The 56293-nt window shown below is 52.5% G+C and carries 57 protein-coding genes, 2 pseudogenes and 1 riboswitch (2 of these 60 cut by a window edge); of the genes and pseudogenes, 17 read left to right on the top strand and 42 right to left on the bottom strand.

Annotation, left to right across the window (positions count from 1 at the left end; translation table 11 throughout):
* The 3 genes in view from EHV15_RS23440 to EHV15_RS23430 are tightly spaced (at most 41 nt apart) and all read right to left on the bottom strand, a layout consistent with a single transcriptional unit that may run on beyond the window.
* A protein-coding gene (locus EHV15_RS23440) for an AraC family transcriptional regulator (RefSeq protein ID WP_128633350.1) crosses the window boundary here: on the bottom strand, positions 1-304 show its 5' portion. Its footprint begins 1343 nt before the window's first position; 304 of the gene's 1647 nt are visible here — the first part of the coding sequence; it begins with the start codon at positions 302-304; the stop codon falls past the left edge of the window.
* Positions 305-345: 41 nt separating this feature from the next.
* Positions 346-1359: a glycerophosphodiester phosphodiesterase family protein gene (locus EHV15_RS23435; protein ID WP_128633349.1), complete on the bottom strand. Its 1014-nt coding sequence runs from the start codon at positions 1357-1359 to the stop codon at positions 346-348.
* 1 nt (position 1360) lies between these two features.
* Positions 1361-2068, bottom strand: coding sequence for an FHA domain-containing protein (locus tag EHV15_RS23430; protein ID WP_246061748.1), 708 nt, complete (start codon positions 2066-2068; stop codon positions 1361-1363).
* Positions 2069-2250: 182 nt separating this feature from the next.
* Here EHV15_RS23430 and EHV15_RS23425 point away from each other — a divergent pair, with 182 nt between their 5' ends.
* On the top strand, positions 2251-5601 hold the full coding sequence (locus EHV15_RS23425) for a DEAD/DEAH box helicase (RefSeq protein ID WP_128633348.1): 3351 nt from the start codon (positions 2251-2253) through the stop codon (positions 5599-5601).
* 381 nt (positions 5602-5982) lie between these two features.
* Here the strand turns inward: EHV15_RS23425 and EHV15_RS37555 are convergent, their stop codons facing one another.
* Together EHV15_RS37555 and EHV15_RS23420 are read right to left on the bottom strand one after the other, a co-directional pair.
* On the bottom strand, positions 5983-6396 hold the full coding sequence (locus EHV15_RS37555; protein ID WP_281281728.1) for a discoidin domain-containing protein: 414 nt from the start codon (positions 6394-6396) through the stop codon (positions 5983-5985).
* Positions 6397-6408: 12 nt separating this feature from the next.
* A pseudogene (locus EHV15_RS23420) lies at positions 6409-7560 on the bottom strand (family 8 glycosyl hydrolase); the annotation flags it as partial.
* Positions 7561-7896: 336 nt separating this feature from the next.
* Here EHV15_RS23420 and EHV15_RS23415 point away from each other — a divergent pair.
* Entirely contained in the window at positions 7897-8079 is a 183-nt protein-coding gene (locus EHV15_RS23415; protein WP_128633346.1) for a hypothetical protein, read from the top strand.
* Positions 8080-8148: 69 nt separating this feature from the next.
* Here EHV15_RS23415 and EHV15_RS23410 read toward each other — a convergent pair whose 3' ends face one another.
* The 5 genes from EHV15_RS23410 to EHV15_RS23390 form a co-directional block, all read right to left on the bottom strand.
* Positions 8149-9237, bottom strand: coding sequence for a GerAB/ArcD/ProY family transporter (locus EHV15_RS23410; protein ID WP_128633345.1), 1089 nt, complete (start codon positions 9235-9237; stop codon positions 8149-8151).
* A gap of 20 nt (positions 9238-9257) precedes the next feature.
* Positions 9258-10511 carry a Ger(x)C family spore germination protein gene (locus tag EHV15_RS23405; protein ID WP_128633344.1) on the bottom strand — a complete coding sequence of 418 codons (1254 nt, stop codon included), beginning with the start codon at positions 10509-10511 and terminating at the stop codon, positions 9258-9260.
* Between the two features lie 4 nt (positions 10512-10515).
* Positions 10516-12087 (bottom strand): spore germination protein, encoded by a 1572-nt coding sequence (locus EHV15_RS23400; RefSeq protein WP_128633343.1) that lies wholly within the window; start codon positions 12085-12087, stop codon positions 10516-10518.
* A 150-nt stretch (positions 12088-12237) separates the two neighbouring features.
* On the bottom strand, positions 12238-13485 hold the full coding sequence (locus EHV15_RS23395) for an MFS transporter (RefSeq protein ID WP_128633342.1): 1248 nt from the start codon (positions 13483-13485) through the stop codon (positions 12238-12240).
* A gap of 23 nt (positions 13486-13508) precedes the next feature.
* Positions 13509-13961 (bottom strand): MarR family winged helix-turn-helix transcriptional regulator, encoded by a 453-nt coding sequence (locus tag EHV15_RS23390; protein WP_128633341.1) that lies wholly within the window; start codon positions 13959-13961, stop codon positions 13509-13511.
* A gap of 175 nt (positions 13962-14136) precedes the next feature.
* Between EHV15_RS23390 and EHV15_RS23385 the strand changes: the two genes are divergently transcribed.
* Entirely contained in the window at positions 14137-14913 is a 777-nt protein-coding gene (locus tag EHV15_RS23385) for a YheC/YheD family protein (RefSeq protein WP_128633340.1), read from the top strand.
* Between the two features lie 67 nt (positions 14914-14980).
* On the opposite strand, the gene EHV15_RS23380 is transcribed toward EHV15_RS23385, so the two are convergent.
* Positions 14981-16057: a glycosyltransferase family 4 protein gene (locus tag EHV15_RS23380; RefSeq protein WP_128633339.1), complete on the bottom strand. Its 1077-nt coding sequence runs from the start codon at positions 16055-16057 to the stop codon at positions 14981-14983.
* A gap of 96 nt (positions 16058-16153) precedes the next feature.
* Positions 16154-16336 carry a hypothetical protein gene (locus tag EHV15_RS23375; protein ID WP_128633338.1) on the bottom strand — a complete coding sequence of 61 codons (183 nt, stop codon included), beginning with the start codon at positions 16334-16336 and terminating at the stop codon, positions 16154-16156.
* 203 nt (positions 16337-16539) lie between these two features.
* Here EHV15_RS23375 and EHV15_RS23370 point away from each other — a divergent pair, with 203 nt between their 5' ends.
* The 6 genes from EHV15_RS23370 (at position 16540) to EHV15_RS23345 (ending at position 22899) form a co-directional block, all read left to right on the top strand.
* Positions 16540-18345, top strand: a complete 1806-nt coding sequence (locus tag EHV15_RS23370) for an SgrR family transcriptional regulator (RefSeq protein ID WP_128633337.1) — start codon at positions 16540-16542, stop codon at positions 18343-18345.
* Positions 18346-18425: 80 nt separating this feature from the next.
* Positions 18426-19580, top strand: coding sequence for a DUF4062 domain-containing protein (locus tag EHV15_RS23365; RefSeq protein WP_178075939.1), 1155 nt, complete (start codon positions 18426-18428; stop codon positions 19578-19580).
* Positions 19577-19768 (top strand): hypothetical protein, encoded by a 192-nt coding sequence (locus tag EHV15_RS23360; protein ID WP_128633335.1) that lies wholly within the window; start codon positions 19577-19579, stop codon positions 19766-19768. Before EHV15_RS23365 ends, EHV15_RS23360 begins: the two co-directional genes overlap by 4 nt.
* A gap of 282 nt (positions 19769-20050) precedes the next feature.
* Positions 20051-21061 carry an NADPH dehydrogenase NamA gene (gene namA / locus EHV15_RS23355; RefSeq protein ID WP_128633334.1) on the top strand — a complete coding sequence of 337 codons (1011 nt, stop codon included), beginning with the start codon at positions 20051-20053 and terminating at the stop codon, positions 21059-21061.
* Between the two features lie 276 nt (positions 21062-21337).
* Positions 21338-22063 carry a futalosine hydrolase gene (locus EHV15_RS23350; RefSeq protein WP_128633333.1) on the top strand — a complete coding sequence of 242 codons (726 nt, stop codon included), beginning with the start codon at positions 21338-21340 and terminating at the stop codon, positions 22061-22063.
* Positions 22060-22899, top strand: a complete 840-nt coding sequence (locus EHV15_RS23345; RefSeq protein ID WP_128633332.1) for a 1,4-dihydroxy-6-naphtoate synthase — start codon at positions 22060-22062, stop codon at positions 22897-22899. Before EHV15_RS23350 ends, EHV15_RS23345 begins: the two co-directional genes overlap by 4 nt.
* 443 nt (positions 22900-23342) lie before the next feature.
* Here the strand turns inward: EHV15_RS23345 and EHV15_RS23340 are convergent, their stop codons facing one another.
* The 3 genes from EHV15_RS23340 to EHV15_RS37945 all read right to left on the bottom strand — a co-directional run bounded on the left by EHV15_RS23340 (position 23343) and on the right by EHV15_RS37945 (position 26307).
* Positions 23343-24227: a radical SAM/SPASM domain-containing protein gene (locus EHV15_RS23340; RefSeq protein ID WP_128633331.1), complete on the bottom strand. Its 885-nt coding sequence runs from the start codon at positions 24225-24227 to the stop codon at positions 23343-23345.
* Between the two features lie 373 nt (positions 24228-24600).
* Complete coding sequence (gene fosB, locus EHV15_RS23335) at positions 24601-25017, bottom strand: metallothiol transferase FosB (RefSeq protein ID WP_128633330.1); 417 nt, start codon at positions 25015-25017, stop codon at positions 24601-24603.
* A gap of 81 nt (positions 25018-25098) precedes the next feature.
* Positions 25099-26307 (bottom strand): DUF4183 domain-containing protein, encoded by a 1209-nt coding sequence (locus EHV15_RS37945; RefSeq protein WP_128633329.1) that lies wholly within the window; start codon positions 26305-26307, stop codon positions 25099-25101.
* 221 nt (positions 26308-26528) lie between these two features.
* Here EHV15_RS37945 and EHV15_RS23325 point away from each other — a divergent pair, with 221 nt between their 5' ends.
* From EHV15_RS23325 to EHV15_RS23310, 4 genes are all read left to right on the top strand, one after another.
* Entirely contained in the window at positions 26529-26942 is a 414-nt protein-coding gene (locus EHV15_RS23325) for a DUF4183 domain-containing protein (protein ID WP_128633328.1), read from the top strand.
* A 54-nt stretch (positions 26943-26996) separates the two neighbouring features.
* A riboswitch (Fluoride riboswitch) is annotated at positions 26997-27057 on the top strand.
* A 31-nt stretch (positions 27058-27088) separates the two neighbouring features.
* Positions 27089-27487, top strand: coding sequence for a fluoride efflux transporter CrcB (gene crcB, locus EHV15_RS23320; RefSeq protein ID WP_425464448.1), 399 nt, complete (start codon positions 27089-27091; stop codon positions 27485-27487).
* Positions 27484-27849 (top strand): fluoride efflux transporter CrcB, encoded by a 366-nt coding sequence (gene crcB, locus EHV15_RS23315; RefSeq protein WP_128633326.1) that lies wholly within the window; start codon positions 27484-27486, stop codon positions 27847-27849. Before crcB (EHV15_RS23320) ends, crcB (EHV15_RS23315) begins: the two co-directional genes overlap by 4 nt.
* Positions 27850-27943: 94 nt before the next feature.
* Positions 27944-29038 (top strand): chymotrypsin family serine protease, encoded by a 1095-nt coding sequence (locus EHV15_RS23310; protein WP_128633325.1) that lies wholly within the window; start codon positions 27944-27946, stop codon positions 29036-29038.
* Between the two features lie 61 nt (positions 29039-29099).
* Here the strand turns inward: EHV15_RS23310 and rpoD are convergent, their stop codons facing one another.
* From rpoD to EHV15_RS23290, 5 genes are all read right to left on the bottom strand, one after another.
* A complete protein-coding gene (gene rpoD, locus EHV15_RS23305) occupies positions 29100-29993 on the bottom strand; it encodes an RNA polymerase sigma factor RpoD (protein WP_036622545.1) in 894 nt (297 codons plus the stop codon).
* A gap of 260 nt (positions 29994-30253) precedes the next feature.
* On the bottom strand, positions 30254-30892 hold the full coding sequence (locus EHV15_RS23300) for a DsbA family oxidoreductase (protein ID WP_128633324.1): 639 nt from the start codon (positions 30890-30892) through the stop codon (positions 30254-30256).
* Positions 30893-31016: 124 nt separating this feature from the next.
* Positions 31017-31172 carry a hypothetical protein gene (locus EHV15_RS36635; RefSeq protein ID WP_178075938.1) on the bottom strand — a complete coding sequence of 52 codons (156 nt, stop codon included), beginning with the start codon at positions 31170-31172 and terminating at the stop codon, positions 31017-31019.
* Between the two features lie 168 nt (positions 31173-31340).
* Entirely contained in the window at positions 31341-31766 is a 426-nt protein-coding gene (locus EHV15_RS23295; protein ID WP_128633323.1) for a VOC family protein, read from the bottom strand.
* Positions 31767-31853: 87 nt separating this feature from the next.
* Positions 31854-32648, bottom strand: coding sequence for a helix-turn-helix domain-containing protein (locus EHV15_RS23290; RefSeq protein ID WP_128633322.1), 795 nt, complete (start codon positions 32646-32648; stop codon positions 31854-31856).
* 832 nt (positions 32649-33480) lie between these two features.
* Between EHV15_RS23290 and EHV15_RS23285 the strand changes: the two genes are divergently transcribed.
* The gene (locus EHV15_RS23285; protein WP_128633321.1) at positions 33481-34179 is read left to right on the top strand and encodes a metal-dependent hydrolase; all 699 of its coding nucleotides are present in this window, start codon (positions 33481-33483) and stop codon (positions 34177-34179) included.
* Positions 34180-34251: 72 nt separating this feature from the next.
* Here EHV15_RS23285 and EHV15_RS23280 read toward each other — a convergent pair whose 3' ends face one another.
* From EHV15_RS23280 to EHV15_RS23265, 4 genes are read right to left on the bottom strand one after another with little or no spacing between them, the layout of a single operon-like run.
* Positions 34252-35496, bottom strand: coding sequence for an MFS transporter (locus EHV15_RS23280; RefSeq protein WP_281281656.1), 1245 nt, complete (start codon positions 35494-35496; stop codon positions 34252-34254).
* Positions 35497-35518: 22 nt separating this feature from the next.
* Positions 35519-36127, bottom strand: coding sequence for a TVP38/TMEM64 family protein (locus tag EHV15_RS23275; protein ID WP_128633320.1), 609 nt, complete (start codon positions 36125-36127; stop codon positions 35519-35521).
* Between the two features lie 29 nt (positions 36128-36156).
* Entirely contained in the window at positions 36157-36669 is a 513-nt protein-coding gene (locus tag EHV15_RS23270; protein WP_128633319.1) for a GNAT family N-acetyltransferase, read from the bottom strand.
* 41 nt (positions 36670-36710) lie between these two features.
* Positions 36711-37013, bottom strand: coding sequence for an antibiotic biosynthesis monooxygenase family protein (locus EHV15_RS23265; protein WP_128633318.1), 303 nt, complete (start codon positions 37011-37013; stop codon positions 36711-36713).
* Between the two features lie 174 nt (positions 37014-37187).
* Here EHV15_RS23265 and EHV15_RS23260 point away from each other — a divergent pair, with 174 nt between their 5' ends.
* The gene (locus tag EHV15_RS23260; RefSeq protein WP_128633317.1) at positions 37188-37547 is read left to right on the top strand and encodes a DUF2512 family protein; all 360 of its coding nucleotides are present in this window, start codon (positions 37188-37190) and stop codon (positions 37545-37547) included.
* Between the two features lie 349 nt (positions 37548-37896).
* Here EHV15_RS23260 and EHV15_RS23255 read toward each other — a convergent pair whose 3' ends face one another.
* From EHV15_RS23255 to EHV15_RS23225, 7 genes are all read right to left on the bottom strand, one after another.
* The gene (locus EHV15_RS23255; RefSeq protein WP_128633316.1) at positions 37897-38694 is read right to left on the bottom strand and encodes an ABC transporter ATP-binding protein; all 798 of its coding nucleotides are present in this window, start codon (positions 38692-38694) and stop codon (positions 37897-37899) included.
* Positions 38694-39608 (bottom strand): ABC transporter permease, encoded by a 915-nt coding sequence (locus tag EHV15_RS23250; RefSeq protein ID WP_128633315.1) that lies wholly within the window; start codon positions 39606-39608, stop codon positions 38694-38696. The genes EHV15_RS23255 and EHV15_RS23250 overlap by 1 nt, the downstream gene beginning before the upstream one ends.
* Positions 39609-39637: 29 nt before the next feature.
* Positions 39638-40720, bottom strand: a complete 1083-nt coding sequence (locus tag EHV15_RS23245) for an ABC transporter substrate-binding protein (RefSeq protein ID WP_128633314.1) — start codon at positions 40718-40720, stop codon at positions 39638-39640.
* A 210-nt stretch (positions 40721-40930) separates the two neighbouring features.
* A complete protein-coding gene (locus tag EHV15_RS23240) occupies positions 40931-41428 on the bottom strand; it encodes a metallophosphoesterase family protein (RefSeq protein ID WP_128633313.1) in 498 nt (165 codons plus the stop codon).
* A gap of 66 nt (positions 41429-41494) precedes the next feature.
* A complete protein-coding gene (locus EHV15_RS23235) occupies positions 41495-43192 on the bottom strand; it encodes a glycoside hydrolase family 13 protein (RefSeq protein WP_128633312.1) in 1698 nt (565 codons plus the stop codon).
* 161 nt (positions 43193-43353) lie between these two features.
* Positions 43354-44283 carry a hypothetical protein gene (locus tag EHV15_RS23230; protein ID WP_128633311.1) on the bottom strand — a complete coding sequence of 310 codons (930 nt, stop codon included), beginning with the start codon at positions 44281-44283 and terminating at the stop codon, positions 43354-43356.
* A 106-nt stretch (positions 44284-44389) separates the two neighbouring features.
* Positions 44390-45322 (bottom strand): Gfo/Idh/MocA family protein, encoded by a 933-nt coding sequence (locus EHV15_RS23225; RefSeq protein WP_128633310.1) that lies wholly within the window; start codon positions 45320-45322, stop codon positions 44390-44392.
* 112 nt (positions 45323-45434) lie between these two features.
* On the opposite strand from EHV15_RS23225, the gene chrA reads away from it, so the two are divergent.
* Positions 45435-46682, top strand: coding sequence for a chromate efflux transporter (gene chrA, locus EHV15_RS23220; RefSeq protein ID WP_246061747.1), 1248 nt, complete (start codon positions 45435-45437; stop codon positions 46680-46682).
* Positions 46683-46707: 25 nt separating this feature from the next.
* Here chrA and EHV15_RS36630 read toward each other — a convergent pair whose 3' ends face one another.
* Both EHV15_RS36630 and EHV15_RS23210 read right to left on the bottom strand, forming a co-directional pair.
* Entirely contained in the window at positions 46708-47106 is a 399-nt protein-coding gene (locus tag EHV15_RS36630) for a hypothetical protein (RefSeq protein ID WP_178075937.1), read from the bottom strand.
* A gap of 294 nt (positions 47107-47400) precedes the next feature.
* Entirely contained in the window at positions 47401-47694 is a 294-nt protein-coding gene (locus tag EHV15_RS23210) for a DUF6809 family protein (protein ID WP_036622503.1), read from the bottom strand.
* 487 nt (positions 47695-48181) lie between these two features.
* Here EHV15_RS23210 and EHV15_RS23205 point away from each other — a divergent pair, with 487 nt between their 5' ends.
* On the top strand, positions 48182-48412 hold the full coding sequence (locus EHV15_RS23205; RefSeq protein WP_128633309.1) for a helix-turn-helix domain-containing protein: 231 nt from the start codon (positions 48182-48184) through the stop codon (positions 48410-48412).
* 68 nt (positions 48413-48480) lie between these two features.
* On the opposite strand, the gene EHV15_RS23200 is transcribed toward EHV15_RS23205, so the two are convergent.
* The 9 genes and pseudogenes from EHV15_RS23200 to EHV15_RS23155 all read right to left on the bottom strand — a co-directional run.
* A complete protein-coding gene (locus tag EHV15_RS23200) occupies positions 48481-49080 on the bottom strand; it encodes a BAR domain-containing protein (protein WP_128633308.1) in 600 nt (199 codons plus the stop codon).
* A 246-nt stretch (positions 49081-49326) separates the two neighbouring features.
* Positions 49327-49746 carry a hypothetical protein gene (locus EHV15_RS23195; RefSeq protein WP_128633307.1) on the bottom strand — a complete coding sequence of 140 codons (420 nt, stop codon included), beginning with the start codon at positions 49744-49746 and terminating at the stop codon, positions 49327-49329.
* Between the two features lie 185 nt (positions 49747-49931).
* Positions 49932-50639, bottom strand: a complete 708-nt coding sequence (locus EHV15_RS23190) for a hypothetical protein (protein WP_128633306.1) — start codon at positions 50637-50639, stop codon at positions 49932-49934.
* A 61-nt stretch (positions 50640-50700) separates the two neighbouring features.
* Positions 50701-53460 carry a contractile injection system protein, VgrG/Pvc8 family gene (locus EHV15_RS23185; RefSeq protein WP_128633305.1) on the bottom strand — a complete coding sequence of 920 codons (2760 nt, stop codon included), beginning with the start codon at positions 53458-53460 and terminating at the stop codon, positions 50701-50703.
* Positions 53461-53490: 30 nt separating this feature from the next.
* Positions 53491-53778 (bottom strand): DUF4176 domain-containing protein, encoded by a 288-nt coding sequence (locus EHV15_RS23180; protein WP_128633304.1) that lies wholly within the window; start codon positions 53776-53778, stop codon positions 53491-53493.
* Between the two features lie 21 nt (positions 53779-53799).
* On the bottom strand, positions 53800-54279 hold the full coding sequence (locus EHV15_RS23175; protein ID WP_128633303.1) for a hypothetical protein: 480 nt from the start codon (positions 54277-54279) through the stop codon (positions 53800-53802).
* A gap of 706 nt (positions 54280-54985) precedes the next feature.
* Positions 54986-55393 (bottom strand): annotated as a pseudogene (locus tag EHV15_RS23165) (DUF4280 domain-containing protein); the annotation flags it as partial.
* Between the two features lie 14 nt (positions 55394-55407).
* Positions 55408-55923 (bottom strand): imm11 family protein, encoded by a 516-nt coding sequence (locus tag EHV15_RS23160; RefSeq protein WP_128633302.1) that lies wholly within the window; start codon positions 55921-55923, stop codon positions 55408-55410.
* A protein-coding gene (locus tag EHV15_RS23155) for a hypothetical protein (RefSeq protein ID WP_128633301.1) crosses the window boundary here: on the bottom strand, positions 55920-56293 show its 3' portion. The gene runs 244 nt beyond the window's last position; the window shows 374 of its 618 coding nt (coding positions 245-618); the start codon falls outside the window, past its right edge; it ends in the stop codon at positions 55920-55922. The genes EHV15_RS23160 and EHV15_RS23155 overlap by 4 nt, the downstream gene beginning before the upstream one ends.

Raw genomic sequence — 56293 nt, 5'->3', positions numbered from 1 at the left:
CCGGCTGCGGAAAGGCGAACACATCGAAATAAAAAACATACAGCTCGGCCTCCCCGCTGCGCTCGTCAGCGCCAAAAGTCTGTCCGGGACCCCCGAGAAAAATGCTGCCCCGGTCCAGCTCCACCGGCTCCTGGTCGACGATCAGCCGCACGCTGCCCCGAACCGCCACGATCAAAACAAATGACATGGCCAGTTGCTGCCTTAAGACACTTCCGGTATCGCCCTTTACGTTCTCAACGGAACGAAGCCGGAATGATAACTCACCCAGCTTTCTTAGTTTCAAGTCATTTTTCGCCTGCTTCATGTTCCGACATCTCGCTTTATCGATATACTTATGTACTAGCTTTAAGTATATGGATAGCCGTTCTCAACATCAATCCTATCCTTGCCCAGTTCCGCGCTGATTTTATCGATCCGGTTCGTCCAGATCCAGCCGGAGTAACCGGCCGGGAGCCGCTTCAGGTCCTCCGCCGTGTCGAAGCCGCTGGAAAAATCGCTGCCGTCGCCGCCGACCACAACGACCCGCGTGTCGACCGAGTCCATCCGGTTCAGAAACTTGTCCGGCCACCCCCAAATCCACGGGGCGATTTTCTCGGGAATGTGCAGTTCCGTATTCCGGCAAGCGGCCGGAATGTATCCCGTCCACCCGGAAGCCTCGTACGACAGCAAACATCGCTTCAGCGCCGCCTTGGACATAACCCGCAGGTCCGGCAACTGCTCCTGCAGCGTGCGGATCGGCTCGTCACCGCCATAAACGGTCAGCAAGCTCCGCTCCTCCGAAGACCTTGTCGATAAAAAATCCGCCAGCTGCGTTCCTTCCTCCGGATCATTGCTTTTGATATGAATAAGGAAAGTTTTACCTGGAAAATGTTCCAGCACCTCCGGCAACGACGGCATCAGCCCGCTGCCTTTGCCCCGGAACGGGTACGTTTTCCCTTGATCCGCCGTGTATCCGTAGCCCATATCCAGCATCTTCAGCTCGGCCATCGTATAATCTTTCGTCGTCCCCGACGCGTTGGTCCGGCAATCCAAGGTCCAATCGTGAAACACGGCAAACTGCCCGTCTTTGGTCAGCTTGACGTCAAGCTCCACCATATCCGCTCCCGCCGCAAACGCCGCTTCCATGGAAGCGATCGTATTTTCCAAGTAGGCATGCTCCGGCTCGTAAATCCGCTCCGCGGTGCAGGTGTCGTTGTCGATGCCCTCCATCGGAAAAGTTTGCGCCAGCCCCCGGTGGGCCAGCAGTTTAGGCTCATCACCCCGCGAAGCCGTGAAGTGCGATGAATTGTTTATGTAAACGAAAACGAGAAAGGCAAGCAGAAGCCACGTCCTTTTTCGCCTTATGATCTTCCCCAGCATGTCATGACTCCTTCTCCAAAATATACCCGCTGCCCCGGACCGCGCTGATCTGGAACGTGTCCCTGCCGAATTTTTTGCGGATGCGGTAGATCAGCGTGCTTAATTCGTCCATCGTGACGTCCGGCAGGCCGTCCGGGCCGCTTTGCCGGTCATACCAAACCCGCTGCTTGATCGCCGGAATCGCGACCAAACGATTGGGATGCTCGTGAAGCAATTGAAGCAGCAAAAACTCCCGTTCCGACATCGAAATTTTCACGCCGTCCACGATGCATTCCCGTTTTTCCCAATGGATCGCGACTTGCTCGCCCGCTGTCTCTTGCCCCTGAAGCAGATCATCCGGCGGCTCAAATTCCAGCGTCTGCTCCCCCGGCGAATACGAAAAATGAAGTACGCCCGTTCCTCTCGCCAGCTTGAGGATATCGTTCGTTTCCAGCACATAGGGAGCATTCGGGAGCATCCGCACCCCGTTCAGCTCCGTTCCGTGACGGCTGCCGCGGTCGTATGCGACGACCCGGTCCCCCTCTTTCCGCAGGGTCAAATGCTTGCGGGAAATGAAAATATTCGTGAACGCCAGATCCGGGGCGCTCCCGGAAGAGGCGCGGCCGATCTCCGTGACGTCCCGGTATAAATTCAGGCAAGTTCCGGGGCGAAACGGTTCCCCCCGAAGAATATAAATACAGGCGAAAGTATCCAGCCCTGCTCCCTCCATTCCATGTAACATCATCATCTTATCTTAATTTGCGGGCGGGCAACATGGCAACCCGGCTGACAATACGCTGACAGTTGACTGATGCTGAACAGGACTAAGATTGAGCGGCGCTTTTTCCAAACGGCGGTTATCTGGTATCATAAAATGGGAGATCATTGTCGAACGGAGAAAGGAAATAAACCATGAGCTTTCAACTAACAGAGCGTGTGATCAAATTGTTGTGCGGACGCATTTCTTACGAGCGCGGGGAGGCCTATTACCGGGCCGGAAAAGTAACCTTCCAGCAAATCGACCACGCTTCCCGCGTCTATGCGGCGGATGTGTCGGGAACGGGCCTTTATCACGTATCGGTGCAGATCGATCAACACGGAGACGTCCAAGCGGAGTGCAATTGTCCGGCTTTTTATACCTATACCAATTACTGCAAACATATCGCGGCGGTGCTGCTGGGCGTTCACGATATGCAGCAAAACGGCAAGCCCCCGGTGCGATCTTATCCTTCCCTGCTGCATACCGGACGTGAGGTAGACGAGGGATATAGGGAGCGCGGCTCGGACGATGCTTATGATGAGGCACAGAACGCTGCTCCCCAAGCGCGCCCGGTTGAAATTTCTTCCCGGGACATCTGGATCGCCCGCGACATGATGCATTTGTTCGAGGACCAAACGAAGCTGCCGCTCCGCGCCGGGGCCCGCTTCGATGCAAGAACGCCGCTGCAGGCCGTTTTTACGCTGCGTCCCGTTCCCTACGGGTACCGGAAGCACCTGTTTGGGGTGGAGATGAAAGTCGGCGAGAAACGCCCTTATATCGTCAAAAACATCCGGGACTTTCTCGATAAAGTCGACCGGCGTGAGCCTTTCATCTTCTCCAAGCATTTCTGCTACGATCCGGACCGTCACAGCTTCCTGCCGGCCGACGAGGGGCTGTTGCAGCAGCTGATTGAAATTAACCGCAACGAGCGGATGTATCAGGAAACCTTCGGCGCTTATATGCCTGCCAAGATATACGGGAACGGAGACCGGCTGCTGCCGATCCCGCCGTTTTTTTGGAATCGGCTGCTGCCCCTGCTGACGGAAGCCCCGGCCGCCGAATTGGAGCAGTATGGACAAACCTGGCCTAGCCTAAACGTTTCCGATGAACCGCTGCCCCTGCAATTCGAACTGGGTGAAGCCGGGGACAACCACTTTCATTTTTCCGTCCGCGGTCTTGACGATTGTGTCATCCTGGAAGATTACGGGGTCATTCTTACCGAAGGCAAAATCATCAAACAGCCGGCGGCAGATTGCCGGCGGCTGGCGGAAATCAAACATCTGCTGGCGACGGCCCGCAAGCAGCGGATCATCGTGCAGCCCGAGCAAATCGAGCCCTTTGTGGAAAAGGTATTACCCGGACTATCCAAGCTCGGCAAAATCGAAATCGAAGACAACGTTGCGGGGCGCATGGTGCGCACGCAGCTTAAAGCCAAGCTGTATCTGGACCGGGTGAAGGATCGCCTGCTCGCCGGACTGGAATTCCAATACGGGGACATTATTTTTAACCCTCTGGAAGAACATGGCCCGAAGCGGGGAACCGACCTGATTTTGCTGCGGGACAGCGAAAAAGAACGGCAAATTCTCGAATTGATGGAAACAAGCTCGTTCGCGAAAACGGAAAGCGGCTATTTTCTGGACGACGAAGAAGCGGAATATGAGTTCCTGTACCATATCGTGCCTGAGCTTGAGAAGTTGCTCGAGATTTACGCCACCTCGGCCGTGAAGGTTAGGCTCTTGTCCGATCTTAGGCCGCCCAAAATCTCCGTGGAGCTGGACGAGCGTACGGATTGGCTGGAGTTCCGCTTTGACATGGACGGCATTAATGAATCGGAAATTCGCGGCTTGCTGCTGGCTATAGAGGAAAAAAGACGGTACTACCGTCTTCCGAACGGGGCGTTAATGCCGCTGGAAAGCGCCGAATTCCAGGAAATCGTCAAATTTATAAACGAGTTCGGCATTCACCGGAATGAAATTAAAGGCAGTGAGTTCCGTCTGCCGCTCAGCCGCGGCATCCATCTCCGGGAACAAACGGAACCCGGAAGCCCGATCAAGCTTGGCAAATCGCTGCGGCAGCTGCTCCATAACCTGCGGAATCCGGATCATTTGGACTTCCCGGTTCCGGCCCAGCTCTCCGGCGTTCTGCGGGATTATCAGGCATATGGTTTCCAGTGGTTAAAGACGCTGGCCCATTACCGTTTCGGCGGGATTTTGGCCGACGATATGGGCCTCGGCAAAACGGTGCAATCAATCGCCTTCATCGTTTCGGTGCTCCCGGAGATCGCCGCGTCCGGACAGCCAGCGCTGATCGTCTCCCCCGCGTCCTTGATTTATAACTGGAAAAACGAGCTGGTGAAGTTCGCTCCGGAAATCAAGGCGGTGATCGCCGACGGCAGCAAGGCCGAACGAGTAAGAGCGCTAAGAGAAGCGGCCGAAGCCGATGTGATCATCACCTCCTATCCCCTGCTGCGCCGGGACATCGAGCAATTTGCCGAGCTGTCGTTCCATACGCTTTTTTTGGACGAGGCGCAAAGCTTTAAAAATTATGCCAGCCAAACCGCGCAGGCGGTCAAAAGCCTTCAGGCCAGACACCGGTTTGCCTTGACGGGGACGCCGATCGAAAATTCGCTGGAGGAGTTATGGTCGATTTTCGGCGCCGTGTTCCCGGAGCTTTTCCCGAGCCGCCAAGCGTTTAACGAGTTGTCCCGGGATACGATCGCAAAGCGGATTCGCCCGTTTCTGCTGCGCCGCGTGAAATCCGATGTGCTCAAAGAGCTGCCGGAAAAAATCGAGTCCTTGCAGGCGACCGAGCTGCTGCCGGAGCAGAAGAAACTGTACGTCGCCTATCTGGCCAAGCTGCAGCAGGAAACGTTAAAGCATTTAAACGAGGACGCCTTTCAGCGAAACCGCATCCGTATTTTGGCCGGACTTACGCGGCTGCGCCAGCTATGCTGCCATCCCGCCCTGTTCGTCGACGGTTACGAGGGCAGCTCGGCGAAATTCGAGCAACTGATGGAAATGGTAGAGGAATGCCAAAGCGCGGGAAAACGCGTGCTGATCTTTTCGCAGTTTACGGAAATGCTGGGGCTCATCGGCCGCGAATTGGGATACCGGGGACTTCCGTTCTTTTACTTGGACGGGAAAACCCCCGCTTCCGAACGGGTGGAGCTCTGCAGCCGGTTTAACGGGGGCGAGCGCGATCTGTTCCTGATTTCGCTGAAAGCGGGCGGCACCGGTCTGAATCTCACCGGCGCGGACACCGTCATCTTGTACGATTTGTGGTGGAACCCCGCGGTGGAAGAGCAAGCCGCCGACCGCGCCCACCGGATCGGGCAAAAAAATATCGTTCAGGTGATCCGCCTGGTCGCGCAAGGGACGGTCGAAGACAAAATGTACGAGCTTCAGCAGAAGAAAAAGAACCTCGTGGAGGAAGTGCTGAAGCCCGGCGAGGAGTCGTTCTCGGCGCTCACCGAGCAGGAGATCCGCGAAATCCTGATGATATGAGAAAACCCGCCGGAGCTCCGGCGGGTTTTTAATGAGCAAACCATGCTTTTGGCGTAGAGAGGCGAAGTAGGAACTTGCTTGGGCAGTCTATGTTGCCGGAACTAGCGGTAATTTATGGCGCTATTTTTGAGTTTTTACCACTCCTGCGGAAAATAGCGGAACTTTTGGTCCCTATTTGAAGGCCATGATTGGAAAAAGGCGCCTTTCGCCCCCATCTTTCTAAAATAGCGGTAAAAAAATCCTCTATTTATGCTATACTCCCTTTTTGACGAAAATAAGGCCTTTTTATACCGCTATTTCCGCGACCAGCGGTCAGCAGCCAGCCGACAGTGAACAGCCGGGAATGTCGGACAGCCGTCAGCAGCGATTATCCTTGCCGCGCTACTGCCCGGCAACCTCAAACTCGTAAAGCGAATAGCCGTAAGGGGTGCCCCGCCCGATCCCGTACATTCTTACGTATCTGGCCGGCTTGGAGTCCAGCGGAATTTCGTCTATGCCCCCGTCACCGCTTGTCGCCGTATAGACGTCTGTCCAATTTTCGGGATCGCCGCTGTCGGTGGATACCTGGATTTTATAATGCTTAGCATAGGCATCCTCCCAGCGCAGCTTCACCCCGGTAATTTGCCGGACCGATCCCAGGTCCACGTAAATCCATTCCGGGTCGCTGCCTTCGCGGCTGGCCCATCTTGTCATTTGGTTGCCGTCGACCGCTTGGCTAGGCTCAAATCCTACGCCCTCAATAGAGCTGGATACCGCCGGCTTGTTCAAGGCCAGATTGGGCGCCGAAGGCGGCACGGTTTGGGCGTCCGGTTTCCACCAGTTGCCGGAAAGGAACAGCATGTTCAGTAAATTGTAGGTATCGCTGAAATAGTCTTCTTTCTGATTCTTCATCCAATCCCATCCGGCGTTGACCCATGCCTGATTGGCGCTGCTGGCCGTTCCCGCCGAGATGAGCGGAGCGGCAAACACCGCCGTGGCGTAGTCCCCGACGGCCGAACCGTCCAGCTTGTACCCGTTTTTGATGCCTGCGGGCGATCCGCCGGTCTTGCTTTGAATCCAGGCCGCCAGCTTGTCCGCGATCGCTTTGCCCCGCGTGTCTCCGTACAAGGCGTAATCCATCACGACGCGCAGCGGTACCCGGCTTGCATTGTAATAGTAAATGTTAGTTTCCTTAAACTCATCCAAATACCATTCCGGAGCCGGTTTAGGCGGATTTCCTACCACAAAATCCGAGATCAGCCCGGTGTTTGGCGAATAAGCCGCGCTGAATTGCTGGTACACATTGTATAAACTATCGATGACGTGGATCCAGGTTTCGTCCTCCGTCACTTCGTAAAAAGCCCGAAGATGGCTAAGCATCCAGTCCGAAGGGCGCGTGTTGAGCGCATCTTTGGAATCCCAGTCGCCCAGGTTCAGGCGATAGGATTTGGTGACATAACTGACTTTGATGCCGTCCGTGATCATTTTTTTCGCTTCCTGCAAATAGTTGATCGCGCCGCTTGATCCCCATTGATTATGAGCGAGAATAAGCGAGTAAGCGATGTCGAGATCGCCGTCGGTGGCCGAACCGAAATGCCCTTGCGCGGCCGGATCGTCCGCCACGACCCAACCCATCAGGTTGGGATTGCCCGAGCTTTTATAAGCCCTTGCCGTTTTAAACAATCCGTCGTAAATCGTCCGGGCGTCGGGATCGTAACCAGCCATTAGTGCGGTAATAACCATCCCGTACCCTTGACCTTCGGAGGAACCTAATGCGGTAAAGCCGTCCGGATCTCCCGTAATGTCCCCTTTCACGTAGTATCCGCCCGGCAATGATGTTAAGTCGTGTTTGAGATACTTCGCTTTCCAGTAGTTGTAATACTCCGCTACGGCCTGGTTCATCGCCGCTTGCGTTACGTGATTCGGTTTAATGATTCCCGGGTAACTGACCTGCTGCGGAAATGGCTTTAATTCCCCGGCAGCGTTCGCACGCCGTTCCGGACCGAGCCATCCCGCCGAAACGAACACCGTCATGCAAATAAGCATCACACATAACCTTTGAAGCTTTAGAGCAGGTACTGCCGCTTTCCTTGTAAAAAACATCATCATTCCTCCTCGAATCGAAAGTGCAAATCAAGCCTTACGTTTTCGGTCGTCGGATATGAATAGCAAGGATGTCCTTAATTGTATTTTATTACAATTGGACAAGAAGTGAAAGCAAGACGGTAAGCGTTAAAATGTTTGTAATCGGACGGATCGGGAAACGATAAATAAGGTAAACTACCACTAACAGAGTGAGACACAAGGAGGAACAGCATGGAACAGCAAAACGGGCAGCATTCCCGCGACGAAGCGAAACTTCGCAATAAAATCGATCCTGCCGGCGACTCTATGGCCGAAAAAAAGAAAATGAAAAGCGGCGTGGACATCGAACCGGAAGCCGACGAATGGGTGGCCAAACCGGCGCCGTTTGCCGATACCGATTCCGCAAAACAATAAGCCGTCGATAACGATCCGCGTGGCCGGTGGCCATAGCGGATTTTTTTAGAACACCGCCAGATGTTTTTCTTACTGCTGCAGCTTCTTTTTGCGCTTGATCAGCATCGCCATGAACAGCAGCGCCGGAGCGCATATTTGAATCAGCGGGTACCACTTCAGCACAACTTCGAGACCGACCCATATAAAATGCGAATAATTCGGAGATGTTAAAGCAGCACCAAAAATCGCTATGCCCACCGGAATGATCCATTTTTTATAAGGAACTCCGGTAACCCGATCGCATCCCTTCACGGCGCCGATATAAAACAGAAGCATTTTGGCGCCAAGCCCCATAAACAAAACAATAACAAACAGCACATCCATTCTCTCAAACACTTCGGCCAATTCGATCAGTTGTACGGTTTGCAGCAGCGGAAAGGCTACCGTGCTCGCCAGTTTGGGGCCGAGCACCAGCACGTTGATTTGATTGACAGCAATTAGGAACACGGCAGTGCACCCATAAGCGATCAAAAAAGCCTTGCGGGCATTTTGCTCCGTTTTCAGCCGCGAAAAAAATACCAGAAACAGCATCGGTTGAGCGAAAGGGAAAGAGATAATGTTCGGGACTTCCTTCCACACGGGCTTTAAGCCGTTTTCCAATATAGGAAGCATATTTTCAAAGTGCATTAGCCCCAGTCCCCCGATCATCGAAATGAGTATCATATAACTTAAAACAACGAGCGGAAATAAGACAAGACCACAAAGAAACACGACCCGAAGGCCGTATCTGGCACTGTTGGCCACGATAGCGAGCCCGATGAGCATAATGACCACCAGCGGAGTTCGGTTCAGAAGCACATAAGCGGCCAATTCTCCCAAATCACGTAAATTACGTGAGGCTTCATAAGCAAAATAAACGACGAACAAGACGGAAAGCAGCGAACCCGCCGTTTTCCCCAAATATTTTCGGCACAATTCGAACAGATCAAGTTCGGGGTCGCGGCGATGAATAGCCAAGTACATTAATAAAAGAATGAAGCCGGCAACGGCGGCGATGGCCATGGCGGCCCACGCATCTTGCCCGGCATCACCACCGATTTGAAACAACGTGGTGCTCCCGACTTCAAACAATACAAATCCGCTAATCAATTCGGCAAGTCCGGATTTCTCCTGCTTCATGAGTTCACCTTCTTCCTGGTTCATCCACTATGGCCGTTTTGGTTAGATAGCTGTTTAAACGATTTCTTCAACAGGCCGGGACGCTCGATTTTTACCGTCACATACACTTCCAACTTGATCTTGGAGAGTTCCTCGTCCCAATTGTCCTTCAGCTCTCTCCAGGCTTTAGGATCATTGCGGTGGATTTTTCCGGCAAATCCCGGCAAATCGACGCGCATTTTTTGCGCGGCTTCCCAACCCGTATTAACCGTGTCGATGATCGTAGCGCCAACTTCCCGCTCGATCGCCTGTATCGTCTTGGGACTGAACGGATCGCCGCCGCACATGTATTCCATCAAGTCTCCACTGGCTTGAATGTGAACCTTCATATTGTAATGATCCCCCGCCTTGACGGGAGTTACTTTCGTTTTCGCCTTATTTATGCGAAGGGAGCCCCCAAGATTACTCTGTGGATCGCTACGCGGACAAGCAAACGACAGAGTGCTGCCCTTTACCTGATCGGAAAGCCAGGCAATGCCGTAGCTCTGCTCCGGGTTCAGCCACCCCGCCAGCCGATCGCCTTTGAATACTCCCAGACGCACGACTTTCATTTTAACGGGAGGAGAGGTGGTTTTGTTGATATCCAGGGATTCTAAGGGCTTTTCGCTGCCTTCGGGGACGCTTATGGCCGGAACGCCGGCCGCCCGTGAGTCGGATGAAATTTTTTGCGCCAGTTGAAACAGGTTAATAACTGGAAAATAGGAGGTATTGGATTGCTGTTTGTGCATAATATCTGCCAGCGCGCTGCCCGGCATTTTCTCCGGAGGCACCATATTTCTTAAAATATCCGAAGCCTTGCGGTCCGTTACGGCAACCAGTACGGTTTCACGCGCTTCAACATTGCGGAAGTATAAATCTAAAATTTGGTTGATCCCCGCTTCCGCCGCCTCTTTACCGATCACCGTAATTTCGGTATGGCCGAAGTAAAGACGGCGCGGGTTCTCCACATACCCTAAAGCGGCCGCTTCCCGAATCGTCTTGCCTTTCGTCGTAAACACGGTTACGCTGGGCTGGGAGCCTCCGCCTCCGCCCCCTCCTCCTCCCTGGCTTGTCCCCGTGGCGGAAGGAACGACAATCTGATAGGATATTTCCCAATCGTTTCCGGACCGGTCGAACCCCGTGGCTACGGTGATGCCTAGCTCATTCAGTTCCGTACGATTCCAGCATCCGGTTGCAGTAAGACATAGGACCGCTGCAGCGCAACACAACAAAAACACCCGCATAATGGCGCTCATTCCCCTACTTTTTAATCAGCCCGTCGTTCGGTACGGAGCCTTGTCTTGTTTTGTTGTCTTCGTTGATGTACGTCGGCCGCTTCTTCATCTTTGGCCAGGGCGCCCGAATAAAGACATCCTTCATATTCGCAAAACTCAGCGGGGCGACCGGCAATAAATAAGGAACCCCAAACGAGCTTAAGGAAACAAGGTGCATCAGGATCGGAATCAGGCCGGCCAATATGCCGTAGAGCCCAAACGTTCCGGCCAGGATCATTAATCCGAACCGGATCAGTCTGACCGCGGACGACATGCCGAACGTAGGGATGACAAAATTGGAGATGGCCGTAAACGATACGATGATGACCATCGCAGCGGATACCAAACCGGCTTGCACCGCAGCCTGCCCCAAGACGAGCGCGCCGACGATCGAAATCGCCGACCCGACCACCCGCGGCATGCGAACCCCGGCCTCGCGGATGACTTCAAACGTGATTTCCATCAGCAACGCCTCCAGCAGTGCCGGCAAAGGAGTCCCTTCACGCTGCGCTGCCAAACTGATCAGCATCGTGGTCGGCAGCATTTCCGGATGAAAGGTGGTCACGGCGATATACAAGGCAGGAAGCAACATGGCGACAAGGAAGGAAAGCAGGCGGATGCCGCGCAAAAAGGTCGATATATCGTAACGCTGATAATAATCTTCGCTGGACAAGAAAAATTTGAAAAACGTGACCGGGCAAATCAGCACAAACGGACTTCCGTCCACCAGAATGACAACCTGTCCCTCCAATAAACTTCCTGCCGCGGCGTCGGGACGTTCCGTGTTCATGATCGTCGGAAACGGGGTGAACGCTTTATCCTGGATAAATTCCTCGATATAACCGCCTTCCAAAATGCTGTCCGTATGAATGGCATCAAGGCGGTTAAACACCTCTTGAAGCACGGCGGGATTGGCAAGTCCCTCGATATAAGCGACGACGACCTTCGTTTGCGTGTAAGTCCCCACCGTCCGGTTTTCGAAACGCAGATCGGGAGACCTGATCTTTCGTCTCAGCAAAGCCATATTCGTGGACATTTCTTCGGTAAACCCTTCCTTTGGCCCGCGAATGACGGTTTGGGTCGAAGGCTCTTCGACCGATCTGCGCGGCCCGCCCGGAATGGAAGCAACGATGGCGCCTTGCGCCCCGTCGATAACGATCGCGGCGGAACCGCTTAATATGGCGGAGATCAGATCGGTCCCGCCTGAGATCCGCTTTACGTTTCCGGCCCCGATTTGGTCGGCGAGCGGCTCGCTCGGATAGTCCTGATCCACAATAAAGAAGCGCTTGTCCAAATCGTCGATCAATTTGCTTAAAAGCATTTGATCGATAAGCCCGCCAATATAACAGACGGCCACGTCTTCCCCTGCCGGACCGCGGTTTTGCAGCCGGCGAATGACGACATCGGAGCTGCCGCCCATTTTTGAGCGCAGATAAGAAATCGTCCCGGATAATGAGCCGTAGAGCCCGTCGCTTGACGTTTGACCCATTTCCCGATCCGCAGGGGCAGTGACTCTTCCCCGGCTGCCTTTTCGTAGATTTCGGCCTAGTTTCCTCATGACGCGCCTCCAACCCGTGAACTAACAGTAATATGGCCCATATCCATAATTTGTATTCTGCAGCCTATGCTGGATTCAATAAAAAAGAGCGGGATGCGAGGAAATGCCCTCGGCCCGCTCTTCTTGAACTTTTCACTCTCATATTCGAAATTATCGTTCGTTGGCGTTAGGTTTAGCCTTAGCTTGACCAGCCCTGGTTGCCGCCATGACCAGCAAATAAATGACGATAAACATTCCCATAAACCCGGCGGAATAGCGATACATGACGGCGTAATCCGTGGCGGAAGCGATCGCTCCCAAAATCACCGATCCGATCGCAACGCCGAAATCGGTGGAATTATAGAACATGCTGTTGGCTGCGCCATATTGCTCAGGCGAGCTGCTGCGAATCATCCAGGCCTGTATCGTCGGCTGAATCGCGCCAAAGCCAAGACCGTACAGCAATGCCGACAAAATCAGCATGCCCAGCGAGGTTGTAAACGATAAGATCACCATGCTGGCGATCACCGAAGCTGCCGCGGGCAAAAGAACGGCGGCGTGACCCTTACTGTCGAAGATACGTCCGGAAATCGGCCGGATAATGACGATTGTAATGGCATTAAACAGGAAAAACAGCCCCACCTGCGAAAGATGGACAAACTCTCCATAAAGTGCGATAAAACTGAGCAGCCCGCTGTAAGTAATCGCCAATACGATATTTAAAAAGGCCGGGAACAAAAGCTTGCGGTTAAAACCGCGGGTATTCCTGCCTGCACTTTCCTTCCGGCCGGCTGTTGCCTCTTCTTGATTAGCCTTGCCTAAGTCCCGGCCCCGGGAAGCGGGCGGCAGCGCCCGGGTCAGCAGCAAAAGCGGAAACATGATCACCACAGCTGCCGCGCCGGCCAGCGACAATGCGCCAAATCCAAACCGACCCATCATGTTAAGTCCGAGCATCGGTCCAACCGACATCGCCAAGCTGGTGGACAAGCCGAAATAACCGATGCCTTCCCCCATGCGCCGGAGCGGAATGATTTGCGACACCAGCGTCGGCAAAATCGTGCTGGCGATCCCGAATCCGACCCCGTATCCCGCTCGCATCAATAATAGCCCTCCGACGGATCCGGCCAGGCTGTTCAGCGCGGTCATTGCCGCCGCGATGATCAGGCCGATGAACAGCAAGCTGTTTGAAGACATTCTTTTTAACAATGCCGCCGCCAAAAAGCGCGTAACGATGGCGGAAGCCGCAAATACGCTGGTCACCAGGCTAACCTGCAAATCCGTGGCGGCCAGTTCGTTTTTGACGTAAGCGGAAAACGAAGACAACAGCATATGCAAATTTAAAAACAGCAAAAAAGTAGAGATCGTTAACGAAATAAACGACCTCGTCCACAACGGTTCGGATTGAATTGATTCCTTCATCTCTGATTTCTCCCACTCTCTATCTAATTGTTCTCCAGTTGGCCGGTGAGATGCACGTTGATCCGCTCCAGCAAATTCAGCAGCACGCGGTACTCCTCCTCGGACATGCAGCGCTTCACTTCCTCCGTGACCCCTTGCTCAAGCGCGATCGTTTCCCGGATCAACGTCCGGCCGCGTTCCGTACTGAACACCGCAAAGGATCGGCGGTCCTGTTTTCCGGTCTGCTTGTAGATTAAGCCTTTGCTTTCCAATAAATCGAGGATGCGCGTGGTCGTAGGCTTGTCCTTGCCGCACCGGCCGGCAATCTCCTTCTGAATCAAACCTTCGGATTGGTCGATCTGATTGAGCACGGACCACTGCTCCGGCGTAATGTCATACTCCTTCAAACGATGTTGCAGTAATGACGCAATTTTCCGGTGGGTCACGCCCATAATGAAGCCGACAGCCAAGTCAGCCCCACGTTGATTTACCTCCATCCGCAAATTTCCCTTTCCGCAAATTAGTTGTTATAACAATAGTATTATAACTAACTTTTCTTGTAAAGCCGCCCGCAGATTTTTGCCGCCGCATAGGTGATTACCTTATCCCTTTTCAATATAGCCGGAATACACTGCCTGTAAGAAAAAACCGTCACAAAGGGGATTTTAAACCATGAAATCAGGCCGGCAACCACGCCATGTGATCAGCAAATGGAAAAAAAATAAAGCGCTTCTGGAAAACAAAGATCTAAAGCCTTACCTGCCGGAGATGCGAAAATTCGATCGGGCCAACCTGCTCAATATGCTAAAGAAGCACAAAATGGTGTACGTCAAGCCGGTTAACGGCTCTATGGGAAAAGGAGTCATGAGAGTGGACCTGAAGCCGTCGGCAAGCAACGCCCCGTACCGCTACCAGCTCGAAACAAAGGTCCGTTCCTTCAATACTTTCGACGAGCTTTACGCGTCCATCCAACAGCATAAAGTTAAAGGGGACTACCTCATTCAGCAAGGCATTCACTTGCTCACCTATCAAAACCGCACATTTGATTTGCGGATCATGGTCCAAAAAACGCCGCAAAAAGTCTGGAAAACAACCGGTTATATCGGCAGGCTGGCCCACCCCAAAAAAATCGTCACAAATTATCATAGCGACGGGACGCTGGTGCCCGCGGAAAAACTGCTTTCGCCCCATATGAAAGGTCCGAAGATCAAGTCATACTGCGTAAATTTGCAAGACCTTGGCGCAGACGTCGCCAACCATCTTCATAAGGTTTTTCCCGGGATCCGCGAGATCGGGACGGATATTGCCATCGACCAAAAGCTGCGTCCCTGGATTCTCGAAGTTAATACGTCGCCGGACCCGTTTATATTCAGGAAGTTAAAGGACAAAAACGTATTTCGCACGGTCATCCGCTATTCCCGTGCGAACGGGAGGTTTCAGGACAAATAGCCGCCTGACCCAAAGAGCGGAGGATCGCCGCATAATGCCTGCATTACGGCTATCCTCCGCTCCATTTTTAGGACACGTACCGGTTATAAATCTTCAATAGCTTTGCGGCGGTTTGCTTCCAGCCGAACTTGGCTACCGCATCCCGTCTGGCCTGTCTGGACATTTTGGCGGCCGATTCCGGATGTTTCGCCAATTGCAAAATCCACTTGGCGTGCTCTCGGGGATCCGTATAGGCCCTCACCAAATAACCGTTGTAGCCATGGTTTACGATCTCCCCGATCCCCCCGATATCGGACGCCACGACAGGCAGCCCGGATGCCATCGCCTCCACATTGACCAGCCCGAACGCTTCGTGCTCTTGAGAAGGACAAGCAAAGCAGTCGGCCTGACGGAAGTAACGGTCGATCAGCCGATGCGGAACCTTCCCGGCAAAGCGGACGGGAACCCGGTGTTTGCCGGCTAACCGGCGCAAATCCCGCAAATACCCGGCTTTTCCTCCTCCGATGACCGTCAGGCTCGCTCCGGCTTTTTCCCGCCGCACCAGTTCCATGGCTTTGATCAGAACGGGAACTCCTTTGCGGGGAATGACCCTTCCGGCAAAAAGCACCCGCAATTGATCTGAAGGGGCTGTGCGCCGGGCCGGCGGTTTAAAACGCTCGGTATCGACTCCCAGATGCACCGTATATATTTTGCCCGCCAACCTGGCGAATCGCTCCGACAATTTTGCCTTTAGCGAATCGCTGTTGGCGACGATGAGATCGGCTTTGGCTATGCTGGGAGCTACCGCGGCGGTATTTTTAACGAAGGTTAACGAATGGAGGAACAGCGAGACCGGTGTGTACGGAAACGCGGCTTTGATTTTGGCCGCATAATAGGGGCGGTTGTCGACCTGAATCAGGTCATAGTTTCTGCCTTTTAAATAATTCAGCACGTAAGCGATATATCGGTTCGAACTGCCCGAAGGCAAGCGGACAATCGTTAATTTGCCGGTGCGGCTCACCGGCGGCAAACCTTTTGACTTTCTGCTGACGAGCGTAACGGTATGGCGGTCGGCCAGCTCTTTGGCGATGGCCAGCATGCAAATTTCCACCGACCCGTTCCCCGGAACCGGAATCTGTTCGGGCGCAACCATTAAAATATTCATGTTCTCCTCCTTAACGCATAGGATCAGACGGCTTATTCACCATATGCGTTTGGACCTTTGGTTGCTTCCGGGGCAAAGGCCGGATTTAGAGTTCTGTCATTTGACCATTTGAAAAAACGCCCGAAGCGTCTTCACCCACGCGGTTTCCGCCCTTTTGCCCTTGCCGCACCGTTCCCGAATGATCTTGTCGTCTATATGCCAAGCTTCGTAAAGCTTGCTTTTTGTGTCATGAAACTGCTTCAGCTCCCGCTCCCTGCGGTAAAATTCATCGAAACTCATGCGTATGACCTCCCTACGGCTTCCCGTTTTATCCAAGCTGCCTTGACTGCTCTCATTATCCGCTTTAAAAGCAGGTAGAAAAAGTGTACACTATTCCAAAAGCACTTCCCCTTTTAAGCAAATATGCGGGGACATGTCCGGAATATGCGGTTCTTTGTACTTGCAAACATCAAGATAATATCCGCTGTGGAGGCGATACTCACATGTTAACGGCAGAACGTTATGTAACATTGCTCAATCATTTTTCCGGGCCGGAATCGTTGGAAACGCGGGAAGTGGAGGTGGCGCTGGAGGATTTAACGGAGCTGTTTCACTGCACCGAACGAAACGTCAAGCTGATTATCCGCAAGCTGCAGGAGGAAGGGCTGATCGAGTGGCATCCCGGCCGGGGCCGCGGCCATCGTTCCCGGCTCGTTCTGCGCGCCGGCCGGTCCGCTTTTCTTCTGCAGCTGGCACAAACGCTGGCGCAAAAGGGGGAATATCGAGAGGCGTTTGAGTTCCTCAATCAGTACGAAGAGGATAAGCCGGTGGTGGAGCAGTTTATTTTATGGCTGAACGAGCAATTCGGGGTAGAACAGCTCGCCGCCGGCCAATGCTGCAGGGACATTTTCCGCCTGCCCGTTTACAGGAAGCCGATGACGCTTGATCCGGCCAACCTGTTTTACGGGTTCGACTCGCATTTGGTCCGGCAATTGTTCGACCGGCTGGTCCAATTCGACGGAACGCTTGGCGAAGTCGTCCCGATGATTGCGCACCATTGGGAGCATAGTGAAAACGGCGGTGAATGGACGTTCCACCTTCGTAAAGGCGTCCGTTTTCACCACGGCAAAGAGCTGACCGCGGAAGACGTCATCTTTACCTTCGGCCGTCTGAAAGACGGTTCGGCCAACCTCTGGCTGTTGGCTACCGTGGAACGCATGGAGGCGCCTGACCCGAGAACGGTCAAATTTTTCCTGACCCAGCCGAACTGGCTGTTCCCTCGCCTCCTCTGTTCATCCTGCGCTTCCATTCTTCCCTCCGACCTGCTCGGCCGGGATGAGCAAGCTTTTTGGACGCAGCCGAGCGGTACGGGCCCTTTTCGTCTGACGCACTGGAGCGACAGCCGGATGGAGCTGGAGGTGAACCCGGCGTATTTTCTCGGCAGAGCTTATTTGGACGGCGTAACCCTCGTCTTCCTGCCCGATAACATCCCGAATTCCTCCCGAATCAAATGGGAGCAGATTATCGGGGGCGATACCCGTATTCCCGATCGTGCCGGCACGGATTGGGAGCGGATCGAAAAGCTCTGCAAAGGATGCAGCCTGATCAACTGGAACCGCAACAAAAAGGGTCCCCAGCAATCGCTGGCTTTCCGTCAGGCGGTCAATCTGATCATCGACCGTCCCGGCATGCTCGCGCATACCGGAAAACCGGGATACCCGGCCCGCAGTTTCCGGCCTACCGAAGATGCCGCACTCGGCATCCACCGCCACGATCCCGCGGCGGCCCGGCAGCTATTGGAGGAATCCGGATACGACGGTGCCCCGATTCGCCTTGTCGCCAATTATCTGGACCGCGATGAAGCGGAATGGATCCGGTGGCAATGCGCCACGATCGGAATTCCTGTGGAAATCCGCTATGCGGACAAATCGAATATGATCAACACGGCCGATCTTTCCCAGGAGGCGGACTGCGTTTTGTCCTGCCTCGTCTTCGCCGAAGACGAAGTTTGCGAGTTGGAATGTTATTTGATGGATAACAGCTTCCTGCGCCGGACGATGCCCCCGGAGCTGACGCGCTGGGTGTTTGGCATGGTGGCCGAGGTGCTGGCTTCCTCCTCCGCGGAACGGCGCGGGGCTTTACTCCGGCAAATCGAATTCCGGCTCCAGGAAGAGGCCCAGGTGATGTTTTTGGTTCACCAGAAGCTGCACACTTACGTTCATCCGTCGATTCGGGGGCTCGCGATCAACAATCTCGGCTGGATGGATTTTAAGGACATCTGGTTGACCTCTGCGCTGCCGGCGGGATAATACGGTGATGTCCAAATCCGCCAGGCTGGGGTATAATGGAAGAAAATGCTGGAAATACCGATCCGGGAGTGTATTTAGCCGTGGCGAAAACAAAGGTGTTCATTAGCTCCGTGAACGAAGACGGGTTGAAGCCTCTCCGCAAAACCGCGTTCCGGGAACTGGCCGCTATGGGGCATGAGCCGGTCATGTGGGAGGAGAATCTCGGTCCGTGGCCGGCCGGGACCGATCCCGTGATCCGCTGCCTCGAGGCGGTGGAGGAATGCGACATTTATTTGCTGTTTATCGGCGGCAAAGCCGGCACCTATGATCCGGGTGCCGATCGAACGGTCACTCATCTCGAATTCATCAAAGCGTTTGAAGCCGGTAAAACGATTCTCGTCTTTAGCGACGTCCAGATCAAAGCGCTGTTTTTCGGCAGCGTCAAGCCGCTGCTTGAACCGTTCATCGACCGGTTTATCGCCAAGGAAGAACGGTTTCCGAGCTCCCGGCATATGATGGATCTCCTGGCTGCCGAGCGCAGCCTGCCTTCCCATATCGATCCTTACATATGGTTTCTGCTTTACGACATCGCCATACGCAAAATATACATCGACGATCTTTCGCTGGGCGTTCCGATCGATTGGCGCGGGTATTTCAGCGATCTGCTCAGGCGCGGCTCTCTACTGCTTCCGCTGGAGCTGTCGATCGAACAAAACAGCGAACGTCTGGAGCAATTCGATCAAGCGTACGAGCTTATCAGCGGCCTGCTTCCGCAGCTGGATATCGGCGGTCTGCGGGAACCGGAGGCGTTTCTTCGGAGGCTCATCTCCCCGTTTGACGGCGGAATGATCGAGCACCGATACGGACAGTATATTAGCGAACAGGTCGGCCATTACAAGGATTGCAGCGCGGCCACGCTGTACGTCCGGTCGGGTGACAGGCTGAAGGCCGTGGCTCAAGCCGGCGAGGCGAACGGACCGACGGAATACACCCTTGACAACAACGGCTCCTACGCCGTATTAACCTACCATTTGGGGAACCAGCAGGAGCAGGTTTTTTTCACGGAATCAAAAAGCATGTTCTATTACTGCATCCGCTCGGGCGAATATGTCTTGACGCTGCATTTCCCGGCCGACCCGGCATGGGATTACAGGAAATTCATCCGCTACAAAGAGAGCGCCAATCATGCTATAATGAGTAAAAATCCGGTCATCATTCAATTTGTGAAATTATGTTTAGGAGGGATGCCGTCTTGAGTCGCGGTGTATTCGTATCCAAAAACGGAGTCGTCTCCAAAGCCGTCGGTTTTCAGCCGAAGGAAGCGCTGCTGTTTGCGCCTTCGGACAAAAATTCCTCCCAAATTTTACGCGACCAGCGCTCGGCGATGAAACGCAACAACAAACAGATTAAGGACCGTTTTGCCCAGGCCAGCAAAAAGGTTTAAGCTTTCCAAATCATAAACCGCTTTGCTCCGACATTAAATTGCCGGGCGAAGCGGTTTTTAGCATTTAAGGCGGCGGCTGGCAGAGCTCCCCTTTTACGAAATCAGCTTCAGTCCGACGGCAGCGCCCAAAATCATTAAGGTCAAGCCTCCCGTTTATAGTATAAAAAAGTATACTATACTACAAATTCGTGCGTACTTGTATCTTCGTGTGGTGTGAATTACGATGATATAGGATGGGTTGTTTTTTGGTCAAAAACGATAAATTTAGAAGGAGTGGTTGTAATGAGCGCCAAACTGTTTTCCCCATGGACGGTAAAGCAGGTTACCTTAAAAAATAGAATCGTCATGTCTCCTATGTGCATGTACTCTTCCCCGAACCAGGACGGAAAAATCGGCGACTGGCACCGGATTCACTATGCCAGCCGGGCCGTAGGCGGCGTCGGCCTGATCATCGTGGAAGCGACCGCCGTCGTTCCCAAAGGACGGATCAGCTATAAGGACCTCGGCATCTGGAGCGATGAGCATATCGCCGGGCTGAAGGAAATCACAGACCTTGTTCACCAAAACGGCGCCAAGATCGGGATTCAGCTTGCGCACGCCGGCAGAAAAGCGGTGCTGGACGAAACGATCGTTGCTCCATCGGCCATCCCGTTCCCGGACATGAAAATGCCAAAAGCCGCCGACGCGGACGATATCCGGCGGATCGTCGAAGGTTTTCGGGAAGGGGCGCGCCGGGCGAAGGAAGCCGGGTTCGATGTGATCGAAATCCATGGCGCCCACGGTTACCTGATCCACGAATTCCTCTCCCCGGTTTCGAACGGGCGGGACGATCAATACGGCGGCGACGCGGACGGCCGTTACCGTCTGCTCAGCGAAGTGATCGACGCGGTGCAAACCGTATGGGACGGCCCGCTGTTCGTGCGGGTTTCGGCCAATGAATATACGCCGGAAGGAAACTCGCTGGACCAATACGTTGATTATGCCCGCCGTATGAAGGAACAGGGCGTCAATTTGATCGACTGCAGCTCCGGTGGGCTCGTTCCGGCCTCAATCGACGTATTCCCCGGTTACCAAGTGAATCTGGCGGATCAGATTCGCGCACAGGCTGGCATCGCTACCGGGGCGGTCGGCTTGATCAACAGCCCGGCCCAAGCGGAGGAAGTTGTCGGGAACGGCCGCGCCGATCTCGTGTTCCTCGGCCGCGAATTGCTGCGCAATCCTTATTGGCCGTACGAAGCGGCCAAGGAGCTGCGCACAACGCTGGAACGTCCCGTTCAATATCAGAGAGCCTGACCCCCGCTTAGGATTGGTGAAAGCTATTTTATAAGCCTGACCTTGAGCTTTCGTACGCAGGTTTGCGTAGGCTCAAGGTCCGGTTTTTGCTGTTTTTTGCTGGTTTTTGCTGTTTTTGCTGCCGCTGCCCGGGCCGGTTGGCCGCTGTCAAACGGCGCAGTTGCTCTGCGGATTGGCCCTGAATCTCAGCGGCCCCGGCCAAGCCCTGCTTGGAATTCCCGGAACAGAGCTATATAATTTGAAGAGTGAGTTTGGTTAAGGAGTTGTCAAGCTGTTATGGACCTTTCTGATTTCATACATCGTCCAGGGGCCTCCGCGGCCGGTGGCGCTTCATTTCGTGCGCCGAAACGCGTCCTGATCATGACGGCGGTGGAGGCGGAACGGGATGCCGTGCTGCGTGGCCTGGGCGGACATGCACATACCGGCGCAGAGGTGCGCCTTGCCGGCGTTGGCCCGGCATCGGCGGCCGCCGCGACGGCAGCGGCGCTCGCTCGCACTGGCGGCGAATACAAGCTCGTCATCAGCGCGGGCATCGGCGGCGGTTTCCCCGGGGTCGCCGAGGTCGGTTCGCTGGTCGTCGCCAGCGAAATCATCGCCGCCGACCTGGGGGCGGAAGCGCCGGATGGCTTCGCAAGCGTGGACGAGCTTGGCTTCGGCTCCGCGCGGATCGCGGTGGAACGCGGGCTCGCCGCCCGCTGGGCGGAGGCCCTTGCCGCTGCCGGACTCCCGGCTTATTGCGGGCCGGTGCTGACGCTGTCGACCGCCACCGGCACGGCGGAAACGGCCGCAGCGCTGCGGGCGCGCTTCCCCGGCGCGGGAGCCGAAGCGATGGAAGGCTTCGGCGTCGCCGAAGCGGCGCGCCAGTTTGGCCTTCCGGCGCTGGAGCTGCGCGCCATTTCCAACGCCGTCGGCCCGCGCCAGCGCGAGCTGTGGAAAATCGGCGATGCCCTGCGGGCGCTGGAACAAGCCTGCACAATACTACCGGAGGTGCTGCTATCATGAAAATCGCTTTTTCCCCTTGTCCCAACGATACTTTCGTTTTTCACGCCTGGGTGCACGGTCTAATCCCTGGGGCGCCCGAGTTGGACGTGACTTATGCGGATATCGACATTACGAACGGCCTCGCGACATCCGGTCAAGGACCTGATGTGCTTAAGGTCTCTTATGCCGCCCTGCCTTGGCTGCTGGACGAATACGCGCTGCTGCCCTGCGGCGGCGCGCTGGGCCGCGGCTGCGGGCCGCTCGTGCTGACCGCCGGAACGGAGGGCGGCGCGGAGGGCGCGGTCGCCCTGTCCGGACGCCGGGTAGCGGTCCCCAGCGAACGCTCGACCGCCTACCTGCTGTTCCGGCTGTGGGCCGCGCAGCATGTTCCGGGCGGCGTCGGCGAAATCATCGTCATGCCGTTTGACGAGATCATGCCGGCCGTGCAGCGCGGCGACATCGACGCCGGGCTGGTCATTCACGAGGCCCGGTTCACCTATCAGAACTACGGGCTTGCGATGCTTCAGGATCTGGGCAGCTGGTGGGAATCCGATACGGGACTGCCGATTCCGCTTGGCGCCATCATCGCCCGCCGCTCGCTGGACCTGCCGGCCCTCGCCCGCTGGACGCGGGAATCGGTCGAATACGCCTGGGCTCATCCCGAGGCGTCCGCCGATTACGTGATGAGCCACGCGCAGGAAATGTCGCCGGAAGTGACGCAGGCGCACATCAACTTGTACGTCAACCGGTACACGGCGGAACTGGGTGAAGACGGCTATGCCGCCGTAGCCGCCCTGCTCGACCGCGCCGCGGCCGAAGGGCTGGTCCCGAAGGTGGATCCCGCGAAGCTGAGATAAGGCGCGGCCGTCGCCGGCGGTGGAAATGCTCATTTGCCTTGGGCCTGCTCATTTGTGGCGGGTATGCTCATTTAGCTGCTCCGATGCGTGCGGTTTACAGGTTGGTCCTACTCACTGTAGCGTGTGGACTGTTCCCCTCGCTTTAAGCGCGGGGAGGAAATGGCCGTCCCAGCATAGCGGTAATTTATGTCGCTATTTTTTCGATTTTTCCTCTCTCTTACAAAATAGCGGTACTTTTGGTGCCTATTTTCCTGCTAACCTTGAATAAAACGCCTTTTTTGCCCCACTCGACGAAAATAGAGGAAAAAAGTTCCACTATTTTCGCTGAACTCCTCCTTTGGCCAAAATAGCGGCCTTTTTTACCGTTATTTCCGCGGGTACAAATGGCTGCAGCGCTTCCTATAAAAAAGGAGCCGTATCGGCTCCTTTTACAACACCTCGTTTTAAGCTTCGCCGCCAAAACGCTGGCGGTAGCCGCATTTCCGGCAAAGTTCCTCGACCGCTACCCGGCGCGAAAAACCTTCGTACAACCGGTTGGCCCGTTCCCCTTCGATAATTTCCGAGAACGGCGTTTGGTACACGTTGCCGAGGTTGATCACCCCTTCGCCGTCAAGGCAGCAAGGGATCACCGTACCGTCGACCAAAATCCCCGCCTGATTGCGAAGCGCGTGGCAAAAGCCTTTGCCGTCGTCCTCCTGCGCTTTCAAATCCGGCCAGGCGAACTCATGGTCCTGATTCAGGTAAATCCGCTCGGCCAATTTGACCCCGCTGCCGGGTACGACTTTTTCCTCGATGCGGTAATCCAGACCAAACTCTTGTTCAATCATTTCCAAAGTCTCCCGATTGCGTTTGCGCTGCAAATTCGTCTCGTTGTCCTTCGTCAAGTTCCAGAGCCGGAACGAAACGATCAGATCGGAGGAAGCGACGGCCTCCCGGACGAAAGACAAAATGGAGGACAAGTAACCCTCCCGGTCCGTGGAACCTTCATGCCCGTCAAAGCTGTGCAGCGAAAAATTCATCTGGCGCAGCGCCGGCTTGCCGAGCAGCTTATGCTTAATCTTTGGAATCAACGTGCCGTTGGTCGTGATGTTCACCTGGAATCCTTTTTCGTGGCTGATGTCCAGAAGCTGGCCGATTTTGGGATGAAGAAGCGGCTCCCCTTTTACGTGGAAATAAATATAATCCGTATGAGGTTTAATGTCATCCAAAATTTTGCTGAAGTCTTCCGTTTTGATAAACTGCGCATTGCGGTGTGTCGGCGGACAAAAGCTGCACGCCAAATTGCAAATGCTGGTCGTTTCGATATAAAACTTTTTGAACTTTTTCATGTGCTTGAGCCTACTTCGCTTTGATTTAGTATTCGGGAATTGTCTGCCACACAAATATTCTAACGTTTGCCACAAGCGCTATTTGTTCCAAAAACGTTGATTGCAAATTGTAACGGTTGCCATAGTGCTTATTTCACTTAAATCCGGCTATTTTTACTTAGATTCAGGCAAATAACGGCGCTCACAACCGTTAGAATTTAGAAAAGGGCTTTTTTCGGAAAATAGCAGCTGTTACAACCGTTAAATATCCGGGTAGTTTAACGCTAATGATTTGTCTGCCGATTCAAGAGATATATGATCTTTGCTTGTCCTTATTCTAGCTCAAACGGGGCAAAAGCCCAACAAAAAAATGCCACCGAACCGCTGAAGCTTATCAGTAAAAGGTCATGTGACTTTTGTCCGCCCGGTAGTATTCGAGACGATCCGCCAGCGTTCCCGTATGGAATTCAAACGGATGCCCGTCGGGATCGAGAAAATAAATCGACTTTTTGTCCCGGACATCCCTCTCGCGCCCCGGCAGCACTTCAACCTTCAATTTGCGCAGCTTGTCCAGGAAAGCGTCAAAATCAGCTTCCTCAATCGTAAACGCAATATGCGTGTATGTACGGTTCTCTTTGTCCCGGGCGATATCCTCCTGATTCAAGGCGATCCATAACCCGTGCAAATCGAAATAAGCGAGTTTTCTGCCCTTCACAACCATTTTTGCGCCAAATACCATTTCATAAAAAGCAATCGACCGGTCCAGATCGGATACCGAAAAGCAGAAGTGATTAATCCCTTTGATTTCCATATGTCTCCTCCTTGCAAAAAATTAGGGGCAAAGCATTAACGCCTCGCCCTTACACGGCACGCAATATGCAAGAAACGATGTTCAGATTATGGCTTCGGCCGTAATTTGCACGATTTCAAGAATGATCGGCGTCCCCGCCAATATCATATCCTGACCGAGAAACAGCGTCAAAGCTGCGGGGGACAGTGTATACAGGCTGCCTTCCTGCATAACGCCGTTTATATACAAATTTGCGTATGATTCACTGCCGACTCCGGAAAATTCGGCCGGCGTATTTCCCTGGTCATTCGTAAACTCGCTGGCGGGAATGGTGACATCCCTCTGCAAATTGGCAGGAGGAAAATAAAAGTAGCGGAACACGCTGGGCGTGACCTGAATCGCGCCGCCGGGAGGTCCGGGCGGTCCGGGAGGCCCCTCGGGCCCTTGCGGCCCTGCTGCTCCGGCTGGTCCCTGCGGACCCGGGTCTCCCGCTGGCCCTGGCGGCCCTGTGTCTCCCACCGGTCCCGGCGCTCCCACCGGCCCTGGGGGACCCGCTTCTCCTGCCGGGCCCTGCGGACCCGGATCTCCCGCTGGCCCTGGCGGCCCTGCCTCTCCCACCGGTCCCGGCGCTCCCACCGGCCCTGGGGGACCCGCTTCTCCTGCCGGGCCCGGCGGACCGGGGTCTCCCGCTGGCCCTGGCGGCCCTGCCTCTCCCACCGGCCCCTGCGCCCCCATCGGACCCAGGGGACCCGCTTCTCCTGCCGGGCCCGGCGGGCCGGGATCTCCCGCTGGCCCTGGCGGCCCTGCGTCTCCCACCGGTCCCGGCGGACCTGCTCCTCCCCTCGGCCCCGGAGGGCCCGCTTCTCTCATCGGTCCTTGCGGGCCGATCAGCCCTGGCGGCCCTGCGTCTCCTACCGGCCCTTGCGGACCCATCAGCCCCGGCACACCCGCTTCGCCCCCCGGTCCTCGCGGCCCTGCCGGACCCATCGCTCCCCAAGGCCCGGCGGCCCCTTGCGGTCCAGCCGGCCCCGCATCCCCCGCGGGACCCGGTCCTGCCGGAGCGCCTGCCGGGCCGCTCGCCCCCGGCGAGCCGGGGGCGCCGATGCCGTCCCCCGCTCCCGGATGTTCCATTTGCCCGCAGTATTGATTAAGCAGTTGCTCTATTCGCCGCATCCGCTTCCAGCAAATGACAAGACGGCCGCGCAATCTCCGGTTTTGCGCACGCAGAGCATAATATGCGGACTTCCTTTTTTTGCCGCCTCGCGCAGCTTTCTTCCTTTTTTGCCCGGCAGCACACTTTCCTTTCCCCATCTGCCATTCCTCCTACACGGAAATGCTGTACTTTGCCTCGTTATTCGCCCGCATTATCATATGTGGTTCCGTGTAGAGGCGAAATAGACAAATATCCTTGCCACTACGCCAAAGAATAAATATTTCCCTATGGAACAACGCCGTTTCTATTACGATTATCCGATCATTATATGTGATGTATCGAATCTTTCGATAACATTCTAGATTAGGAGGTAATACCCATGCCAGTCATAAAACCTGTTTTTACCGCCACGGCTTCCGCTCCGGTATCCACGGGAGGGGCCGTCACCACGACGGTTACTCCGACCGTTACCCGCTTTTTCGCCACGATTACGGCAGCCATGATCGGAGCCACGGATACGACTATCCCGGCCGCGAGCTTCGTCGATGATGCAGACGGAACCGTCACCGCTTTGCCCGCCTTGACCGGCAGCGACTTCTTTAACGTGTATGTCAACGGTGTGATCCAGCAGCAGTCACTGTCCACGTTGACAACGGCAAGCCTGGTTTTGGCCACGGTGGATATCAGCGTTGGCGTTCCCGTTCAATTGGAAATCAACAGCTTCGGCGATGTCACATCAACGATTTCGACGCAGCCTACGATCTCCGCTCCTACGATCACCATCACATCTTAAAGCAACCACGTAAAGCGTATTGACTCCTCGCATTCCATCGACTAAAATGGACCCAGTATTATAGGCGATGGAGTTCGCCTGAACCGCTCCCCGAGCTAATGACTCCTACCAGTTCTGCTGGTAGGAGTCTGTCTATTTTTAGGAGGATGATCGTTTTGAATGTAATCGCACTGATCGTTGGCGGATTTTTCGGTTCGCTGCTGCGTTATGGACTAGGGGTTGGGATTCCCTCTGTCGGCTCCTTCCCCCTGTCAACCGTCGTCATCAACTTGACCGGCTGTTTGTTCCTCGGATGGTTTTTTACCGTTGCGCCGCTGCGGAAGATCCCTTCCCAGCTGCGGCTTGGCCTGGGGACAGGCTTTACCGGAGCATTTACGACCTTCTCCACCTTTTCCGTGCAAACCTTGGAAGCACTAAGCTCCAACCGCCCGGGAACGGCGGCCGCTTACGTGCTGGCGAACGTGATCGGCGGCCTGCTCATGGCCGGGTTCGGCATGTGGATCGCCGGGAAGAACCAAAGCCGTCAAAGGGAGGGGCACGCATGATCGGCATCTTAGGCGTTGGCGCGGGCGGCATCTTGGGGACGCTGCTGCGATTCTATCTGGGCAAATGGATATCCGGCAAAATGGGCGGCGGATTCCCGTACGGGACTTGGCTGATTAACATTAGCGGCTCCTTCCTCCTCGGTCTTTTATCGGCCTTACATAATCATCGCGGGATGCCCGAATGGAGCTGGCTCATGTTCGGGATCGGCTTTTGCGGAGCCTATACGACCTTCTCCACGTTCGGGTACGAAACGATCGGCCTCATCGGGCAAGGGCGGAAGCGAACAGCGATCGTTTACGTCATATCCTCCGTTTTGCTGGGCATTTGGTTTGCCTGGCTGGGATACAGCTGTATCCGTTAAGACAATAAGCCGGCAAACTTACGGACAGTCAACCTTTCCCGCCGCTGCATATGATAAAGCAAATCCGCGAAAAAGCGAGAAAAGGTGATACCTATTGGCCAGTTTTCGTAAAGCTTATTTGCTGAAGCGGCGCATTGCCAGACGTTTGCTCAAACGGAAAGGCATCCACGGCGTCGGCGTCGGCCTGCATGATCCCAAACACCCGAAAAAAGGGGCCGCCATCATCGTATATGCCGAAGCCCTTTCTTCCACCGCCCATAAAAAAAGAAAAGTCAAAAAACGGCCGCCCGCTGTGCCGCTCCAGCTAAAATCCGCATCCGGCGTGCCGTTTCGCGTCGTTCGTTGCCGGCGCTTTTGCAAGCACGGTAAACAAGGCGCCCGCTCCAAGCGAACCTTCACCGGCCGTATCCGCCCGGTCATTGCCGGGTATAGCGTCGGCACTTCCGCCGCATCGGGTACCGCCGGCCTGATCGTCAACGATCGTGCAGGAAGCAACCGTATCCTAAGCAACAATCATGTGCTTGTAAATAACAACACGCCGCGTTACTCCGCCACGCTTCAGCCGGGAGGAGCGGATGGCGGGCGCAGCCCGAAGGACCGGATTGGAAGGATGGACCGCTTTGTTAAGCTCCGCAAAAAAAGCGCCAATTATCTGGATGCGGCGACCTCAAAACCGCTGCGCCGCGGTTTGCTCAAACCGGCCTATGCCGTTTTCGGGGCCGTCCCGGGGCATGTCGTCACCTATAGAGTCGGGGACCGATTCAAAAAAGTCGGACGCACCACCGGGGTTGTCACCGGCACCGTCGAGTCGATCCATACGGACATCCAGGTCGATTACGGCAATTACGGCAACCTCGGGACGATCACCTTTAAGGACCAAAGCGTTATTCGCGGCAAACGCCCGGTATCGCTGGCAGGCGACTCCGGCTCCGTCTGGCTGACCGAACGCGGCAATAAGGCGGCGGCCGTCAATTTTGCCGGTTCCGAAAACGGCCGCCTGTCGATTTCCTATCCGGTGCATTGGTTTATGCAGGTGTTCGGATCGCGAGTAGCCCGTCCCGGCAAATCCGCGCTTATTCGCGCGCAGCGAGGCCAGAAGGTGAACTATCGCAGTGTTCGTCCGCTCACCTCGAAAGTCCTGGGGCGAATTAGCCTGATGAAAGGGCGCGCTCGTTCAACGCGAAAATAATTTCAGGCAAATTAAAGAAGCGGTCCATCAGTATCAAACCCTGATGGACCGCTTCTTTAGTTTATTCCATAAAATCTTTCAGCCGTTTGCTGCGGCTTGGATGTCTCAATTTACGGAGCGCTTTGGCTTCAATCTGCCGGATCCGTTCCCGGGTAACGCCGAATTCCTTGCCGACTTCCTCGAGCGTTCTCGTCCGGCCGTCGTCCATGCCAAACCGCAGCCGAAGCACGTTTTCTTCCCGTTCGGTCAGCGTATCGAGCACTTCCTCCAACTGCTCCTTGAGCAGTTCATAGGCCGCCGCTTCCGCAGGCGCCGGAGCATCGTGATCTTCAATGAAATCGCCCAGGTTGGAGTCGTTCTCCTCGCCGATCGGCGTTTCCAGGGAAACCGGCTCCTGCGCGATTTTCATAATCTCGCGCACCTTATCCGGCGAAATATCCATTTCCTTGGCGATTTCCTCCGGCGTTGGCTCCCGTCCGATCTCTTGAAGCAGCTGCCGGGACACCCGGATCAATTTGTTGATCGTTTCGACCATATGCACCGGAATCCGGATCGTTCTGGCCTGATCGGCGATCGCTCTCGTAATCGCTTGGCGAATCCACCAGGTTGCATAGGTGCTGAACTTGAAGCCTTTGGAGTAATCGAATTTTTCAACCGCTTTAATAAGGCCCATATTGCCTTCTTGGATCAAATCCAGAAAAACCATGCCCCGCCCGACATAACGCCGGGCTATGCTGACGACGAGCCGTAAATTCGCTTCGGCCAAACGGCGTTTGGCATCCTCATCGCCGTTTTCGATCCGCTGCGCGAGTTCGATTTCCTCTTCAGCGGATAACAGTGGAACGCGACCGATTTCCTTCAAATACATACGTACCGGGTCATCGATTTTTATTCCTGGCGGCAGCGTCAGGTCGTCGGTAAATTCCGTTTCATTATGCTTCAAATCCTCCGTCATTTTCAGACCCCCACCCTAAATAAATAAAATTGCCAAGTCTTTCTATCTGAGTCGCGCAAATCCATTTGACAAATCATTGATATTATGCTATTATTGAGTAGATTATTGTATGAAGCATTTGTGATTTGGCTATCCGTCATTGTACCATAGAACGTAAAGTAATACAAGTTTTATTTTTATGTCATAATTACATAAAGTAAACACACGCTGATCCTCAACGGATCAGCGTTTTTTGGTTATTTCAACGTATTCATTTCCGGCTATGCCTGATCCTCCCAAGCGCGCTGCAGCGCTCCCTGAAAAATTTCCAGCGGCTGAGCTCCGGACACCGCGTACTTGCCGCGCAGCACGACAAACGGAACGCCGCGGATGCCAAGCTGTCTGGCTTCCCGCTCATCCTCGCGCACCTGATCGGCATACCGGTTCTGGTCCAATACTTCCCCGGCTTCCCGGCCGTCCAGTCCTGCCTCTTCCGCCAGCCGGATTAACGTCTCCCGGTCACCGATATGTAATGAGTCCGTAAAATAAGCCCGGTATAATCTTTCCGTCATCTCCTTAGCCTTCCCTTTTTCCCCAGCAAAATGCGAAAGCCGGTGCGCATCAAACGTATTTGTCGGAATGACCGTATCAAAATGGTAATCCAGCCCCTCGGCCTTAGCTTGAGCCGCCACGTTCTGATTTGATTCCTTGGCCTGAAGCAGACTTAAGCCATATTTGACGGCAAGTAGCTCATGAATGCTCGATTCCGTATCCTTTGGAGCTTCCGGGTCCAGTTCAAAACTGCGGTACACCACCTGTACCTCATCCTTGTGCTCAAAAGCTTCCAACGCCTTCTCCAGCCGTCTTTTCCCGATATAACAAAACGGGCAGCCAAAATCCGACCAAACTTCGATTTGCATTATTCATTCCTCCCACCAAGAAGCCGTCCGCACCCTCAGGAAGCATGCGGCGCCATAGTCTATACCCCATATTAACCGCCCGCTCCCGCAGAAGCAATCCATTCCTTGGGGATTTTCGGCCCGATTAATGGATTAATCCGTAATCCCGCGCCTCTTCCTCCGTCAAAATGAACTGCTCCCGCTCCCATACCTCATCCTCTTCGGACAATCCGAACTGTTTTCTGACTTTGGCCCAGATCCCCTTCTCGACGGCTTCGCTTTGCGTAATGATAATTTTCATTTCTCCCACCGCCTCCTTACGCGTAGTTCTTTTTAAGCGTGCCCCGTTTCGGAATCTTCAACCCGCCGCAAAATGAAACATCACTCCAAAATCATATGGTAATTTTAAGCATTTATGAAAAAAAGAACGCCGGAATTTTAGATCCCGGCGCCCCTCCTGGAAGGATTGTTAATTTTTTCTTTCCGTGAAAATTTGAAACGTTACGCCGAACTTGTCGATAAGCGAGCCGTAAGCCGGGCTGAAAAAGGTCTCCTGCAACGGCATATCGATCCGGCCGCCTTCAGCCAGCGCTTCAAACATGCGTTTCGCCTGTTCAGTGTCATTCGTCGTCAGGCAGATCGTGACTAGATTCCCGCTTTGGTGGGGCTGGCCCGGAAACGTGTCCGAAAACATCAAATCGGTTTCCCCGACCTTGAGCACAGCATGAGATACGCGATCCTTCGCTTCCTCCGGCAGCGGAAATTCGGGATTTTCCGGCATTTCCCCAAACGATTGCACGAAAATGACCGTAGCTCCCAGAGCTTTTTCATAAAATGAGATTGCTTCCTTGGCGTTCCCGTCCATCACGAGATAAGGGGTTAATCGCATCGACATATTGTACCTGCTCCTTTGGTGTTGGATTCTGACCTCATCATCAGTATGTCCCATAACATCGTACCTTTTTTCCGAGCCAAAGATTTCTTACCGATTGCTTTTTTGCAAGGATTCACTTAAAAAACGATTCATCAGCACGGAAAGCGATATCAAAATCGGCGGATCGTCCGTACGCGGAGGGTACAGCATCACCTCTTGATAAGGCACATGAATCCCCGGTTTGACGGCGATCGGATGATGAAAGCGCGTCCGCAGCGTACTTTGCGGCAGCAAAATATCCTTGGCGTTCGCGCCCCAATCGAGGGAAGTCGCCATCAGATAATAAGTTCCCGGCTTGATGCCGGTGAAGCAAAACTCGCCCAAGGAAAACAACAAAGTTCCGTAAAGAGGCAGCCCTTCCGGAATCGGCTTGGCAAACAGTCCCATAAAGATCACACCGGAAAAAGGGGCCGCCGCTTGCACCATTCCCCCGATGGTCCCCGGCCGGTTCATCTTCCAACGTCCCAGCCTGCCGTCATTAAAATGCTGCAACGAGTGCAGCAGATCGCCGGCATACCGGGTGGAATTGCGAAAGTCCGACGGGGTCATGCCAACCCGTTCGGTGAAGCGGGTCGTGAAGGTGCCGAGGCTCTGTTGGCCGATTTCCAAGCCGATGTCGCGGATCGTCATGTCCGTCTTAAGCAGCAGATCCTTCGCCTTCTGCAAACGCATGGCGGAGACGTAATACAACGGGGGCAGTCCCATCCGTTCTTTAAAAATACGCGAAAAATGAAACGGACTGTAAGCCGCGTATTTGGCCAACCGGGACAACGGGAGCGGCTCGTGAATGTTTTGCTGAATGTAGGCGATGACTTCGTCGATTTCAGGATACCGTTCTGTCATCCGGACCACCTTCCTTCGGGGCTTCAAGGACCTATCCAGTTAAAATTTCATTTCTAGTTTATCTGCCCGCGGCAGGTTAGTCTAGCATTACTTTCGAAATTGCTATGATTTTAATCACATTGGATCAAATAAAAAAACTTCGGCCCTTTCTTAGCTGTGGACGCTGCTCTAACGGACTCCAGCGACCTTATCCGCCCATTTCCCGAGTATTTCCCAGCCTAACGGACTCACATGACGCTATTTCGCTCTAAACGAGCTCACCCGGGCCGATTCGGGGTAAATAAGTGCATCTCTGTCCGTTACAATTTGCAAACCTCCGTTTTTCCGCAGATAAGGCTTCTGGAGTCCTTTAGACTCTACAGCCAACCTTTTTTCTCACTTCTCAACCTGTCTCATCGCCCTCCACCCGTCCTGAATTTTCAAAATTCTACAATGTAAAAAAGGGCAAACCTCTTGGTTTGTCCTTGTCCTCTTATCAAGCCTTATATGGAATAACCGTGCCGCAGTACTCACAAGTCGCCGGTTTATCGGGATACACCACCGCTTTGGCTCCGCAGGCCGGGCAATCCAGGGAAACCGGTTTTTTCGGAGCGGGAGGGCTTTCTTTTGGCGCGCTCGGCTGCCCGCTGCTGAACTACATCGATCAAAGCCATTTCGAATTCCCCTTATTCAAAATAATGACAAAATCCGCTATGGTTATATTCGGGATATCCATGGGCATATCCTGCTTTGTGACTAGGATTTTGGTAGGAAACTTCTATGGCATGTGACAGGCTAACGGGCGGAAGGTATAATAATCAGGAAGGATATCTTTTCCAATGAGGTGATAGGAATGAAAATAACATACTTGGGTCACTCCTGCATCCATTTGGATACGGGCAAGCATCAAATCATCATCGACCCTTTTCTGACCGGCAACCCGCTGGCGGGAAAACCGGCCGATGAGATCAAGGCGGATTATGTCCTGCTGACGCACGGGCATTCCGATCATATCAGCGACGCGGACAGTATTTCTAGACGCAACCAGGCCCCCATCGTCGCTATCGTCGAGCTGGCGAACTATTTCGCGCATGCCGGGCTGCAGACGATCGGGATGAACCTCGGAGGTTCCATCTCATTGCCGTTCGGCAAACTGAAATGGGTTCCGGCGCTGCACAGCACGTCGGTGACCCGGCAGGACGGCGTCAGCCTTTATTTTGGCGTTGCCGCGGGCATCGTGTTGGAGCTGGACGGACTGACCTTGTATCATGCGGGCGATACGGCCCTGTTCAGCGATATGAAGCTGATCGGAAGCCGCCGTCCGATCGACCTGGCGTTTCTGCCGATCGGCGACCATTACACGATGGGGCCGGAGGACGCGCTGGTCGCGGCCGAGTGGGTCAATGCCAAACATGTCGTCCCGGTTCACTACAACACTTTCGAGCTGATCCGCCAGGATGGAGAACGTTTTGTCTCCGAATTGCAGAAAATCGGCATTCAAGGCCACTTCTTACAGCCGGCTGAAACCCTGAATACCGAAACATGGAGTTAAACGCCCGTTAAGCGGCAGGCCCCCGGCCGATACTTTCCGAAGTATCTTCCGAGGGCCTGCTTTTTTCCAAAATCAGTCCGCCAATTCCTTCCCCTTCGTTTCCGTCCCTAGCCACCATACGGCCAGAGCCCCGATGACGATCGTCACGAAAAACAGCCAAAAAATCGATCCGACCGCCACATGCCGGGCAATGAGCATGCCGACGAGGTAAGGCGCGATGATTCCCCCAACTCGTCCAAACGAGGCGGCCAGGCCCACTCCCGTCGAACGAACCGAGGTGGGATACAGTTCGGGCGTGTAGGCATACATGCCGCCCCAAGCTCCCAGATTGAAGAAGGACAAACAAATGCCGGCGGCCATCAGCATGCCTTCGCTGGTGGCGCTGCCGAACCAGGCCGCGCTTGCGGCGGTAAGCAGCAAGTAGAGCACCAGCACGAATTTGCGGCCGAACTTCTCAATGAAGTAAGCGGCGGTGAAATAGCCGGGAAGCTGGGCCAGCGTCATGATCAGGACATATTCAAAGCTTTTGACCAGGCTGAAGCCCTTGAGCACCATTACCGAAGGCAGCCACAAAAACATGCCGTAATACGAAAAAACGACGGTAAACCACAGGACCCACAGCATGACGGTGGAACGCCGATGCGGACTTGCCCATACGGAGGTGAACCGTTTGCCGAAAGAGGGGGCCTGCCCTTTTCTTCCGGCGGCCTGTTCCCGGTAGCGTGCCGGCTCCTGGATCGATTTACGCAAATATAACGCGTAAAGCGCCGGAAGCGCTCCGATCAGGAACGCCGCTTGCCAGCCCCATTTGGGAATAACGAAATAGGAGATCAACGCCGACGCGATCCAGCCGGCGGCCCAAAAGCTTTCGAGCAGCACCACCGCCCGCCCCCGCTCTTTGGCGGGAACGGATTCGGAAACGAGTGTGGAGGCCACGGGCAGCTCTCCGCCCAGTCCAAACCCCGCGATGAAGCGCAGCACGCATAAAACGGCGAAACCGGTCGCCGCTGCGGACAAGCCGCTCGCCACTGAAAAAATGACCAGCGTCCACAACAGCACGGATTTTCGCCCGAACTTGTCCGCCATAAACCCGGCGATCGCCGCTCCAAAGGCCATTCCGACCGAATTGATGCTCGTAAAAAAACCGGTTTGCTCCGGAGTCAAACTCCACTCCACCGCCAAAGCGGCGGCGATAAACGAGATAATGCCGACGTCCATGGCGTCGAACATCCAGCTGAGTCCGGCGCTCAGCAGCAGTTTTCTTTGTTTGGGCGGAGCCTTCGTCTCCAAAGCGTTGCCTGTTGTTGCATTCATCATCCATTGCCCCTTTCGTAAGCCGCTATGTCATCATGCCGCGGTCTTTTTTGGCCATATTCCGGCTTCTCATGTAGAAAGCGGCGCAAAGCACCAGCAAAAACGCGGCATACGACAAGATCAGCTGCCGCAAATCGACGCCCGGAAACACGATCGGCGCGCTTAAGATCCCGAACAGCCAGATGCTGGACAAGTTCCCGACCACGTTCGACCAGGTGTAGGATGCCAGCTTTAAGTTGGAAATCGCCGCCATAAAGGAAATCAGATTGTTCGGCATGATCGGCACCGTGCGAAGAAAAATAACGGCCCACACTCCGTAACGGTCCAACCCTTTTTGCCACTTCTCGTATTTCTTCAAACGGCTCATCCATTTACGGTTAAACCAATCGGTGAACAAATACCGGCACAGCAAGTAAACGATCATTCCCGCCGCGCTACCGGCAATCCAACTGGCCAATAGGCCGTTAACGATCCCAAGCAGCGAGATATGCAGCATCACGATCGTGGCGAACGGGAAAACACCGAACAACCCCTGTAGGACAGCTAAAGGGATCGTCAGCAGCAGGATGGAATAACCGGTCAGGCCCGTCGTGTCCAGAAACCAATCGGTGATTTGTTTGATCCATTCGTTCAACTTATTTTTCCCCAATCGCAAAAATTTCGCTACGCTTCAATTCTTTTTCCCAATATGACGAGGTCCCTCTCCACACCATCCAAATTGGCCACGCGCGGCAAAAGCGCCCACTGCTCAAAACCGAACTTCCGCAGCAGCGCTAAACTTGGCTCGTTATGGGCAAACACAAAACCAAGCAGCGTATTCACCTGAAGGCCCGGGCAAGCGGCAATCGCCTTGTTCAGAAAAATACCGCCGATCCCCCGCGAGCGGTACTCGCCGGTAATGTAAATGCTGATTTCGGCGGTGGCGTTGTAAGCCGGGCGTCCGTAGAAGGATTGGAAGCTGAGCCAGGCGATGATGCGCCCGCCGCTTCTCATCACCCAGAGGGGGCGAAAATCCGGGGAATGCTCCGCAAACCATTTCTGCCTGCTGTCCACCGTAACCGGCTCGAGATCTGCCGTGACCATCCGTCCGGCAATCGTTTCGTTGTAAATGCCGACAATCGCCGGCAAATCTGCCAAGGTTGCGTCTTCAATCGTATACTCCAAGTCTGTAGGCATATGTATTCGCACCCGTCTCCCATTCTCCCGTTATTTTTCCATTAATCCGTCTCCAGCTTGATTTGAACGTAGTGCTCTACCGTCGGAAAAGGATCGTAAAAATGATGCAGCAGCGCTTTCCACTCCTGGTAACGGGGCGACTTGCGGAAGCCGACCTCATGCGCCGTGATCGACTGCCATCTGACGAGCAGAATATATTTATTTTCCGTTTCTACGCATTTTTGAAGCTCATGTTCAATATAACCTTCCGTCTGGGCAATGATCTTCGACGCTTTGCGGAAATTGCTTTCGAATTCGTTGATCATCCCGGGTTTTACTTGCAGTTCGGCTACTTCAAGAATCATTCTCTTCATCTCCTCCGTAAGGCTGATTATAGCACGGACTAAGCGCTTTATGAATCCAAATTGCCGCAGGCCGCTCCGTCCCCCTATCAATGTATTCAGCCCCCTATCGTTCCTTTCGTGCATACTCCGCCTTTAAGCCGGGGAAATTAACAGCAATCGGAAGGAGGTGCAGATGTGAGCAAATTTGTCGTCAAACTGCTTGGAAACGGCATTATCGTCGTGGCCATGATGCTGTGGTTGAGCAATGCATCGCTGATGGGGGCGCTGATGACAGCTATAGCGTTGTCCATTTTGGCCTATTTATTCGGGGATTTGTTCATCCTCCCGCGCACCAACAACGCCATCGCCACGCTGGCCGACGCCGCGCTCGTCTATCTTATGCTGTGGGCGATTGCCGCTAACGCGGGGTGGACGCTCACGCTCGGAGAGATTTTGGCGATCACCGTCGTCGTTGGCGTATTTGAATATTTTTTTCACCGTTGGTTGCTCAAAGACGGCATTCGGAACGACAGCAGCGTGCGGGTACGGGGGTAAAAAGCTAAGTGCAATAAGCGTCGAGCGACGTACTCTCAAAGAAGACAGACTTCTTGCGGCCGAAGGAAGAGGGGGACGATGCCACGAAATGCAAAAGTGCAGGCGAATTTCGTCGAAACTTCTCGAAACGGACGGTTCAAATGCAAATGTGCAGTTCATTTTCAGTTAAAAGTCACTTTTTTATCAAACCGCTGATGTTCAGATGCACTTTTGCATTTCAATCGCCCAAAAACGGAGTTTGAAGAGAAATCAAATGCACTTTTGCAGTTGATCCCACCGGTCCGTTAACAAAAGAAGCCTGCCCCGCGAATGCTCCGCCGGGCAGGCTTCTTATTCTTTAAGGCAATGACTAGCCGCCTAAAACTACGCGGTCGTCGGACAGCTTATGGCCGCTGATGCGCTCGAATTCGCCGAGCAGACGCTCCATGGTCAAATCGCGTTTACGCGACTCGTCCACATCGAGGATGATCCGCCCGCCATCCATCATGATCAGGCGGTTGCCGAGGCGAATCGCCTGCTCCATATTATGCGTGACCATCAGCGTCGTCAGCTTCAGTTCGCTGACGATGTTGCGGGTCAGCTGCGTGACCAGCTCGGCGCGGGCCGGGTCGAGCGCGGCCGTGTGCTCGTCGAGCAGCAAAATCTGCGGCTCGGTGAACGTCGCCATCAGCAGGCTGAGCGCCTGGCGCTCGCCGCCGGACAACGTGCCGACCTTGGCCCGCAGCCGCCCTTCCAGCCCGATGCCGAGCCGGCTGAGCTGCTCCTGAAACATTGCCCGCCGCTTGGCGTTGACGCCAAAGGCCAAGCCGCGCCGCTTGCCGCGGGCATAAGCCATCGCCAAATTCTCCTCAATCGTCATATGCGGCGCCGTACCGGCCATCGGGTCCTGAAACACGCGGCCGATCCAGCGGCTCCGCTTGTACTCCGGCAGATGTCCGACATCTGCGCCGCCGATGCGGATCTCCCCGGCGTCCGGCTTAATGACGCCGGAGATCATGTTCATCAGCGTCGATTTGCCTGCGCCGTTGCTGCCGATAACCGTTACGAAATCCCCCGGAGCGAGATGCAGATTAACGTCGATCAGGGCGATTTTTTCGTCCGGCGTTCCGGGGTGAAACAGCTTGGACACACGGGAAAGCTGCAGCATCAGAGCCCACCCCCCAGGCTTTTTTGCCCGGACGAACCGGTGATTTCGGCGGCCCGTTCGCGGGCCAGGCTTTTTTGCTTAAGCGATCTGCGCACCGTCGGCAGCACGAGGGCGATAATGACGATGATCGCCGTGATCAGCTTCAAGTCGGTTTGCTCCAGCCATTCAACGCGCAGCGCGAGCGCCACGACAACCCGGTAAACGATCGAACCGAGCACAGCGGCCAGGGTCGCCCAAAATACCGAGCGGGCTCCGAAAATCGCTTCCCCGATAATGACGGAAGCGAGGCCGATGACGATCATCCCGATCCCCGAAGAAATATCGGAAAATCCCGATTGCTGGGCGATCAGCGCCCCCGATACCGCCACGAGCCCGTTGGACAAGCTGAGGCCCAAAATAATCGTATTGTCGGTGTGGGTGCCGAAGCTGCGGATCATCCGCTGATTGTCCCCGGTCGCCCGCAGGGCGAGGCCAAGCTCGGTGCGCAGGAACAGGTCCAGCAGCAGTTTGATCGCAATCACCACAAACGGCATCAGCACAAGCGGCGAAATCGATGTAAAAATCGTATCTTCCCCAAGCAATGCGACGTTCGGTTTGCCCATAATCCGCATATTGATGGAATATAGCGCGATCATCATCAATATCCCGGACAACAGGCCGTTAATGCGGCCTTTGGTATGAATGAGCCCGGTCAGGGCGCCGGCGGCCATCCCGCCGAAGAATGCGGCCGCGGTGGCGATCCAGGGGGAGCTGCCCCCTGTGATCATCACGGCGGCAATGGCGCCGCCGGTCGTAAAACTGCCGTCCACGGTCAAGTCCGGAAAATCCAGAATCCGAAACGTAATGTAAACGCCCAGCGCCATCACCGCATAGAGCAGTCCGGATTCCAGCGCTCCCAGCAGTGAATTTAACATGTTAGTACCTCCTCAAAATTACGGAGCCGTTATTCAATAATGTTGTTTTCTTTGTCGACCACTTGATCCTTCATCGCGTCGGTCACTTCGATGCCCTGCTCTTGGGCGGCCTTCAGGTTCAGGATGAGGTCAAGCTTATCCGGAACCGTCACTTTCATATCGCCGACCTTTTTGCCGTTTTTCAGCACATCCACGGCCATCTGCCCCACTTGGTAACCGTGGTCGAAATATTTGAAGCCCACGGTGGCAAAAGCGCCGTGCTCAACCGTGTCGCGGTCGCTGGAAAAGAAAGGAATGTCGTTATCGTTGGCGACCTGGATGACCGTGCTGACGGCTTCGACGACGGTATTGTCGAGCGTAATGTACATCGCGTCAACGCGGCCAACCAGCGATTCCGCCGCTTGCTTCACTTCCGAGGTATTCGTGACCGTAGCTTTCACGAGCTCGATGCCATGGGCCTTCAGCGCCTTTTCGGCCTGATCCGTCATGACAACCGCGTTGGGTTCGCCCTGATTCAACACCACGCCGACTTTTTTGACATCCTTGAAATTCGCGGCAATAAAATCCATCAGCTTCGTGATCGCTTCGGGATTCGTATCGGAAGCGCCGGAAATGTTGCCGCCGGGATGATCAAGATTGTCGACCAGCTTGGCATCCAACGGATCGGTTACGGCCGCGAACAAAATCGGCGAGTTTTTCACCTGCTGGGCGACAGCCTGGGCCGGAGCCGTTGCAATCGCCAAGACCAGGTCGTAATTTCCGCCGGCGATTTTTTGCGCGATGGCTATATTGTTCGGTTGATCGCCTTGCGCGTTATTGTAATCCACCTGCAGGTTTTCGCCTTCCACGAGCCCTGCATCCTTCAGCGCCGCCATGAAACCTTCGCGAGTCGCGTCCAGCGACGGATGCTCGACGATTTGCGAGATGGCGATCTTGTATGACTTATTGTCCGTTCCGCCACCCGAACCTGCATTTTGCGCATTGCCGGCTTCGGCCGCTCCGTTATTTTGAGCGTTTGCACCGTTCCCCGAGCTTGCACTGTTGCTGCCGCAGCCAATCACGCTAAGCAGCATGAGAGATACCGCAAAAAATAGTCCGATTTTCTTCCTCATCTTCATTTTCCCCTTTCAACCATGATCAGGCCCTTGAAAAATGGAGACTGTAATGCACGATCCCGTTGACGCTTTCATAGATGAAAGTGATAAAGCGAGCGGGAACGTGAAGACCGCCCCGATTAGGACATGAGTATGACTTCTATATTAAATGGTGGTCAATTTCCCGTCAATAACCGGCTCCCGGTCAATCCTGGAAGCCGCCGCTTCTTATTTCACAAAAATATGCTTTGCTTTAAGCCCTTTTGCCCCAAGCTCCAATATCCCGAAGCTGTATTTCTCCTCCCGCCGTTTGTCGGTCGGGGAACCGGGATTAAACAGCAATACGCCGCCGCTATGGGTGAGCAGCGGTTTGTGCGAATGGCCGAACAGCACGGCGTCAAGGCGCTTGCCGGTGAAAACGCGTTTGGCGTTATCCAGGGCGTTATGCCCGCCTCCCGGCAAATGGCCGTGGGTCAGGCCGATTTTTTTCGTCCCAAGCTCCAGCACTTTATGGTAGCCAAACCGCCGGACGATGTCCGCGGGATCGTTGTTCCCCGCCACGCCGTCGACCGGCGCAAGCGCGGACAGTTGCTCGTAAACCTCGAACGTCGTCCAGTCCCCCAAGTGCAGGATCAGATCACAGCTAGCAAACTGCCGGATCAAAGCGGACGGAAGCTCCTTACCCCGGCGCGGCAGATGCGTATCCGAAACGACGCCGATTCTCATGGGCCAAGCACCGAGGCCTGGCCATTGTTATCGTTTTTTTCCATGTCCTCACCCCAATTCAATGTTTTATCCGCGACCCGCTTCCTGTAAATATACCCTTGCTTCATAAGGGCGGAGCCGTAATTGGCGAAGATCTTCCCATTTGTCCGGCTTATAGTTGGAGATCAGAAGCTCGATCCCATCGATCTTTACGGAATCGGGCCATTCAAATACCGGCTCGCCCTCAAAGAAGTTCAAGATCACGAGCAGTTGGGTATCCTCAAGCGTCCGGGTATATGCATAGATCTCCGGATGATCCTCCAGCAGCAGCCGGTACTCGCCATACACAAACACCTCGTGCCGCTTACGCAAACGGATTAACTCCTTGTAGTAGTGGTACACGGAACCGGGATCTTGCAGCGCCTGAGCCGCGTTAATCTCCGCACAGTTGGGATTCACTCCAATCCACGGCGTCCCCGTCGTAAAGCCCGCCTGTTCGCCCGCTTCCCACTGCATCGGCGTACGGGCGTTGTCCCGGCTTTTCAGATGAATGGCCCGTATGATCTTATGCTCCGGCACCCCGGCCTCAAGCCGTTCCTTATAATAATTCAGCGTTTCCACGTCCCGGTAATCGTCGATCGAATCGAAAGCGATGTTGGTCATCCCGAGTTCCTCGCCCTGATAAATATAAGGCGTCCCTTCTAACGTGTGGATGAACGTGGCCAGCATTTTTGCCGAAGGAATCCGGTACGGTCCGTCGTTTCCGAACCGCGACACGCAGCGGGGCTGGTCGTGATTGCACAGATAGTTGGCGTTCCAGCCTTTTTCGTGCAGGATTGTTTGCCAGCCGGACATGACCCGCTTGAGATCGGCCAGCTTCCATGGCACGACTTCCCATTTGCCGATGCCGGGAGAAGCCGCATCCAAAAACATATGTTCAAACTGAAACGTCATATTCAGCTCCCGCCGGCCGTCCCCGACGTAATCGAGCGCTTGCTCGGGCCCCAGCCCCGAGGTTTCCCCCACGGTCATGATATCATAGATATACAGTACCTGATCGTGCAAATTTTGCAGCAGGGTATGGACGTGGTCCAGATTCGAAAACATTCCGTACGCCCGTACGGTAGGTGAATTGCCTGGATTATCGGCGTCCGGAAGCCCTTTCGCTTTTACGATATGCGCGATGGCATCGAAGCGGAAACCGTCCACCCCTTTTTTTAGCCACCACTGGATCATGTTGTGCATCTCGTCGATCACGGCCGGGTTCTCCCAGTTCAAATCCGGCTGATGTTTGGAGTATAAATGCAAATAATATTCGTCCGTCTTCGCGTCGTATTCCCATACCGAACCGCTGAAATACGACTCCCAGTTGTTCGGGGAGCCGCCGTTTTTCCCTTTTCGCCAGATGTAATAATCCCGTTTCGGATTGTCTGCGGACTGCCGCGACTCCAGAAACCAGGGATGCTCGTCCGACGTGTGGTTCAGCACCAAATCCATCATCAGCTTCATCCCGCGCGTATGCAGCCCGTGCAGTAGTTCGTCGAAATCCTCCATCGTGCCGAACTGCGGTTTTATCTCGCAATAGTTGCTGATGTCATACCCGTTGTCGTGCCCGGGCGATTTGTAAATCGGACATATCCAAACCACGTCCACACCTAGGTCCTGCAAATAATCCAGCTTGGAAATGATGCCGCGCAAATCGCCGATACCATCGCCATTCGAATCATTGAAGCTGATCGGGTAAATTTGATAAACTACGCTTTCCTTCCACCAAGTTCGCTTCATGTTTGCCGCCCTTTCCATATCTTTCGGACCCGCATCCGGCCTGTAATATAACTATTTACCTCAGGCGCGAAATGTATAACCGTGAAATGGGCGCGGCAAGCCCTGTTTTGAACAAGCAACCCGGAGACCTGTGCAATCCCCGGGTTGAAGTGAATAAACCGTTATCCGTAATTCTCCACGATCTGCACATATTTTCGGGTTAACTCGGCAAGCTCGCTTTCGGTTTTTCGTTGGGCCGCGTCCAGCTTCTGCATCAGACGGCCCACCTCGGATTGCTTCTGCTCGACCTGCGCCAACGTCTCGTGAATCCGGCCTTGCACCAGCCAATCGGCGATCAAACCGTCAAAAAAATAGTCGGCAAACGTCAGCATCTCGCCGATTTCCATTTCGACGGGAAGACCGCCCCCCACGTCGCGAAGCTCGCGCTCAAATCGGGCCAGGCTGCGTTGGGCCAGATAGATATGATCCATCGCCTCGTCGATCCGGTTGTGCTTGATATGTGTGGATAACATGCCGCCGCCAAGCATATCGTACGTGCCCCAATTTTTGGCGGAGTGAAGATCTTCCTCGGCGGCGCTTAAATCGTGTTGCACCGATTGGCCGGCAAGGATCGCCTCTTCCAGCTCTTTCAATTGTACGCTTAGCTCGGCCCGCCGGTCAGCCAGCTCCGCAATCTCGCCGTTTTGCTCCAAGACCTGCTCCTCCTTGGTCTGAAACACACGGTCATAGGCCGATTTCCAGTTGCGGACCTCCTGCCACTGCCGCTCCAGCTGAGCTATTTGCTGCTCCAAACTCCGAACCGTGCGATCGGACTCATCGTATTTCACTTTCGCTTCCAGCACCTGCTGCTGCTCGCGGTCCAGCTGTTCCGCCTTGTTGCCGAGAATCGTTGCCAGCAGATTGGACAAGGACATTCCCGACAGCTTACGGACATCCTCTTCCTCGTCGGCAAGCTTGCGCCGCCACCGATCCCTGGCGCCTTCCGCTTCAGCCAGCTCCTTTTTGAATTGCTCCAGCCGTTTCCTCCATTTTTCCTCGTTGCGCCCTTTTTCCTTCAGCTCCGTCAGTTGCCCGGATAATTCCTCAAACAAAAGAATCCCTCCAAAAAAAGCATATAAAGCGCCAGCATCTCCCGCTGCGCGATGTTCCCTTGGATGCACCTATGCTGTTAAATACGTGCTGAACGGCGGTTTTGTTTCACCCCATCGGTTCCCAAGGCTCGGCGCCGCTGGCTTCGGCTTGCTTCACGATCTCCTCGCACAACCTATGAGTCTCGAGGGCATCCTGCTGCGAAATGGCCAGCGGTTTGTCCTCCCTCACGCACGCGATAAAATGATCGATGATACTCACGAACCCCCGGCGGTACAGCACCGTATCCCAATCGTTAAATTTAAGCAGCCGCGTTTCGCCGCCGGCAAAATGCTCCGTCGTATTCAGGCCGTCGATTCTCCATTTGTTGCCCGGGCTCATCACTTCCACCGTTTCGTCGTTCGCTCCCGAGTCGCGGTTCATAATCCCCATGCAGCTAAAACCGTTCCCCTCAAGCTGGAGCGCAACATGATAAAGCTTCCCGCCCTGTACATGCGCCGACACGCGGACATCGTTGATTTCGCCGGGAGCCAAAAAACGGATCGTATCCACGACGTGTATAAAATCGTCAAAAACGAAGCGGCGAGCGTAATCCGGCGAGTGGGTCCGGTTCTTCTGCATCAGCACAAGCCGGCGGTGTTCCTTCGCTTTCATCGCGGCAACCATCGGGGCATAGCGGCGGTTGAAACCTGTCATCAGCTTGACGCCTTTTTGCTCCGCTAACCGGCTGACGCTTATGGCTTGTTCATAGTTGTAGGCGATCGGCTTATCGATATAGACATGAATGCCATGGCTAATCAGTTGTTCGGCAATCGCGGGATGCACTTCCGTTGCACTGTGAATAAAGGCCGCTTCCACTCCGGCTTCGATCAACTGCTCCACACTGTCCACCGTTTTCGCAACACGGTATTTAGCGGCCAGCCGGCCTAATGTTTCCCGGTTCCGGGTACAAAAAACAAGCTCGATGTCCTCCCTGCCCGTCATTACCGGCAAATACGCCTTTTGTGCGATATCGCCCAACCCGATAATTCCTATACGCATCAAAAATCCTCCTCGTCATCTAGCAATTTGCTCTGCGTTAACAATGATGTGATAAAGTGGTGGGAAACGCCTCAACCAAATTGGGGAGGCAGCAAAAAAAGGAGCGGTAATTATGGAAATGGATACGCTTGAACCCGCTGCGTCCCCCCCTTCTCCTCAAAGCGTTCTTCGCCGCGCAGGGGAGATTTTTGCGGTTTCCGCCAAGCTGGGGTTTACTTCGTTCGGAGGGCCGATCGCCCATCTCGGTTACTTTCATGAGGAATACGTAAAAAAGCGTAAATGGCTTAGCGAGCAAAAATATGCGGAATTGGTCGCGTTGTGCCAACTCCTCCCAGGCCCGGCAAGCAGCCAAGTGGGGATGGGGATCGGCCTGTATCGCGGCGGCGTACTCGGAGCGTTAGCGGCCTGGGCCGGATTTACCCTGCCATCCGTCTTATTGCTTGTGCTGTTCGCGCTGCTGCTAAAAGGGACGGAACTGGCGGATAGCGGTTGGCTGCATGGTCTCAAGCTCACCGCTGTGGCGATCGTGGCGCAAGCCGTATGGAGCATGGGCCAAAAGCTCGCCGCCGGACGCAGCCGGGCTACGATTACCGTGCTTGCAGCCGCCTGCGCCTTGTTATGGTCAAACGGGCTTACGCAGGTGCTGATTATTCTAATTTCGGCACTTATCGGCATATGGCTGTACCGCGACTTGCCCGGCGCTCCGCCTTCCCGGGCAGACGAGGAGCCATCCACAGCGATAAATCTCGGCAGAAAGTGGGCCTTTGCCGCTCTGGCGGCTTTCTTTGGACTCCTGGTGATCCTCACGCTCAGCGGTTGGTTATGGCCTGTCCCCGGCCTGCAGCTGTTCGACGGTTTCTACCGGGCCGGTTCGCTCGTATTCGGCGGCGGCCATGTCGTGCTCCCGCTGCTGGAAAGCGAAGTTGTGCCCCGGGGATGGATCGGCCAAGCGGATTTCCTTGCCGGATACGGCGCGGCCCAGGCGGTTCCGGGGCCGCTGTTCACGTTCGCCTCATATTTGGGAGCGGCGATCGGCGGAGTATTCGGCGCCGTGCTGGCCACGGTCGCGATTTTTTTACCGGCCTTTCTGCTTGTCATCGGGGTGCTTCCGTTCTGGAGCCGCCTACGCGGCCTGCCGAACATCCACCGCGCGCTGCAAGGCGTCAACGCCGCGGTGGTCGGAATTTTGCTCGCCGCCTTGTACGATCCGATCTGGACCTCCTCCGTCCGGCATAGCGGTGACGTTGTGCTGGTGCTTGCCTTGTTTGCGCTGCTCGTTTATTGGAAGCTGCCCCCCTGGATCGCCGTCCTCGCCGGCGCCGCGGGCGGCGTTATGCTCGGCTGGGCCTACGGCTCGTAAATCTAATTTCGGAAACCAATCGAGTTCATTTACTGGAAAACAAGCTTTTCATTAAGGAGTAGCCGCTGAGCAGCCCAATAAAGAACAGCTGTACCTGCCCCACCCATTGGTGATACCCGGTGATGCGAATTTGGTTGATATAAATCGTTATCAGCGGGTACAACAGCAGGATGAGGCTGGGCAAAAATACGAAAAAGAACAGCGGGCGGTGCAAGCTTTTCCGGCGCGGCCATCCGCTCAAAAAGCTCAAGTAAAGTCCGAACACAAAAGAATATACGATATCCCCCAGCAAGCTGTAGTCCATTCTGTACAACGTGCCGGTCTTGTGATCCATCATGTGGGTAAACTGCTGTCCGTAATACACAAGCACGATCGCCCCAACGATCCAAAGCAAATAATAAAAATATCCCTTTGAGTTGTTCATCGCTTTTTATTCCCCTATCAGTAAGTATTCTAAGAAGCGTCGTACGCGGGTCACTCAAATTTTATCACAAATCATGGCGGGGGCGTTGAACTAAATGATCGTACGGGTAGAGGCAGCCGGGTGAAATGTTCCTCCGGTCAAAAAGGCCTACTGAAGCATATGCTTCCGAAGCTGCTTTTTTTCAGGAAGCTTATATTGCTTTACCTCCTGGCGAAAAAAGCCTGTTCCTACTTAGACAAATATAGAAACAGGCTTTTCGTAAATCATATAATTTTAAATATGTGTTACCGAAAATTACCCTAAATCATACAGAAGTTCTTCCATAGCCGCGTATATTTCTATCATCATTAACGCCCCAAGCTGAAACCCGTCTGTGAAAGTAGATGTAGCATACATCGACTCGGACTGGCGGCACAAATCGAGCATAGCTTCAAGCTGGTTAAAATCATCGGCAGATAGTTTCTCTTTCCATATTTCCATGGCCTCGGATATACTTCTGTTAATTTTACGGTATTCGGGATCTCTAGGAACGATATTTCCTTCTGGATGAATTTCGCCATAATATAATGCTTCCAGCATACTTTTCATTTTTCATCTTCCCTTCGTATCGACTGCAACACTTTGAAAGAAAGGCTGACGCATCATAGAGCAAATGTGCAGTCTGCCGCTTCAATGCCCGCCTTACAACCTCGTCTTTTGGACTAATAACCGCGATGACAACCGTTAGCGCAGATTCGTCAAGTCCCCATTTCTAGATTGAGCCTTACTTTCACCCCCAAATTAAAATTATCGGCTGACAAAAATTCCAGTGGCAATCCCTTTCGTTTTCTTGCATCAATTAGTTTCAAGAATGGAAACTCTCCTTTTCTGTTTACTTTTATATTAATCGGATCGTAAAATTTATGTCACACATTTTAATCGGCTAATTATAGTTGGCGTAGTATAATTCGCATATAGACCGTGGAATAAGGGAACACAAGGTTTCGTCTTTCACTTAAAATCTTTCACTCTTCTGGCCTATGCCATGCCCTATTCAATAGTTTCGCTTATAAATACCGGCTTCGGAGGAGCGTTTATGAAAATCAGGTTAAGATTAAAAGAAATTCTTGCCGAGAAAAGCATCTCCCAGAGAGAACTTGCCCGAAAAATGGGGATTCGCCACCCTACCATTAACCATCTGTGTTCTGATTCTGTCGACAGAGTTTATATTCGTACTTTGGAGCAGATCTGTGAGACCTTGGACATCACGGTGGACCAACTTATTGTTTCGGTTGAAGACAAAGTGTTTCCAGATAAATCGCATTAAGAAAAAACAGGTTAATCATGGTGGTATCTGACCATAATTGACCTGCTCTTTATAGTGCTAAGGTAAATTTACTTACAATGAGCTAATAGTTCTTTCCGATAATTCTCGAACTGTGGATTTTCTAGTTTTTTGATTAAATAATTTACAATATCTTTTTTAAGAAACTCGCTGTTTTCATTACTTATCTTTAACGAAGTCAAAATAGTGTGCAAGAACCTGTCAATTAAAACACGATCCAATTCTTCAAAAACAAAGTTACCATACAAAGAATGTATCGATTTTCTCACGCTGCTGATATTCTCAGGAGTAGTGTTTTCAAGAATATCTTCAAAAACAACGGTTTTATTTTTATTTAACTTCAGTAAAAGCCTAGTAAATTTATTTGCATGAGAACAACTTTCATTATTTTCATGGAACATGATTTCAAGGATCAACAGGTATAATTGTTTAGTATTAACCTCCCAAGTTAGTACTAAATCCTGAATAACAATCAATAACTTTGCAAACTGAATTGGATCAAAACTCAATAACCGGTCATGAAGTAGAGAACAGTACTGTTCAAGCAAGTCATCATTTTCTGAAATTTTCTCTAATATATCATGAAAATCATCATTATATTGAACTGAATTGCCTATAGAGTACGTAATGAATTCAGATAGATTGAGCATCTATTGACCTTCTTTATTATTATTTTATTAGTATAAAATTATCGATTAAAGCATTAACAATTGGGTTTATTTATTTTCAATCCAGTACCTTTCGTTGGAGTGGGCTATCTCTATTAACTCATTAAGTATTTTTTGCCATTGTAATGCAACATCCCGCTTAATATGGATTAACTCAATCATCTGATGTTGGTTTATATACTCCTCAAAAGTTTGGAATTCGTTTTCGTCATCTGGATAATCACTGTTTCATTTGTAAATCGGACTGATTTCAAGGTATATTTCATCGTCAATATTATAAATGTATGATTCAATACCAACTTCAGTAGGTGTTGACCAGACTAAAAATTCCTCAGCCGGATCATCAATATCTAAATTATCGTTCGTCCATAATTCATGAGCATAAATGTTATGGAAATAGCCTACTCCTTGATCAACAAAATCCTTGTTAAGTTGGAGCTCATTATTCATTGTTCGTGCAAGCAAATTATAAAGTTGCTTTACTGCCTCATTAATAAAATCACTTACAAACAAATCATATTCAATGCTTCCACCACGCCAATATTTCATAAATACATCGGTAGTAGGAACAATGTCCTTCTTTTCACAAGGTAAATATAAAAGAATGGCCTGCGACTTTGAAATGTCAAGTCTAATCGTATTAACCATTTTTCTTCCGCCTTTATTTGCTTTTCAATTCCTTGATAAAAATAAATCAGGTCGACTACGGTTGTATTTGACCATAATCGACCTATTCAGCGTAACGCATTTTTTACAAGGATTCTCCTAAAAGTTAGATCGTCAAAATGAAATAACACTTTACAATTGTTAAATTCAATTTTTAAGGAAATCCATCAAATACTCGTTTTAATTTCAAATCTATTAGAAAATACTTGTTTAATTTTGGGAACAATTTCTTGTTCGAAATTTCCTGTATTATCCTTAATCGCTAAAATAAACTCTTCATCTTCAACAAAATTTAGATAATATTTATAGTTGTTAAAATTTTTAATATCATTTGTTATAATAATATTGTACAGCCCCTCACTAACTAAAGCATGGTGCAATTCATCATGACTTATTTCATACCAATCAAATTTTTTCTTTTTGTCTTCCACAATTAGAAATGACCTATCTTCTATGTCTCGAAATCTCAATGCTTCTTTTCTAAAGATTGTACCTATCTCGTATGACTGATTTATTTTTTCTGTTATTAGTAACTTAACTTTATTTAGTGTTTCATCGTCAACTGTAGAGTTGAACAATTCGGGATAGCTACGACTTTCTGATAATGTATCATCTGACTTGATAAGCAACTTTTTTATCTCGTTATCTAAATCATCTTTTACTTTTTTTGAATTAAAATGAAGAACATCATCAACATATTGGCTAAAATTCTCCTCCACTATTTCTGCTTGAACATCCTCATCCATTTCTTCAAACTCTACACTATCTTTTCTAAGCAGAATTTTAGAATGATTATTTAACAACAGTTGGAATATCTCATAATGAAATTTAGGGTTAAACGGAAAATCAGAAATAATAAACCAACTACTTTCCATTTCCTACCTCCTTTAACTTCTGACACTCTTCTAAGAATTTCAAGAGTTATATTTTGTTTAATTATTTATCTGGAAGAACATGATGAATATTTTCTACTTCTGAATTTAAGTGAAAATGATCCTGAACAACTTTTCCCTTCAACTTATGCCCTAAATGAGCCTCCCCAATTTTATCACCGTCGGAATTAAAAATGAAAGCCTTTCTTTCATTTGAACTATTAATTGTTTGTTTTCCGAGTGTCCATCCATTTTCCTTAGCGAGTTGATAAAGGGATTTTGTCTCAAAAACCTTCTGCCAACCTTCGGGTACCCATCTCGAATACTTTACATTAGATGCACCCGCTCCCCCACCGCCACTCCTATTAAACTGAATGAACGGCTCGTCCGCAATACGGTCAAGTCTATACCTTCCATTAAAAAAACCTCTACCCACTGAACCGTATCCGGTAGAAAGTTCTGGTACTTCTTCCCGTGCAAACTTATAGTTCTGCGGATTCAGATTAATATTAGCATCTTTCATTATATTCTTGAAGTTCGTGTATTGTCCCGTTTTGTTCGGAATATTAACTCCATTAAACTTCTTTAACCCAGTAGACCCCAAACTCATACCTTGAGCACTATTATTTCCAATGTAAGGAACTTCGCTTGAACGATACGTATTATCCACAAATAATTCATTGAACGACATCCCGGCATCTTCCGCATGATAGCTGGTTGTTATATACGCCAGTCCTTGTAGAACATTGACATCGTACTTCTTCTTCATGGCTTTCACGGTATCATCCGTATCTCTTCGTTCTACTACAGCATTAACAACATCTTGCGTCAAGTCATCAGACCAGTTCAAGCTTTTCTTTACTTCCCGTATCATCATGTTAGTATCGACATAATGATCTGGCAGATAGGATACTGGCTGCATTGCCCCCTTCAGCCGCTCAGCCCACTCCTCCGCCGTCATATCGCTTTGCATCCCACGGGCAGCCGTAAACATCTTCCCAATGAACCCCATACCTGCCAGCTCCATGCCGGCACGCTGCATCGCATCAATCATGGACTGAAACGATGCTTGTCTCAAATTTCCTGCACTTGCCAAAGAAGATCTTGCTATATTCGCCGCGTTCGCCACCCAGCCTACAAACGGAAGCGCGGAAGCAACCGCTAAAGCGGCTCCAGTGAAATCCCGCTTGGCGGCTGCGATTCCTGCCTTGGCCGCTACCGCCGCAAAACCTACTCCCGGAAGAACTCCCGCCACATTTAAGGCTAGCTGAACCGTATCCATTACGCCTATTTTGGCACCGTTCTTTGTCTCCGCTGTCTGCTGCGTATCGGCCGCTTCCCCGACAAATGGCGCCTCCGGGACGGGGGGCAGATCCTCTACAAAGACCGGCGATTTTTTTAGGCCCTCTACGCGTAGACGTTCGCCTCGTATATCCGCTTCTCCATCCAGTATAATCGAACTTGATCCGCACCGCATATAGATAGCTTCGCCAGCCTGTGCTGTAAGCCTATTCATAGTTCCCCGCAAGTTTGTTCGGCTGGTAAAAAGCAAGTCTTCCTCACTCTGGACAGTTACCCCGCTTTGATCCTCCAGTTTAAGATACACTCGCCCCCGGCTTGCGCTTACAGTGAAGTCGGACGTCCCCAACTTCATCTCCTTGCCTGCCGGAGTAGACCAGATTTTAGTATCCGGCGAAGATGCTTGAGCAGGCAATGGAGATGTTCTCCGTAAACTGGTTGCTACCGCCGATTCTTCCGTGGCCGCCGGAAAATAAACCTGTACCGTATCCCCGGCCTCCGGCATACAATACCATCCGCCATGCCCTTCCGCGGTATAAGGAGATTCATAGGCCAGCCAATGTTTGACTTCCTTCCTCTGCTCACCATCAATGCTCAGGTGGACCTGAATTTCGCTCCCCTTAACCTCTAGCACCGTTCCTTCCAAGGAACTGCCGATTAAAGGGATATTATATAACGGTTTTTGCCAAGCCTTCCCGGTTGGCATCAATCGGTATTCATATACCAGATGTCCTGCTTGAAAATGTCCCGTAGATGCGATTACCGTAAACTCTTTCCCTTGGAACTCTACTTTATCGCCTAATTTATATAGCTGCCCGGTCTCCACGGTATATATTGTGCCGTCTATACTATGTGCATCGTGAATAGCGCTGGTTCTTAGTTCTTTTTCCCCCGCCATATCCCGCTGTATACTGTATGGTTGACTGAGCAACTCCCAATAACGACCTTCGGGAATCCCAATGAACAACTTGGGAGATGCCGCGGTTATTTCGGGGAATATCGCCGCTCCAAACCGCGAAGCGATCCGGCGTATAAACGCCCAATCCGTCTCTTTATACTGGAGTACCATCCCTTCGGGCCGCTCTTTATCCAAGGCGTTATCTAGCTTGTCCGCCCCATCGTAAGCGGCCAGAACCGTGTCAATGATGTCCAGGTAAGTCCCGTTATCTCCTGCAAAGGACCGGCTCCTCGGCTCCAAATCCAATAGAATCGAGTGGGTTATAGCACTCAATTCCAAATAATAAATCCCTTGTACCGCATTAATGTTGATCTCCTGCACCAATCCCTGAAACAGGATTCGCCCTGGTTCTCCTTTATCATTTACTTCCTGTACCGCAATCGATTGATAGCTGACGGGAATATGTATGTACGTATCTTGTTTGTCATCCGGTATGATTCCTCGTGCTGTTAACCGCCCGTGCTCATTCAAGTTTTGTTCGATTCGCAGCTCCGTTAAGGTATGTATCTCATAAGGTGATATGAGCCGGACCTGTCCGTATCCGGCCACCGCTTGTTCTGTCCCCATAAGCTCCCTCCTCGGCAACACCCCTCAAGGTCATTCTTCTTTCTTAAGCTCCGAATCCCCCTGCTGCTTTAACTCCTGAAGAAATTGATTGTAGGCCAGTTCTTCCATGTCCTGAAAACCCGTAAATATGACTTGTTCAACTTGCTCTTGGTTAAACAAATATACCTGATTGGGATTCAGCAATCCCTCCGGATACAAACAGGCGATATAATCCCATACCTGTCCGGTATCTGCTTGAGTTTGCATCCTCCCAAAGATCATAATTTTCTTGTTTCCGCCTTTTAGTTGCACAATAGTGCCGTTTGGTAAAAAGTGCATGGAAAGTGTCCTTTCGTTCAGTTATAAAACTTTCTTAATAAATATCGCTTGCTCGGAATGTTCTATATCATCGCTAATCCAACTCGCCTCATCTTGACGTAATGTATGAAAACGAAGCGTCGCATACTCGAAGTCATAGCTTAAGATAATAACAAACTGAAAATCCGGATAAGATTTTTTTAATTTCTCTGCCCATTTATTCATCACCGTATAAGCTATTCTAAAGATACTTTCCTTATCCGTTGTATCTGGTAAGTAATCATTAATTCGCAGTTCATTACATGATGCTTCATACCCAGTGAAATCTCCATGAAACTTCAATACTCGGTGCCAATCGATTTTGTCTACGTTTAATTTGTGGTCTATATCCAAAATTAAACATCCGTTTGCTTCAACAATATTTGGATCTACTATATTTTCCAGGCCAAGAAAGTTAACATCATTACTTTCCAAGTCAACCTTTTCTATAATTTCTTTCATCTTATTACTCAAAATATCCATACAACCATTCTCCTCTTCAAAATATGGGATTTTCTCCCAATAGTTTCAATCCTTTATTTATAGCCTTTTGTACTTCTTTGTCTTGAATCTTTTTTTGTATATATTTTGGAGCTAATTCTCCGGTCTTCTGATCGTAAAAAGTCTTTGATTCAGCATCGAAGTACCACTTAGTATTATCTGGTTCATGATAATGAATTTGACCATCTCGTTGTCCTGGATTTGGATTTTCAGCATCTATTCTTTCTGTCTTACCATTTTGCCAAACTGTTTTACTCTCAAATTGTGCCCCATTCTGTCCGAATTTTCGTTGACTACCTCCCCCACCCTTAATCATACTATACAACTCGCCCGCGCTGCTCCCGGTATTCATCGCACCTTGGACGGTGACATTGGAGCCATAAGAGACTCCCGCGGCGGTTGCTGCTGCAGCCGGCACCCCCACAAGCGCTCCCGCGCCTGTTGCGGATACCACGACTGACCCGCCAAATCCGACAACAGCCATGGTCGTTTCCACCGCCCCAACGACTGTAGTCGCTAAGTGGCCAAATACTTCCCCTGATTTCCGGGCGATCGGATGATCCGTCTGGGATTGTTCATTGAATAGCAGCCCCATACTGGCATCCTCTAAAGCCGCGTCCCCCGCGCCAAAAACAAATTCCAGAAAAGCGTTTGATTGCGGCGGTTCCTCTTCCTGGACGGAAGGGGCCAAATTCTGTCCTTCATCTTCAATCTTGATCATCCCGCAGTATAAGCACATATTCGTCGATTCTTTGGTGAGTGCCGGATGCCCCTCAACGCTCTTATCCGCCTTGCCGTTCAGCCACGCTTTCGTTAATACGGGGATGCACGGCGCCTTCCGCACGCCTAAGATATCGAGTTTCCCGGTGATCACCGCAGGATTTAAAGGACTGGTGCAATTTCCGAAAGGCATCACATTCTTTAACGGCTGATAATCGTTTACGTTCATCAGCGCCTTATCTTTGGTGTACACTCCGTGGCTTAAGGGAAGCTTCAGCCGGCTGGGCTGCGTTCCGAAGCTGCAGCTTACGATTGCGCCTGCAACAGCATAGGGAACATGATCGCCTTGAGGTCGTATCACTCCTATAGTATGCATTTACACCTCTCCCTCTACTGGTCCTGCTCTACTGAAGTCAGTTTCAATCCTGTAAAATCTCTTCGTAGCATACTCTCAGCCAACATCAGGTTTACGACAACATAGTGTTCAAGAGGACTCTCCAACTGAAAAATCGGGTGATTCCCCGCTTTCGCAGGATCAATGACAATCCGTTTCATGGTCCCATTCAGGTGAAACTCGCTTGCTGCGGACAAGCATGCCACTTTGGGAAAAGAAGCAAGCCAGTACCAGTACTGCTCCCCTTTTTCGAGATTCATCAGACCGGCAGGTTGAAACTTCAGCTTCGGACTAAATTTCTCTATGAGCTGTTTAAGACGGTCGGACATCAGCGGAAGCGGCTTTTCAATAAAATCTACCTCCACCACTCTCTCCGCTTTTTCAATCAGAAAATGCAGATAATTTTTACTGGCATCCGCTTCTTTAGAACGTAAGTGCTCTCGAACCCCAAGAGGTTTTAAAGCACCTTGGATTCGGTGATCCTGAGTCAACATATAAAAGTCCAAGTTCATTGATCGATTGACCCCTTCATACTCCGATCTTCCTTAAATACCGCTTCACTCCAGTCCATGTATTCCCCTACACGAACTTCGACGATATCCTCTTTGTCAATCTCCGCATACTCCTGTGTTTCTACCGCTGCAAATAAAGCTCCGCGAATCAAAGCAGCCACAAAACTATGGATGACTCCCGCTTCCTGCAAACGCAGTTTCTCAAAATCCGCCAAGGTGACTTTTCCCGCGTAAGTGAGACTTTGCTGTTTTAATTCCTGGGCCCAAATTTCCTCCATTTGGAACAAAGGCTTTATCGCCCAATTCGCATCGTAGGTCGATCTGATTGGAGTTCTATCAAGCAACCATGAGGAGTCCGTGGCTTCTGCCA

The organism is Paenibacillus oralis (assembly GCF_003863965.1).
Taxonomy (GTDB): domain Bacteria; phylum Bacillota; class Bacilli; order Paenibacillales; family Paenibacillaceae; genus Fontibacillus; species Fontibacillus oralis.
The sequence above is the reverse complement of the archived record's forward strand: the minus strand, read 5'-3'. Positions and strand labels throughout refer to the sequence as shown.

What these genes read in the sequence shown, in the direction of transcription:
- EHV15_RS23380 (WP_128633339.1), bottom strand. Translation starts at nt 16,057, where the DNA reads ATGAATATTTTAATGGTTGCGCCCGAACAGATTCCGGTTCCGGGGAAC.
- EHV15_RS36635 (WP_178075938.1), bottom strand. Translation starts at nt 31,172, where the DNA reads ATGAAAATTATCATTACGCAAAGCGAAGCCGTCGAGAAGGGGATCTGG.
- crcB (WP_425464448.1), top strand. Translation starts at nt 27,089, where the DNA reads ATGATCGTTTTGAATGTAATCGCACTGATCGTTGGCGGATTTTTCGGT.
- EHV15_RS23415 (WP_128633346.1), top strand. Translation starts at nt 7,897, where the DNA reads ATGGAACAGCAAAACGGGCAGCATTCCCGCGACGAAGCGAAACTTCGC.
- EHV15_RS23290 (WP_128633322.1), bottom strand. Translation starts at nt 32,648, where the DNA reads ATGACAGAACGGTATCCTGAAATCGACGAAGTCATCGCCTACATTCAG.
- EHV15_RS23205 (WP_128633309.1), top strand. Translation starts at nt 48,182, where the DNA reads ATGAAAATCAGGTTAAGATTAAAAGAAATTCTTGCCGAGAAAAGCATC.
- EHV15_RS23240 (WP_128633313.1), bottom strand. Translation starts at nt 41,428, where the DNA reads ATGAGAATCGGCGTCGTTTCGGATACGCATCTGCCGCGCCGGGGTAAG.
- EHV15_RS23190 (WP_128633306.1), bottom strand. Translation starts at nt 50,639, where the DNA reads ATGGAAAGTAGTTGGTTTATTATTTCTGATTTTCCGTTTAACCCTAAA.
- EHV15_RS23255 (WP_128633316.1), bottom strand. Translation starts at nt 38,694, where the DNA reads ATGCTGCAGCTTTCCCGTGTGTCCAAGCTGTTTCACCCCGGAACGCCG.
- EHV15_RS23425 (WP_128633348.1), top strand. Translation starts at nt 2,251, where the DNA reads ATGAGCTTTCAACTAACAGAGCGTGTGATCAAATTGTTGTGCGGACGC.
- EHV15_RS23235 (WP_128633312.1), bottom strand. Translation starts at nt 43,192, where the DNA reads ATGAAGCGAACTTGGTGGAAGGAAAGCGTAGTTTATCAAATTTACCCG.
- rpoD (WP_036622545.1), bottom strand. Translation starts at nt 29,993, where the DNA reads ATGACGGAGGATTTGAAGCATAATGAAACGGAATTTACCGACGACCTG.
- EHV15_RS23340 (WP_128633331.1), bottom strand. Translation starts at nt 24,227, where the DNA reads ATGAAAAAGTTCAAAAAGTTTTATATCGAAACGACCAGCATTTGCAAT.
- EHV15_RS23400 (WP_128633343.1), bottom strand. Translation starts at nt 12,087, where the DNA reads ATGAGGAAACTAGGCCGAAATCTACGAAAAGGCAGCCGGGGAAGAGTC.
- EHV15_RS23225 (WP_128633310.1), bottom strand. Translation starts at nt 45,322, where the DNA reads ATGCGTATAGGAATTATCGGGTTGGGCGATATCGCACAAAAGGCGTAT.
- EHV15_RS23395 (WP_128633342.1), bottom strand. Translation starts at nt 13,485, where the DNA reads ATGAAGGAATCAATTCAATCCGAACCGTTGTGGACGAGGTCGTTTATT.
- EHV15_RS23325 (WP_128633328.1), top strand. Translation starts at nt 26,529, where the DNA reads ATGCCAGTCATAAAACCTGTTTTTACCGCCACGGCTTCCGCTCCGGTA.
- namA (WP_128633334.1), top strand. Translation starts at nt 20,051, where the DNA reads ATGAGCGCCAAACTGTTTTCCCCATGGACGGTAAAGCAGGTTACCTTA.
- EHV15_RS23245 (WP_128633314.1), bottom strand. Translation starts at nt 40,720, where the DNA reads ATGAGGAAGAAAATCGGACTATTTTTTGCGGTATCTCTCATGCTGCTT.
- fosB (WP_128633330.1), bottom strand. Translation starts at nt 25,017, where the DNA reads ATGGAAATCAAAGGGATTAATCACTTCTGCTTTTCGGTATCCGATCTG.
- EHV15_RS23390 (WP_128633341.1), bottom strand. Translation starts at nt 13,961, where the DNA reads ATGGAGGTAAATCAACGTGGGGCTGACTTGGCTGTCGGCTTCATTATG.
- EHV15_RS23285 (WP_128633321.1), top strand. Translation starts at nt 33,481, where the DNA reads ATGAAAATAACATACTTGGGTCACTCCTGCATCCATTTGGATACGGGC.
- EHV15_RS23160 (WP_128633302.1), bottom strand. Translation starts at nt 55,923, where the DNA reads ATGAACTTGGACTTTTATATGTTGACTCAGGATCACCGAATCCAAGGT.
- EHV15_RS23270 (WP_128633319.1), bottom strand. Translation starts at nt 36,669, where the DNA reads ATGCCTACAGACTTGGAGTATACGATTGAAGACGCAACCTTGGCAGAT.
- EHV15_RS23405 (WP_128633344.1), bottom strand. Translation starts at nt 10,511, where the DNA reads ATGAGCGCCATTATGCGGGTGTTTTTGTTGTGTTGCGCTGCAGCGGTC.
- EHV15_RS23185 (WP_128633305.1), bottom strand. Translation starts at nt 53,460, where the DNA reads ATGGGGACAGAACAAGCGGTGGCCGGATACGGACAGGTCCGGCTCATA.
- EHV15_RS23385 (WP_128633340.1), top strand. Translation starts at nt 14,137, where the DNA reads ATGAAATCAGGCCGGCAACCACGCCATGTGATCAGCAAATGGAAAAAA.
- chrA (WP_246061747.1), top strand. Translation starts at nt 45,435, where the DNA reads ATGGAAATGGATACGCTTGAACCCGCTGCGTCCCCCCCTTCTCCTCAA.
- EHV15_RS23250 (WP_128633315.1), bottom strand. Translation starts at nt 39,608, where the DNA reads ATGTTAAATTCACTGCTGGGAGCGCTGGAATCCGGACTGCTCTATGCG.
- EHV15_RS37945 (WP_128633329.1), bottom strand. Translation starts at nt 26,307, where the DNA reads ATGGGGAAAGGAAAGTGTGCTGCCGGGCAAAAAAGGAAGAAAGCTGCG.
- EHV15_RS23200 (WP_128633308.1), bottom strand. Translation starts at nt 49,080, where the DNA reads ATGCTCAATCTATCTGAATTCATTACGTACTCTATAGGCAATTCAGTT.
- EHV15_RS36630 (WP_178075937.1), bottom strand. Translation starts at nt 47,106, where the DNA reads ATGAACAACTCAAAGGGATATTTTTATTATTTGCTTTGGATCGTTGGG.
- EHV15_RS23370 (WP_128633337.1), top strand. Translation starts at nt 16,540, where the DNA reads ATGTTAACGGCAGAACGTTATGTAACATTGCTCAATCATTTTTCCGGG.
- EHV15_RS23375 (WP_128633338.1), bottom strand. Translation starts at nt 16,336, where the DNA reads ATGAGTTTCGATGAATTTTACCGCAGGGAGCGGGAGCTGAAGCAGTTT.
- EHV15_RS23350 (WP_128633333.1), top strand. Translation starts at nt 21,338, where the DNA reads ATGGACCTTTCTGATTTCATACATCGTCCAGGGGCCTCCGCGGCCGGT.
- EHV15_RS23295 (WP_128633323.1), bottom strand. Translation starts at nt 31,766, where the DNA reads ATGTCGATGCGATTAACCCCTTATCTCGTGATGGACGGGAACGCCAAG.
- EHV15_RS23180 (WP_128633304.1), bottom strand. Translation starts at nt 53,778, where the DNA reads ATGCACTTTTTACCAAACGGCACTATTGTGCAACTAAAAGGCGGAAAC.
- EHV15_RS23280 (WP_281281656.1), bottom strand. Translation starts at nt 35,496, where the DNA reads ATGATGAATGCAACAACAGGCAACGCTTTGGAGACGAAGGCTCCGCCC.
- EHV15_RS23410 (WP_128633345.1), bottom strand. Translation starts at nt 9,237, where the DNA reads ATGAAGCAGGAGAAATCCGGACTTGCCGAATTGATTAGCGGATTTGTA.
- EHV15_RS23210 (WP_036622503.1), bottom strand. Translation starts at nt 47,694, where the DNA reads ATGAAAAGTATGCTGGAAGCATTATATTATGGCGAAATTCATCCAGAA.
- EHV15_RS23430 (WP_246061748.1), bottom strand. Translation starts at nt 2,068, where the DNA reads ATGGAGGGAGCAGGGCTGGATACTTTCGCCTGTATTTATATTCTTCGG.
- EHV15_RS23265 (WP_128633318.1), bottom strand. Translation starts at nt 37,013, where the DNA reads ATGATTCTTGAAGTAGCCGAACTGCAAGTAAAACCCGGGATGATCAAC.
- EHV15_RS23195 (WP_128633307.1), bottom strand. Translation starts at nt 49,746, where the DNA reads ATGGTTAATACGATTAGACTTGACATTTCAAAGTCGCAGGCCATTCTT.
- EHV15_RS23435 (WP_128633349.1), bottom strand. Translation starts at nt 1,359, where the DNA reads ATGCTGGGGAAGATCATAAGGCGAAAAAGGACGTGGCTTCTGCTTGCC.
- EHV15_RS23175 (WP_128633303.1), bottom strand. Translation starts at nt 54,279, where the DNA reads ATGGATATTTTGAGTAATAAGATGAAAGAAATTATAGAAAAGGTTGAC.
- EHV15_RS23345 (WP_128633332.1), top strand. Translation starts at nt 22,060, where the DNA reads ATGAAAATCGCTTTTTCCCCTTGTCCCAACGATACTTTCGTTTTTCAC.
- EHV15_RS23300 (WP_128633324.1), bottom strand. Translation starts at nt 30,892, where the DNA reads ATGCAAATCGAAGTTTGGTCGGATTTTGGCTGCCCGTTTTGTTATATC.
- crcB (WP_128633326.1), top strand. Translation starts at nt 27,484, where the DNA reads ATGATCGGCATCTTAGGCGTTGGCGCGGGCGGCATCTTGGGGACGCTG.